This is a genomic window from Clostridium sp. C105KSO13 (assembly GCF_001517425.1).
In the GTDB taxonomy this organism is placed as follows: domain Bacteria; phylum Bacillota; class Clostridia; order Lachnospirales; family Lachnospiraceae; genus Muricomes.
This window is the reverse complement of the sequence record NZ_FBWL01000152.1, coordinates 1-57671: the sequence shown is the minus strand read 5'-3', so window position 1 is coordinate 57671 and position 57671 is coordinate 1. Positions and strand designations below refer to the sequence as shown.

The following is a 57671-nucleotide window of genomic DNA, read 5'->3' as shown; positions in this document are numbered from 1 at the left end:
ATACGCAGCATTGGAACGGCTTTTCATTCTCCGGCACTCAATGCGGTTACACCACTTTTAGTGCCGGAAGAACAGTTGACTAAATGCGCCGGTTACAGTCAGGCTCTGCAGTCTGTAAGCTACATTCTCAGCCCTGCGGCTGCGGCATTTTTATACTCTGTCTGGAAACTAAACGAGATCATACTGATTGATGTGCTGGGCGCTGTAATTGCCAGTATCACAGTTGCATTTGTGAAAATTCCGAAGCTTACAGCGGCGCAGCAGAGCTTAAGACGGAATTTCATAAAAGAAATGCAGGAAGGCTTTCGTGTTTTGAAAGAGAATAAAGGGTTGTTTTCGTTGCTGCTAATAGGTACATTATACATGTTTGTTTATATGCCTATCAATGCACTTTATCCCCTAATCAGTATGGACTATTTTAATGGGACACCGATGCATGTTTCTATTACAGAAATTGCATATGCATCGGGCATGCTGATAGGTGGTGTGGTACTGGGGACACTCGGCAGGTGCAAAAAGCGAGTCCTATTAATGTCGGTGTCGATTTTCATAATGGGAGCCAGTTTGGCCGTTTCGGGGCTGCTTCCGCCAAGTGGGTTTGTGATATTTGCAATCTGCTGTGCGGTTATGGGCCTTTCGGTACCTTTTTACAGTGGTGTACAAACGGCACTTTTCCAGGAAAAAATCAAGCCTGAATTTTTAGGCCGTGTATTTTCTCTGACAGGAAGCATCATGTCACTGGCTATGCCCGCAGGATTAATTCTTTCGGGAGGTTTTGCTGACAAAATTGGTGTAAACCGTTGGTTTTTGATATCCGGTGTCTTAATCATGGGTATTGCTATCGTTTGCCCGAGAGTAGCGGAGGTGAGAAAATTAGATACAATACCTTATGTTAACGAGAAAGAATCATGTATTAAATAAATAGTTAAGCTCTACAAGAAAGAGACAGGTGCTTGTGGAGCTTTTTCTGATCCTATAACAAAAATCCAATGCCAATGATTATAAATGCACCTACGAGAATAGATATATATTTCTTCCGCCACAATGATAAATAAGCAATCCATTCACGTATCAATGCATTTACAGAAAAGTACAGTTTTGTTTTGGCTCCTCTGCCATCACACAAAATCCCTAAATTTTTCGCCAGCAGTAATGCCCGGAGTACATGATACCGATTTATTTTCAACTAAAACAGCGGCTTCCAGCACACCTTTTTGCAAAGATTAACATAGCGGATGATTTTTGGAGAATATTGACATTGGAAATTGTCAATGCTAGAATAAGTGTAATAAATAGGAGGAGGTAATTTAAATGGCAGTAAAAAATGCAATGACTTCAGATTTTCTTCATTCCGCATACGGCGGGGAAAGTATGGCACATATGCGCTACCTCATCTGGTCCGACGTGGCGGACAAGGAAGGTTTCCCAAATGTTGGAAGACTTTTCCGTGCGATCTCTTATGCAGAGAGAGTACATGCCAGCAACCACTTCAAGGAGATTGACGGTTCTGAACCGGCAGATGCAACAGTACCGGCGGGTGGAGTATTCTGTTATGGGAAAACAGCTGAGAATCTTCAGGGTGCAATTAACGGAGAGCTTCATGAGGTAGAGCAGATGTATCCTGTTTATCTGAATGCAGCTGAATTCCAGAATGAAAGCGGCGCCAAACGTTCTTTCCACTTTGCTCTGGAAGCGGAGAAGATTCACGCAGATCTGTTCCAGAAAGCACTGGATGCAGTAAAAGCAGGTAAGGATATCGAGTTGAAGAAGATTTATATCTGCCCTGTCTGTGGACATACTGTTCTTGATGAAGCTCCGGAGAAATGTCCAGTCTGCGGTGCAAAACGCGAGATGTATAAGGAGTTTTAAATTTATCTAAGAGAAAACCCTCTGAACTGATGTAGATAAACTACAATAGTTCAGAGGGTTTTTTGTATACATCGGGGAAAATTTTGGCTGAAATAAGAATGTAAGTCTGTTTTGATGTGAATACTTAAATATTGACGGCATCAAACTGGAGTGGAGGTTTTTTTAATGCGAAAGAAAAGGCAGAAAGCGCAGATACTTTATTACCAGTCTTTTACGGATGATTTCATAGAAAGCCGCAATCAATTTTTTCAATTGCCAAAAGACTACTCCTGGATTCATGAAAGTGTATTATACCGGGGCATTTCCCATATTATTTATCTGTTGGGAGAGACGTTTGCATTTTTTTACTGCCGGTTTGCTCTGCATGTGAAGGTAAAGAACCGTTCTATACTCCGGCAATATAGACATAACGGCTTTTTCCTCTACGGAAATCACACCCAGCCCGTGGGGGATGCATTTATCCCGATTCGGGTAACTGCTCCGAAGAGAGGGTATGCGGTAGTCAGTTCTGCTAATTTAGGAATTCCGGTATTGGGGGCATTTCTGCCGGCTCTGGGTGCTCTGCCCCTTCCGGAAACATTTAGCGGAATGAAAAGACTCAACGAAGCTATCCGGCAGCGCATTCGGGAGGGCTGCTGCGTGGTGTTATATCCGGAGGCCCATGTCTGGCCCTGGTATACAGGAATCCGTCCTTTTCCGGCGTCTGCTTTCGGATATCCGGTTGAATGCAGTGCCCCGTCTTTTTGCATGACAACCACCTACCAGAAAAGAAAGCACAGGAAAAAACCGGGTATTACAGTATATCTGGATGGGCCGTTTTATCCGGATGTCCAACTTTCCAATAAGGAACAAAAAGGCAGACTCAGGGATAAGGTTTACAACTGTATGATGAAAAGGAGCCGGGAGAGCACATACAGGTACATCATATATGAAGAGGAGAAAAATTAAAGTGGATATTCTTTACTGCGGAGACGATAATATCGAAGATGGGTTAATTCTGTCTGTTCTGTCGTTACTCAAAAATGTGAAAGAGCCTTTGCATATTTTTGTACTGACTATATATTTTTGCGCCGGGGAAAAGGTGTATTACCCGATATCCGGGGCTTTTGCAGACACTTTAGATAAAATAGTAAAAGAGGTTAATTTAGATAATTTTGTCTTTCTGACTGACATTACGGAAGTATTTTCTGCCGAGGTGCCAAAGGCTAATCTTGATACACGATTCACACCTTGTTGTATGTTAAGGCTGTTTGCAGATAAAATCCCGGGACTTCCGGAAAAAATACTTTATCTGGACAACGATGTGATTTGCCGGAAAGATTGTTCCGATTTTTTCCATCAGGATATTTCAGAGTATGAATATGCAGGGGCTCTTGATTATTATGGCCGCTGGTTTTTTCGCAAGAATCTTCTTAAGGCGGATTACCAGAATTCAGGTGTGCTTCTGATGAACATGGGTATGATCCGCGAATCAGGGTTGCTGCAAAAATGCCGGAAACTGTGTACGGAAAAAAGAATGTTTATGCCGGATCAGTCGGCATTGAACAAGCTGGCTGTTTCAAAGAAAATAGTACCACGGCGGTTTAATGAGCAGCACAGGGTGCAAAGAGATACGGTTTTGCAGCATTTTACAACAGGCTTTCGCTTTTTTCCGTGGTTCCATACAGTGACAGTAAAACCCTGGGAGGCGGAGAAACTGCACAGTGAGCTTGGAATGTATGAATATGATAAATTGCTTCATACATACAGGCGGCTGTGTCCTATAATCAAAGAAGGGCTGCCAGGAGGGTGTTCATGAAGAAAAACAAAAAAATTATACCCATATTCTTTACAATTGATAATGACTATGCCCCGTTTTTAGGGGTCGCATTGTCTTCAATGCTGAAAAATGCTTCAAAAGTGTATCAATATAAAGTGTTTGTGCTGTTCCAGGGGTTAAGCATAAAAAATAAAAAGAAGCTTTACGGGCTGGCTGTTGAAAACTGTGAAATACAGTTATTCGAAATGAAAGATCAGTTGAATATTATCACAGACCGTATGTCTAACCGGCTTCGGGCGGACTATTTTACACTTACGATTTATTTCAGACTTTTCATCCCTGCCCTGTTCCCCGAGTATAATAAAGGAATTTACCTTGACAGTGATATTGTTGTCCCTGGGGATATATCTGAATTGTATCAGACGCCGCTTGGAGAGAACCTGTTAGGGGCGGTGGTTGACCCTGTTGTCGCAGCAGTGCCGGAGTTGACCAGACACGCGAATTTATGTGTAGGTGTTGAAAGTGATAAGTATTTCAACTCGGGTGTTCTGCTGATGAATTTAGAGAGGTTGAGGGAAGCCAGAATAGAGCAGCGCTTTCTTGAGCTTTATCATAAATATCACTTTGACTGTATTGCACCGGATCAGGATTATCTCAATGCCATGTGTAAGGGGAAAGTTATGTATCTGCCGGCCTCCTGGGACGCAATGCCATCAGATGCAGCAAAGCCGGTTGAAAACCCGAAGCTGGTTCATTTTAATTTGTTTGCTAAGCCCTGGTATTATGACAACATCCAGTATGAACAATATTTCTGGACGTATGCCGAATCTTCGGTGTTTTTAAAGGAAATAATGACAATTAAAGAGGCATATACCGATAAGGACAGACAGTCTGACAGGGAGCATCTGGATTTACTGGTTTCTCGGGGAAATGCCACCGGAGACGGTGAAGTGACCTTCCGGACAGTGTTTAATGAAGGGAAAGAAGCACGATTATGATAATTGGAGAAGCAAGAGAACAGGTTATTGAAAATATCAGAAAGGCGTTGGGTGAGGGAGCCTTTCATGCCAAAGTAGAGGTAGGTGATCCCTTGTTAACTGAAAAGCAGAAGGAAAATTTGCTTGAGAATTATCTGAAAAAAAGAAAATCTTATGGTTTTAGGATAAATAGCTGGGCGGCGCGTCATGCAGCCGGGTTTGTAACCAGAATGATTAACAGAAGTACAAAAATAATGGGACTAGAAAACATTGGAGATATAGCGGGCGGCGCCATTGTGACAAGCAACCATTTCAGTCCCCTTGACAATACGGTGGTGCGTGATCTTGTATGGAGACTGGGGAAAAAGAAGCTTTGTATTGTCAGTCAGGAATCGAACCTGGCTATGTCAGGTTTTATCGGATATCTGACAAATTACGCGGATACCATTCCAATAAGCAGTGTTCCTGGCTATATGGCGGGGGAATTTGAACCGCTGCTAAAGGGTGCTCTGGATAAGAAGGAATATGTACTGATTTACCCGGAACAAGAAATGTGGTTCAATTATTGCAAGCCCCGCCCGATGAAGAGGGGGGCCTATTACTACGCGGCAAAATTCAAAGTTCCTGTTATCTCCTGTTTTTTAGAAATGCATGTCCTAGACGAATTGGATACGTCGGAATTTTACAAGGTAGAGTATGTAATGCATGTCCTTCCTACCATATATCCCGATCCGGCAAAACCTGCCAGAGGAAACAGTGTCATCATGTGTAAAAAAGACTATGAACAGAAAAAGGACGCTTATGAATCTGTCTATGGAAGACCTCTGGACTATAAGTTTGACCCGGTGGATATTGCCGGATGGATTCCTACCCAAATTACTCCTGATAAATTGAGTATTGATTTTGAAAGATTCATGTAGTATTATAAAACACAAGAATAAGGACGTTCTGGAATAGCTCAAGAGCGTCCTTATTCATTAATTATAGGGAATGACTTTACCAGATTAATGCGTAAATGTATGAAAATATCCCATAAAATCAATAAGAATGAGGAGGAAAAGCTATGAAAAGAGCAAAAGCAGTCAGCGTGTTATTAATAGCGGCTCTGGCAGTTTCAAGCCTGGCGGCATGTGGATCAAAATCATCTTCTTCAAAGAAAGAAGCTGATAAGTTCTATATTGGGGGAATCGGACCTACTACGGGAGGTGCAGCTATCTATGGAACAGCTGTAAAAAATGCGGCAAGGATTGCTGTAGATGAAATCAATGAAGACGGCGGAATTAACGGTCATGAGATTGAGTATAAATTTGAGGATGATCAGAGTGATGCTGAGAAGTCTGTCAATGCCTACAACACTCTGAAAGACTGGGGGATGCAGATTCTTTTGGGGACTGTGACATCTACCCCTTGCGTGGCGATAGCTGACAAGACAGCACAGGACAATATGTTCCAGGTTACCCCGTCTGCATCAACGACAGATATACTTGCAAATGGAAATGTATTCCAGATTTGTTTTACAGACCCGAATCAAGGTACTGCTTCAGCACAGTATATCGCTGAGAATAAACTTGCAACGAAAGTTGGTATCATCTATAATAGTTCAGATGTATATTCATCAGGAATTTCGGATAAGTTTATAGAGGAAGCAAAAGCGGAGAAGCTTGATGTTGTAGCAACAGAGGCTTTCACCGAAGATTCGAAAACAGACTTCTCTACACAGTTAAAGAAGATACAGGATTCAGGTGCAGATATGGTTTTCCTTCCAATTTACTATACAGAGGCGTCCATTGTTTTAAAACAGGCAGACACAATGGGCTTTGCACCAAAATTCTTCGGCTGTGACGGCCTGGATGGTATTCTTTCCGTTGACAATTTTAATACTTCCCTGGCAGAAGGCGTTATGCTGCTGACTCCGTTTGCAGCAGATGCGGACGATGAGGCCACACAGAATTTTGTGAAAAAATATAAAGATGAGTTCGGCGAGATTCCAAATCAGTTTGCGGCAGATGCATACGACGGGATTTATGCAATTAAGGCAGCTATAGAAAAGGCGGAAGCAACTCCGGATATGAGCGTTTCTGATTTGGGTGATACATTGAAAGAATCAATGCCTGAGGTAACCATTCAGGGACTGACCGGCGGGGATGAAGGTCTGAACTGGGAATCTACAGGAGAAGTAAATAAGCAGCCAAAAGCTGTTATTATCAAGGATGGAGCATATACAGCAATGTAAGCTGCTGCTGTATAATTTCAGAAAGAACATGGGGCTGTCATCGGACAGTCCCGTTTTCAATTCTTAACGGCTGGTTGATCTTTTTTAAACCCTATTGATTTTTTTTATCCCGGTTGATCTTATTTGTAGTCGGTTGAACTTTTTTGTGGTAAGATATTTCTCGAAAAGCACAGGCATTTAAAAGTATACATGTGAGTCCTGCTATGCATACTTTTAAATGCCTGGATTATATGGTTAAAATTTGGCATAAATTAAGATAGATTTTAACCTTAAAAGAAGGGAAAGCAAGAGGTATTTATATGAGTTTCATAGCTTATTTGATTAATGGAATCAGCCTTGGGAGTGTTTATGCGATTATCGCTCTTGGATATACTATGGTATATGGAATTGCGAAAATGTTGAACTTTGCTCATGGCGATGTAATTATGATTGGATGTTATGTTGTATTTACGATGACGAGCGGATTGCAGTTTAATCCACTGCTCAGCGTCCTTATATCAGTTGTAGTTTGTACTATACTTGGAATTGTGGTTGAGAAAGTGGCGTACAAGCCACTTAGAAAAGCGTCCCCACTGGCCGTATTGATTACTGCTATCGGTGTCAGCTATCTGCTTCAGAACATCGCGCTTTTGGTATTTGGAGCAGACACAAAGTCTTTTTCCTCCATTATTACATTGCCGGCACTGAAGCTGGCAGGTGGAAAACTTTCAATCTCAAGCGTTGCTATAGTAACGGTTGTAACCTGTATTATCATTATGGCAGGATTGATCCTGTTTATTAAAAAGACAAAAGCAGGTCGTGCCATGCTTGCCGTTTCAGAGGATAAGGATGCAGCACAGCTTATGGGTGTGAATGTGAATGGAACAATCTCTCTGACCTTTGCAATTGGCTCTGGTCTGGCGGCTATCGCCGGTGTTCTGCTCTGCTCCGCATATCCTACGCTGACTCCTTATATCGGCGCCATGCCGGGTATCAAGGCATTTACGGCGGCTGTGTTCGGCGGTATCGGGTCCATACCGGGAGCGTTTATCGGCGGTATATTACTTGGAATTATTGAGGTTATGGGAAGAGCTTACATATCCTCCCAGCTGTCGGATGCAATTGTATTTGCCGTGCTGATTATTGTATTGCTGGTGAAACCTACCGGAATTCTTGGCAAACCAATTCATGAGAAAGTGTAGGTGGCAGCAGTGAAAAAATTGTTTGATAAAAGTAATACGAAAAAAGTGACAAGAGACTCTTTTGTCACATATGGAATAGTAATTTTTGTATTTATTATTGTACAGATTATGGTCGGGACCGGAAGCATGTCCAGTCTGATGCAGGGGCTGCTTGTTCCTCTTTGTATTTATTCAATCGCGGCTATAGGGTTAAATCTCTGTGTAGGCTATCTAGGTGAACTGAGCCTGGGGCATGCCGGGTTTATGTGTGTGGGAGCTTTCTCCAGCGCCTTTTTCACGAAATACATGGTAGATACTGGGATGAACGAGAATCTGCGCTTTATCCTTGCCATTATAATTGGTACTTTGACAGCGGCTCTTTTTGGATTTTTGATCGGTATTCCTGTTCTGCGTCTGCAGGGTGATTACCTGGCAATCGTAACGCTGGCTTTTGGCGAAATTATTAAAAATGTTATGAACGTGCTGTATATTGGAAAAGACTCCCAAGGTCTGCATTTTTCTGTGTCAGATGTGTCTGCTTTGAAAATGGAAGAAGAAGGAAAGATGATTATCAACGGTCCAAAAGGGATTACAGGAACGCCCCATCAGGCTTCCTTTGCAATCGGCATTGTTTTGATCCTGGTTAGTTTGATCATAGCATATAATCTTGTGAATTCCAGAACCGGCCGGGCTATTATGGCAATCCGGGATAATCGTATTGCCGCAGAGTCCGTCGGGATTCCTGTTACAAAATTTAAATTGATGGCATTTACGATTTCAGCTGCTGTTGCAGGAATCGCGGGGGTACTTTATGCGCATAATCTATCTACTCTGACAGCTTTACCGGCTAACTTTGGATATAATATGTCCATTATGCTTCTTGTATTTGTGGTTCTCGGAGGGATGGGAAGTTTCCGCGGTTCCATAATCGCAGCAGTGCTGCTGACTATGCTTCCCGAGGTCTTAAGGGGGCTGTCCGATTATCGTATGTTGATTTATGCAATCGTACTTATTGCGATGATGCTCTTTAACTGGGCTCCGAAATCAATGGAATGGCGGCAGAGACATTCTCTTAGGGGGCTATTTGCAAAGAAGACAAAGGAGGTACAGTAGATATGGCATTGCTGGAAGTAAAGAACCTTAGTATCTCTTTTGGCGGTCTTCGTGCTGTAGATGGTTTTGAAATTTCTATACAGAAGGGACAGCTATATGGCCTCATAGGACCAAACGGTGCCGGAAAGACAACTATATTTAATATGCTTACCGGAGTTTATAAACCGGACAGTGGAATCATCGAGCTGGATGGAAAGGATATTACGGGAAAGAAAACAATAGATATTAATAAGGCGGGAGTTGCCAGAACATTTCAGAATATCCGTTTATTTAAAGAACAATCGGTACTGGACAATGTAAAAGTAGGGCTGCATAACTGTTATTCTTATTCGGCGCTGGCGTCTGTTCTGCGTCTGCCCAAGTATTATAAAGCAGAGAGAGAGATGAATGAGAAAGCAAGAGGGCTGCTAAAAGTATTTGGACTTGAGGATACGGAAAATTATCTGGCCTCTAATCTTCCTTACGGGGCGCAAAGAAAGCTGGAGATTGCCCGGGCACTCGCCACGAATCCAAAGCTGCTTCTACTGGATGAGCCGGCAGCGGGAATGAACCCCAATGAAACAAAAGAATTGATGGAGACAATCTGTTTTGTCAGGGATGAATTTGATATGACGATACTTTTGATTGAACATGATATGAAATTGGTATCCGGCATTTGTGAGGAACTGACAGTACTGAACTTCGGACAGGTACTGGCTCAGGGCAAGACAAAAGATGTCTTGAATGATCCAAAGGTTATCACGGCATATCTTGGTGAGTAGGAGGAAATAATTTATGGCAATGCTTGAAATTAAAGATCTGAAAGTGTATTATGGTGTGATACAGGCCATTAAAGGTATTTCCTTCGAAGTAAAAGAGGGAGAGGTTATTGCATTGATCGGCGCCAACGGCGCAGGAAAGACAACAACCCTGCAGACAATAACCGGTATGCTTCAGGCAAAAGAAGGTAACATTATTTTTGAAGGTCAGGATATCACGAAAGTTCCCGGGCACAAGATTGTGTCTATGGGTATGGCTCATGTTCCAGAAGGAAGACGTGTATTTGCGGAACTTTCTGTGCTGGAGAATTTAAAGCTTGGGGCCTATACGAGAAAAGATAAAGATGAAATAGCAGACTCTCTGCAGCGCGTGTATCGAAGCTTTCCCCGGCTGGAGGAACGGAAAAAGCAGGCTGCCGGGACATTGAGCGGCGGTGAACAGCAGATGCTTGCAATGGGCAGGGCACTGATGAGCAAGCCCAGGATTATACTGATGGATGAACCCTCCATGGGATTATCTCCAATTTTTGTAGAAGAAATTTTCAATATTATTAAAGAAATCTCTGCTTCGGGAACTACCGTACTTTTGGTGGAGCAGAATGCGAAAAAGGCACTTTCCATTGCAGACCGCGCATATGTATTAGAGACAGGGAATATTGTGCTGAACGGAGATGCAAAAGAACTTATGAACAATGAGTCAATCAAAAGGGCATATTTGGGAGAGTAGATTTGCAAATCATCCTCACAAGAATATGCCTGGGTAGAGGAGGAGATTTTATGAAGCATACTGTGATTACAATTGCAAGAGGCTATGGAAGCGGCGGGAGGACATTAGGCCTTAAGCTGGCAGAAGAACTTGGGATAAATTGTTATGACAGGGACTTACTCAGACTTGCTTCGGATGAGAGCGGGATTAATGAGGCCCTCTTTGGAAAGGCAGACGAGAAATTAAAAAGCCTGCCACTGTTTAAGATAGCGAAAAAGGCGTACAATGGTGAAGTGATTCCACCGGACAGCGATGATTTCGTATCAAATGACAATCTTTTCAATTATCAGGCAAAAGTAATTCGGGAGCTTGCAGACACAGAATCCTGTGTTATTATTGGACGCTGCGCAGATTATCTCCTCAAAGACTGTGATTATGTAGTCCGCTTGTTCCTGTATGCGCCGGAAGAGGATTGTATTGCCCGTGTGATGAAACAAAATGGAGGAACCGAAAAGGATATCATCAAAAAAATAGAGAAAACAGATAAACACCGCTCTGAATATTACAAATATTACACCGGACGGGAATGGAACGACGCCAGAAATTATGATCTTTGCCTAAATACCACCTCTATGAGCTATGATAAGCTGATAGAGGTGGTAAAGGCTTACATCAAAATCTGCAAAGAATAAGACATATAGAGGAAATAGGAAATTTTTATGAAATCAATTACAGTAGAGGAACTGGAACAAATAGAGAAAGACAAAGCGGTAATTCTTGATATACGGGATTCGGAGGATTTTAACCGAGGAAGGGTAGACGGGGCAGTTAATGTCCCGTTATCTGATGTTGAGGACTATGTGACCGGCATGGACAAAAGCAATACTTTATATGTGATGTGCCATACCGGAGATAAGAGCATGGATGTGGTGGAGTCACTGACAGATGCAGGGTTTTGTGCAGTAAATGTTGCAGGAGGCTACAGGGCCTGGCTAAGACTGAAACTTAGTCAGACTCTGTCAGAAGATTCTTCTGCAAAGCAGAAAACTAGGGATATAGAACGTAGTATTATTAAAAAATTCCGAAAGAGCATCTGGAGAAAATTTACAAAAGCAATACAGGAATATGAACTGGTAAAAGAGGGAGATAAGATAGCGGTATGTATATCCGGCGGGAAAGACTCCATGCTGCTGGCAAAGCTCATGCAGGAGTTAAAACGTCATGGTCAGGTACCCTTCGAACTAATATTTTTGGTAATGAATCCCGGATATAATGAAGATAACTGGAAGATTATAACAGATAACGCGAAGCTTCTCGGAATCCCACTGACAGTATTTGAATCTGATATTTTCAACATTGTGGCAGATGTGGAGAAAAGTCCTTGCTATCTCTGTGCCAGAATGCGAAGAGGGTATCTGTACTCACATGCAAAGGAACTGGGCTGCAATAAAATAGCTCTGGGACATCATTTTGACGATGTAATTGAAACGACTCTTATGGGAATGTTCTATAGCGGGAAAGTGGAGACAATGATGCCCAAGCTTCACAGCAAAAATTTTGAGGGAATGGAATTGATTCGTCCCCTGTATATGGTCAAAGAAAATGACATTAAAGCGTGGAGAGACTACAACAAGCTGCATTTTATACAATGTGCCTGCCGCTTCACTGAACACTGTAGTGTGTGCGGAGGAGAGCATGGCTCCAAACGGGATGAGATGAAGCAGTTAATTGCAAGTTTTAGGAAAACAAGCGATTTGATTGATATGAATATTTTCAGAAGCATTCATAATGTAAACCTGAATACCATAATAGGGTATCATGATAATGAGAGGAAATATAGTTTTTTGGACGATTATGATAAAAAGTAGTGGGGCGGGCTGCAGGATAAAAGTTCTTGCAGCCCCCTTTGCTATGTATTTTCAGAACATAAGTTGTACCGCTATTTTAAATAAAAACAACAGGCTTAATCAAATCTCTTGGTTTTTCATCCATAAGTTTGAAGGCATCTTCAATCTTATCAAAACCATTAAATGTATGTGTGATCAGCTTGGTAGTATCCACTCTTCCATTCTCAATCATCTGGAGCATTTTGCTGATCCGCAGAGCACCTCCCGGGCAGAAGCCACCCCGAATTGTCTTGTCAGCCATTCCAAGTCCCCATGAAAAAGCAGGCATGGCAAGTGTATCTGAAAGATCGAAGAAATTTACATTAGAAATGCAGCCGCCGGGCTTTGTCATGTCTACAGCCTGTCGGAAGCTTTCGGCATTGCCACCTGCTATGATGACCGAATCAGCTCCACCCTTTGTCATTTCCAGAACCTGCTTTACAATATCACCTTCTTTGTAACTGATTATATCCGTTGCACCGTACTCTTTTGCAACAGCGACACAGTTTGGGCGTGTTCCAACTGCAATGATTCTGCCGGCACCTTTTAATTTTGTACCTGCAACTGCCATCAGACCCACAGGGCCGATACCAATGACCACTACAGTGTCACCGAAGCCTATATCTGCATTTTCAACTCCATGGAAGCCGGTGGACATCATATCAACCGTCATAACAGCAGCCTCGGGAGCTACATTCTCCGGAAGAAGTACAAGATTAGCATCTGCCTGATTCACATGGAAATATTCCGCAAAAGTTCCGTCTTTTGAGCCCAGAAACTTAAAGCTTGCCATAAGCCCTTTATCATGGGCAGTGTATTCGCCTTGCGTGTTCAGAGAAAGCCAGTTTGGCGTACAGCAGGGAACTACTACCACATCACCGGGTTTGAAATCTTTTACAAGATTACCTGCTTCCACAACCTTACCGACTGCTTCATGACCTAAAATCAGATTGGTCTTTTCACCGTTACCACCGTGCAGAACGTGTGTATCGGAAGAGCAGGGAGCTATGACTGTAGGCTCTACAATAGCATCCAATGGGCCACAGACGGGCCTGTCCTTCTCTATCCAGCCGGCATTATTAATTGAAAACATTCCATAACCTTTCATCTTTGTTACCTCCTTAACATGTATGTTAAAAAATTATCCTATTTTTATTATAAGCTATATAAAGGTACTAATCAATGAGAGTTTGAAGATAATGTGTATTTTTTAACGAACAATCCTGCTATTGTTGTTGAAAAGTGACTTGAGTTTTTAAAGACTGGGTTACAATGAACATACAAAAGGAAAGCACCCACTCCAAAAGTGGATGCTTTCGGGTTTGGCTTTAGTTACCTTTCCGCGAGAGGCTGCCACCCTGTCATGGGTACTTTTTTGGTTACTAATCTGTGCGTATATATAATTCAAGGTTGACATAAAAGATAATACGAAATATACTAAATAAGTAAACGTAATAAGTACGAGTTTCGTTCGAAAATTATCGGGACGTTATAGGAGCTGATTTATGGGAAAAGTAGAGCACAGACAATCTAGAATTCTTGAGATACTGAGCACTAATGAAAAGTGTGAAGTGGGATTACTGGCTGACTTGTGTGGAGTATCTCTTGTGACCATCAGAAAGGATCTGACAGAGCTTAAGGAGCGGGGATTGCTCCGCCGTGAACAGGGGTATGCAATACTAAATGATGAAAATGATATGAGACGCCGTCTTGCTGCCAACTACTCTACAAAAATCCGGCTTGCAGAAGAGGCAGCAGCGCTCATAAAAGATGGGGATACGGTTATGATTGAATCCGGTTCCTGCTGTATTTTGCTGGCAGATGAAATCAGCCGGACGAAGCGGAATGTAACAATTATTACAAATTCTGTCTTTATGGCGGATTATATCGGAAAGGTTTCCAATATCCATCTTGTTTTGCTGGGAGGAGATTACCAGCCTGATTCCCAGGCTGTTGTGGGCCCGATTACCCGATTGGGTGTTCAGTCTTTTCATGTAAAGTATTTTTTTGCCGGTACAGATGGTTATCACTCTCAGACAGGCTTTACAGGAGATAATCACCTGCGTGTGGAGACCTTGAGGGATATGGCGAGAAACGCAGAGAAAGTAGTGATTCTCACGGAATCCTGCAAGTTTACAAGGCAGGGCATTGTCCCCGAGTTTTCGCTGGGAGAGATTCAATATCTGATTACGGATGCTGGGATTCCTGAAGATTATCAGAGAGAATTGAAAGAACACGGAGTCCAAGTGATAAAAATAAGTTAATGATGCAGTACACCGGCAATTAAAGCAGTAGATGAGAAAAGGAGATAATAGTATGGAAATCTTATTAGACACCGCAAATTTAGAGGACATTCGTAAATATAACGATATTTACGATATTACAGGGGTGACCTCCAACCCTACAATTTTATCAAGGGAAAAAGCGGAGTTCTTCCCGCTTTTGCTTGAAATCCGCAGTATTATCGGGGATAAGCAGCTTCACGTACAGGTGACCGGAAGTACCTGTGAGGAGATGGTGAAAGAAGCTGAGGCAATCACGGACAAGCTTGGGAAGAACACGTATATTAAAGTTCCGGTGAACGAAGAAGGGATTAAGACTATGAAAACTCTGAAGTCCCAGGGTTATAAAATTACGGGAACAGCAATTTATATGCCTCAGCAGGCCATGCTGGCAGCATCTGTGGGAGCGGATTATGTAGCGCCTTATTTTAACCGTATGAATAATATGAATGTGGACAGTAAAAAGGCATTGGAAGAGATTGCATGGTTGTATGAGCATTATCATAAAGACACAAAGATACTTGCTGCCAGTTTTAAAAACACACATCAGATTATGGATGCACTGCTCACAGGCGCACATGCTGTTACAGCATCCCCGAAGCTTTACACTCAGATGGTGGAGAGCCCAATTATTGATTCGGCAATTGAAGGCTTCGGTGCTGACTGGAAAGCTGTATACAAGGATAAAAGGATTTACGAAATTTAAGAGGAGAAGGAGGGCTTGCCATGGCAGAATATATTATCGCCCATGATTTAGGAACATCAGGAGATAAAGCTACTTTATTTACAGTGGACGGCAAGGTCGTAAAAAGCTGTACCTTTTCCTATGATGTACGTTTCTTTGGGAAAAATTGTGCTCAACAGAACCCCTTGGACTGGTGGGATGCAGTATGTAAGGCCACGAAGAATATCCTGGAGGGCATTGACAATTCCGATGTTATAGCTCTTTCCTTTTCTGCGCAGATGCAGGGATGTCTGCTGGTGGACAGGGAGGGGAGGCCTCTTCGCCCTTCAATTATCTGGGCCGATCAGCGCGCCCAGGAGGAAGCCTGTCACCTGGAAAAAGAGATTGGCTTTGACAGGATGTATGAGATTACGGGGCATCGCCTAAGTTCCAGCTATACCCTGGAAAAGATTATGTGGCTAAAGAAAAACGAGCCTGAAGTCTACAGTCAGGCCTACAAGTCCCTTCAGGCAAAGGATTATATTTTATACCGTCTGACGGGAGAATTTGTGACTGACTATTCGGATGCATCCGGAACAAATGCACTGGATCTGGAGAGTTTAAGCTGGTCTGATGAGATAATAGAAGCTTCTGGAATTGATCGGGAGCTGCTGCCGCGGCTGCACTACTCTACGGACATCATAGGAAAGGTTACGAAAGAAGCGGCCGCTGCTACTGGACTTTGCGAGGGAACCCCTGTTGTATGTGGGGGCGGGGACGGTCCCTGTGCTGCAGTGGGAGCAGGCTGTATCCATGATGATGATTTATTTGTTACCTTTGGGACATCTGCCTGGGTAGGAGGAACCACAGAGAAAAAGTTCCTGGATGAGGAGAAGATTTTGTTCTGCTTTGCACATGTTATTCCGGGGAAATACATGCCCTGCGGAACTATGCAGGCGGCGGGAAGCAGCTATTCGTATGTTCGAGAACTTTTTGCACCGGGCACACCATACAGTGAATTAAATGCCATGATTGAAAATTCACCGGCGGGCGCAAAGGGACTCCTTTTCTTGCCCTATATGCTGGGGGAGAGGAGCCCCCGCTGGAATGAGGACACAAACGGGGCTTATTTGGGTATTAAGATGTATCATACAAAGGAAGATTACATCAGAGCGGCCATGGAAGGAGTGGCATACAATCTGGAATTGATTCTGTCGGCGTATAGAAAATATTTACCTGTAGAAGAGTTGATTCTCACAGGGGGCGGCGCAAAAGGCGATGTTGTATGCCAGACGCTTTCTGACGTACTTTGTGCAAAACTGACTACACCGGACCATGTGGAGGAGGCAACTTCTATAGCTGCAGCCATGATTGCAGGTGTAGGGGTGGGTGCTTATGATAACTTTGAGGATATTACTCGTTTTCTGCAGTATAAGAGAGAATACAGGCCTGACAAGACAAACCAGGCGGTGTATGATAAAATGAAGAGAATTTTTGACGCCAGTTATTACGCGTTAGAAGATATTTACCGGATGTTCTAAAATAGAATTATACTGTATAGGGAAATTTATAAAAAGGATGAGATTGATAGTATGAAACAGAAAGTGAAAAATAATGTCATGCTTATGCTGACAGCTTTGATTTGGGGGAGTGCTTTTGTGGCACAGAGTGCCGGAATGGCTTACATAGGACCTTTCACTTTTAACTCTTTGCGCTGCCTATTGGGTGCACTTGTACTTTTGCCGGTTATCTGGATTCTGGGGCGGAGGGAAAAGCCTGTACAAGGTTTTCATATAGATAAGAAAAAAGAAGACAAAAAAACATTGTGGGTTGGCGGTATTTGCTGCGGGATAGCTCTAACTGTGGGAAGCTCCCTTCAGCAGATAGGCATTGTGTACACAAGTGCCGGGAAAGCCGGTTTTCTGACAGCATTGTATATTCTGATTGTCCCGCTGTTGGGGACATTCGCAGGGAAAAGGGCCGGAATAAAAATATGGACAGGTGTTGGGCTTGCAATGCTGGGAATTTACTTCCTTTGTGTAAAAGAAGGATTCTCTATCGTGCATGGGGATTTGCTGATCATGATTTCTGCATTTGCATTCGCAGTTCATATTCTTGTGATAGATTATTTCGCGCCTAAGGTGGATGGCGTTAAAATGTCCTGTATCCAGTTTCTGGTGTGCGGAATCCTTTGTACGGTGCCTGCGCTGTTATGGGAAAGACCTGGAATGGGAGAGATACTAGATGCATATGCTCCTCTGTTTTATGCAGGAGTGTTGTCTTGTGGGGTGGCTTATACTATGCAGGTAATTGCCCAGAAAGACGCAGAGCCTACTGTGGCCTCATTAATATTGAGTCTGGAGTCTGTGTTTGCGGCACTCACAAGCTGGCTTATTCTTCACGAGAGAAGAACACCAAGAGAATTGTTCGGGTGCGGGCTTGTATTTCTTGCTATTATCCTGGCACAGCTCCCGGAAAAGAGCCTGAGGAAAGAAAAGAGTAAAGAAACAGAGCAGTTTGAAACTTCTTAAAAGGAGAACCAGGCTGCTCTGTTTAAAAATTTTGTTTTACATTTACATTACCCTCAAAGCTTCTACGATTTCAGGAAACTCCATCCCATGGGAAGCTTTTACTAATATAGTATCGTGTGCTTTCAGCAGGATGTCTGTATGCTCCAGGAATTCAGATTTTGTTTCGTAATAGGAAATCTCTATATCTGAATTTACACTGGCAGCACCCCGGGCAATTTCTACGGCAAGAGTACCAATGCAGATAAGCTGATTTATGCCGGATACGGCTGCGTACTTGCCCACTTCATAGTGCATTTCATGCTCCGTCAATCCCAGTTCAAACATATCTCCCAGAATGGCAACAGAGCGTCCCTCGGATTTCCTTAGAATATCCAGTGAACTTTTCATAGAATCCGGGTTTGCATTATAACAATCATCGATAATGGTGAAAGTTTTAGTTTCAATTAGGTTGCTGCGGCCGGCCAGAGGAAGCAGGGCTTCAATCCCCTGTTTGATTTCTGAATCTTTCATGTTCAGGATTCGGCCGACGGCAACGGCGGCAAGTGCGTTATAAACCATATGTTCTCCCGGAACAGAGATGTGTGCCTTAAACTCTGAATCCGGGGTACAGAAAGTGGCAGAGGTCCCTTTTAGTCCCAGATCGTCCACATTTTTAACGGAATAAGAGCACGGGGAATTCCGGCCGAAGAGTATTGGCTTGATCTGGTTGGGGGGAGTATATGTGCTAAGCATATCATCATCTCCGTTTAGAATAACACTTCCCTGAGGGTTCATGAATAAAAGCATCTCGGTCTTTGCTTTCAGAATCCCTTCCCTTGATTTCAGATGTTCCAGGTGGGCACAGCCAATATTGGTAAGGACACATATATCAGGCCGCACTATTTTAGCCAAACGTTCCATCTCGCCGAAATCACTGATTCCCATTTCAAGTACAGCCACCTGATGCTCTTGTCTGATACGGAATATTGTAAGAGGAAGGCCGATTTCATTATTGAAATTTCCCTCAGTTTTCAGAACATTGTATTTTTGGCCTACCACGGACGCAATCATTTCTTTGGTGCTTGTCTTTCCTACGCTTCCGGTTATTCCAACCACCTTCAGACGGAGGCAGCGGCGATAGTGCTCTGCAATATCCTTTAGCGCCTGTGCGCAGGAGTTAACCATAATATAAGGATATGCTGCATTTTCTATCCGTTTTTCGGAAACAGCGCACAGAGCACCTTCATGGATAGATTGTGGGATAAACATGTGTCCGTCTACCCGTGCGCCGCGTAGCGCCACAAAAAGACAGCCCTTTTCAATCTTTCGGCTGTCAATTGTGACACTGCTTACTTCCTTGTAGTAGCTTTCTTCATCTCCGTAATATATACCGCCGCAGGCTACAGAGATTTCTTTTAATGTCATGTTTTTCATGATATATATACCGTCCTTTTAGTATCTTGCCTCCAGGGATTTTTGAATAATCAGTTCACACAAGTCACCGTATTCTATGCCCACAGCCTGTGCTTCTTTTGGAAGAAGGCTGGCTGCAGTCATTCCCGGAAGGGTATTTAGTTCGAGACAGTACAGGTTTCCCTTATCATCCAGGAGAAAATCTGCCCGGCTGTATACATTTAATTTTAATGCGTGATATGCTTTTACAGTAAGTTCTTTCATTCTATCTGAAATATCTTTGCTGATATCTGCAGGGCACACCTCATCGGTGGCTCCGTCCTGATATTTGTTGGCATAGTCAAAAAAACCTGTTTTCGGAATGATTTCAATGGGAGGGAGAGCCTTGCCATCTATGATGCCGCAGGCAAATTCTCTGCCTTTAATGTAGGCTTCTATTACAACTTCATCTTCATAACGGAATGATTTAGAAAGGGCCTCTGTATATTCTTCTATTGTATGTACAATGTAGACACCAATGCTGGAACCGCCTGAACAGGGCTTTACAACTACCGGAAGACTTAAGCCCAATGCTTCCAGAGACTGGCCGGAGGCACTTTTGTGAAGGCTTACTCCGGGAGGGGTGTCGATACCAGTCTGTATGAATACATGCTTGGTGAAACCTTTATCCATGGCAACGGCACAGCCCAGAGAATCCGGTCCTGTATATTTAATTCCGAGAAGATCGAAAGTGGCCTGCAGTTTTCCATTCTCCCCCTCTCCGCCGTGAAGACCGAGGAATGTGATATCAGCCATACGGCAGAGTTCGATTACATTTGGTCCGAGAAAACAATCAGACTGATCAGGGCGGGAAGCCTTGACAGCTTCGATATCCGGTTCATCTGTGCTGATATTTTTTGCGATTTCAAGACCGTGTCCGGGAAGTGTAAACACATCCTCCAGACGATCCGGATCATAAGGCAGGCCTAAAAAGACGTCCAGTAAAAAAGCATCGTGTCCTTTTTCAAGTAATGTTCTGCAAATACCTGCGCTGGAGGAAAGGGATACATCACGCTCCGTGCTGAGTCCTCCTGCCAATACAATAATTTTCATGATAATTAAATCTCCTTTACGGTTCCGCCTGCTTGCTCATGTCATTTAGTAATTTTGTCTTTGTGTCATAAAGTTTCTGAGATAAATCCACATAAACCCGGTGAGGGTTGAACAGGCGCTTTGTCTCATCCCAGAGTGTGTTCTTTTCTTTTGTACAGTAGGCTGCAATTTCCTTGACAGTCGGTGATTTGTAGACACATTCTCCGTGGATGAAAATAGGCTTCAACATTTCACGCATAGTATAAGTCCCTCCGGAAAGTTTGGTCTTTTTCCATGTCGCATGAGGGTCAAATAGTAAAAGCTCCTGACTGGTGTCATAGTATTCATCGGCAAAACAGATTAAATCTGCTCGGATTTTTCCGGTTGCCCTATCATATACACGATAGATTGTCTTGTTGCCCGGATTTGTAATCTTTTCCACATTTTCTGAGATTTTGATTTTGGGAATAAACTCTCCTCCGGGGCCTTGTATGGCAGCCATTTTATATACACCGCCGAAAGAAGGGCAATCTTTAGAAGTAATCATGTTTGTCCCCACACCCCAAGAGGTGATGGCGGCACCCTGCATCTTTAAATCGTGGATTAAAAGCTCGTCCAAATCATTGGATGCGGCAATAACAGCATCTGTAAAACCGGCCTCATCCAGCATAATACGCGCCTGTTTTGAAAGATATGCAAGGTCACCACTGTCAAGACGTATTCCGTAAGATTTAGGGCGTATACCTTCCTGGCGCATTTCCCGGAAAACACGGATAGCATTGGGAACACCGGATTTCAGTGTGTCGTAGGTGTCTACCAGGAGAGTGCATGCATGGGGATATAATTTGGCATATTCTTTAAAAGCGGTATATTCATCTTTAAAACTCATAATCCAGCTATGGGCATGTGTCCCCATGACAGGAACGTCAAAAAGCTTTCCTGCCAGTACATTGGAAGTGCCTGCACAGCCGCCGATGACCGCAGCTCTTGCCCCATAGAGTCCTGCGTCAGGGCCCTGGGCACGGCGCAATCCAAACTCCATGATTCCGTCACCTTGGGCGGCAAAGACAACCCTGGAAGCCTTTGTCGCAATCAGTGACTGGTGATTAATAATATTTAAAATGGCTGTCTCCACAAGTTGTGCTTCCATAATAGGAGCGATCACTTTCACAAGGGGTTCTCTGGGGAAAATAACGCTTCCCTCTTCGATTGCGTAAATATTTCCGCTAAAATGGAATCCGCTCAGGTAGTGGAGAAAATTCTCGGTGAATATACCAAGCCCTCGCAGGTATTCCACGTCTTCATAGGAAAAGTGCAGATTCTTAATGTATTCAATCACCTGTTCCAGCCCTGCCATAACGGAGTACCCGCCTGCATTAGGGTTGTGACGGAAAAACACGTCAAATACAACGTTTTCATTTTCCTGGGTTTCAAAATAACCCTGCATCATAGTTAATTCATACAGGTCTGTCAGTAATGTGAGATTCTGGGTACTCATTATAGCCTCCTCAAACGTAACTGTTCTAGTATACTATTTTACTAAAAGTCAGAGAGACATCTCACTAACTTTTAAGACTAAGTATAGCACATGTTAAAAAAAAGTAAAGAAAACTGTTTTATACTAAGTGAATATTTTTTTGCAGAGTTTCCATGATTATGTTGTGCACGTAGCTGCCGATATGTTTTTTATCTTCAGGATCCAGTTCATTAGGATATATAGGCTTTCCATACTCGATTACCACATGGGTCTTCTTGATCCGCGGGAACTGTTTCTCGAATATGGTATAGGTATTATTCAGGGATATAGGGACAATAGCACAGTTTGTTTTGGTGGCAATTTTAAAAGCACCGTCTTTGAAGGGGAGCATCGTGGGTTCTTCGCCTTTGCTTCTGGTGCCTTCCGGGAAAATACAAACAGAAACGCCTCTTTTGATGTAATCAATGGCCTGCAAAATCGTCTTCAAGCCTTCTTTTGGATTGTCACGATTCAGAAACAGGCAGTAAAGGTAGCGCATCCAGACGGAAAGCAGCGGAATATGCTCCATTTCTTTTTTGGCAATATATCCGGTCAGTCGCTTACAGCGAGAATATGTGATTACGACATCAAAAAAACTGCGGTGGTTGCCGATAAAAAGAACTGGCTCATCAGGTACATTTTCTTCCCCGATGATGGTCATATCTATTCCAGCCATCTTTATGATCACACGAAACGCCCACTGCACAAAACGAAGGGAGCTGTAGTCCCGCAGATTGCGGTTAAATTTGCCGATAATCCATTCTACCAGGAATATAGGAATGGACAGAATTAAATATAAAATCAGAAAAATTGCAATACATATAAATCGGAACATAAGGAAAAATCCTCTTTTCTATTTTTCTAATGGTTTCTTTGTCTTTTCAATTATACCGAAGCAGGCATTAAAAAACAAGTAAAAATGGAGTGCTTTGTTTTTGCGGAATATTCAGGTCATTTTCATAATAAGATAATAGTGAGAATATACCGCGGGGATAGGATATGACGAGAAAAATATTGTATCTGGCGGGGTTTTTGCTTGTTCTGATGCTGGCGGGATGCGTTTCGCGTCCTCAGAAGACTGAAAAACTGCACGATCTGGAATTTACTGTTATGGATAAGGAAAGAGTACCGAATGAGCTTAAAAGTACAATCCTGGAGAACAGAGAACTGCCGTTTAAACTGACATACGCAGATCAGGGGTATCTGTATATTGCGGAAGGGTATGGACCACAACCTAAAAGCGGGTACAGTGTGGAAGTGACAGGACTTTATGAAACAGAAAATGCTGTTTATATACATACGAATCTGCTGGGGCCCGAAAAAGGGGAAAAAACAAAAGATGTAACCACTTATCCGTATGTGGTTGTGAGATTGGAATATATAGAAAAAAGAGTTGTTTTTGATTAGGAGGACGTATATGGAATTAAGCAGAAAACCCATTCATTACACACAGGAGGGAAAACGTACCTTTGACCAGTTTTATCTGGATGAAGAGTATAATGTGCCGGATGCAAAGGAGGATGTGCAGCAGGTCATCCAAGGCTCGGGAAATGTAAAAATAGAAGATATTAAACTGGTGGAGAATTACATACGGATTTCCGGAAAACTGTATTTTCAGATTCTTTATGTGACGGCAACAGGAGATCCACAGCCGGCGGTCCTTGAGGGAAAAATTCCTTTTGAAGAGATGGTGTATACAGATGGCGGAGAACTGGAAACCTATTTTATACAGAATATTCGCGTGGAGTTTACAGCGTCACTGGTTCATTCGAGAAAACTTAGCATCCGTGCCATGGTAGAGATGGAAATTGGCAGGGAAAAACTGGAGGATGAGGAAACCACAGTAGATGTGGACAGTTCAGTTCCCATTTACAAGAAAATGAAAAATGTCAATCTTCTGGAGCTGAATACAACGAAGAAAGACACTTACCGAATTAAAGAAGAGGTCACCCTTCCGGGGACAAAGGAGAGCATCGGGCAGCTTCTCCTCACAGATGTGAGCGGCAGAAAGCTGGAAGTCAGGCTTGGACAGGATGAAATACAGCTGAAGGGTGAACTTTTAATATTCTGCATGTACCGTTCGGAGGATGGAAAGACGGACTGGCTGGAGCAGGCTGTCCCCTATGAGGGAAGGGTTGAATGCAGCGGAGCCGAGGAAGGGATGTATTATTATGTTCACAACAGCCTGGAGGATACGCTTGTGGATGTTCGCATGGATGAAGACGGGGAAATGCGTGTTCTCGGAATAGAGGGGACGCTGAATCTTCGAATGAATATTTATCAGGAAGAAGAAATGGAACTGCTGGAGGATTTATATTCACTGGAGCAAAAATGCAACTATGATACAAGAGACGCAACCTATGAAGAGCTGCTTGTCCAAAATTATTCGAAATGTAAGGTTTCGGAGCGGCTGTCTCTTCCGGAACTGAAAGACGATGTACTGCAGGTCTGCCACAGTGACGGCAGTGTACAGGTGGATCATATGGAATTAACAGAGGACGGAATTCAAATAGAGGGAATTCTGCATATTTCTTTCCTGTATCTGAGAGCGGATGACGAAGTACCTTTCGGAAGCTGGCAGGGGATCATGCCCTTTTCTTATCTGTTGGAGTGCCCGGGGATGAAGCCGGATGTGCGGTATAATATTTCCTATCATGTTGAACAATTGTCTATAAACCTGGCCGGAAGCGAAGCGGTGGAAGTGAAGGCTATACTTGCATTTGACACATTTATGCGGAGCCCTGTCCATATGCAGGTGATTACAGATGTAGAACTTACACCGATATCCATGGAAGAGGTGGAGAAGCAGCCCGGAATTGTGGGGTATATTGTAAAAGACGGAGACGAACTCTGGACACTTGCAAAAAATTACATGACTACAGTGGAGGGGATAAGAGAAGTAAACGGTTTGGAATCGGATTCTATAAAACCTGGTGATAAGCTGTTGATTTTTAAAGAAAGTATGAGTATAATATAAGTATAATGTATACAAGATACAAAGGAGCACACTAGTGAACTGTAATATGTGGAGGACACAGGATGAGACAGATAGAATTAAAGGCACTTGCCAAAATTAATCTGGGACTGGATGTACTCGGGAGAAGGGAGAACGGTTATCATGATGTACGGATGGTCATGCAGTCAATATATCTGTATGACGATGTGAAAATTGAACGCACAAATAAGCCGGGCATTGAAATAAAGACAAATCTTTATTTTCTTCCAATAGGTGAAAATAATATTGCATACAAAGCAGCAGCTCTATTAATAGAAGAATTTCAGATAAAAGAAGGAGTTGTGATTACGCTGCATAAGCACATCCCGGTGGCTGCAGGACTGGCAGGCGGCAGTTCAAACGCCGCGGCCGTTCTGTTTGGGATGAACCGTATATTTGGATTGGGACTTTCCCGGAAGGAACTGATGGAGAGAGGCGTAAAACTTGGGGCGGATGTTCCGTACTGCATTATGCGGGGGACAGTGCTGGCAGAAGGAATCGGAGAAGAGCTGACAGAACTGCCGACCATGCCCAAATGCACCGTTCTGATAGCAAAGCCGCCCATCAGCGTCTCTACAAAGATAGTATATGAGAAACTAGATGCGAAAGAAAGCCTGAAACATCCTGATATTAATGGTTTGATAAAAGGGCTGGAAAAAAGTTACCTCCCTGAGATTGCGTCGGCGATGGGGAATGTTCTGGAGGAGGTAACTATACCCTTACATCCCGTAATTGAAGATATAAAGAATGAGATGAAAGCTGTGGGAGCATTAAATGCTATGATGAGCGGGAGCGGCCCTACGGTTTTCGGGCTCTTTGAGAATAAGGCTCAGGCAAGAAAAGCACAGGAAAAGATTAGAAGTAAAGCACTGGCAAAGCAGGTGTACGTGACAAATGTACATGGTGCAAGGAGGCTATAAGATGGAACCTAAATTTGATGTAACAATGAATGAATATCTGCCTTTACGGGATGTTGTTTTTAACACGCTGAGACAAGCTATTCTTCGGGGGGAATTAAAACCGGGAGAGCGACTGATGGAGATTCAGCTTGCCAATAAACTGGGGGTAAGCCGTACACCTATCCGTGAGGCAATCCGAAAACTGGAACTGGAAGGCCTTGTTCTGATGATTCCAAGAAAAGGCGCAGAGGTTGCGGAAATCACAGAGAAAAATCTCAGAGACGTGCTGGAAGTACGGGCAGCGTTAGAAGAACTTGCAGTACAGCTGGCATGCATCAGGATAGATAAAGAAGGGATAGAAAACTTAAAAAAGGCAGCTGAGGATTTTAAAGCAACACTGGACAGCGATGATATCACAAAGATCGCCGAGGGCGATGTAGCATTTCACGATATTATATATTGGGCTACAGACAACCAAAGGCTGATACAACTACTGAATAATCTCAGGGAACAGATGTATCGTTATCGTGTAGAATACCTAAAACAAAAGGAATGTTATCCGCAGCTTCTGTCCGAACACCAGCAAATAATCCGTGCAATTGAAAAAGGTGAACAGGATGTGGCCATGAAATTAACAAATCAGCATATCAATAACCAGGTAGCAGCAGTATCCGGAGTGATACGACATAAATAATGAGAATATTCTGAAAACGGTCCGCAAGGGGGACAGTCCCCTTTTATGTATATTTCTGATAATTTTGTCAATACTTCCTATATCAATCTAAGAAAGGTAGAGGAAGTTACATATGGACAGAACAAATAGAATATATTGCGCCGATAAATATACAAACAGAATTATTTTGATTCTTGCACTAATTATAGCAAGTTTTATTACGGGGGGGATTATCTGGCACATGAATCTTACATCTCAGGCGAGGTTACAGGAGCACCTTGCCCAGGAGGTTCTGCGGTTCCATGTGCTGGCAAACAGCGACAGCGAAGAAGACCAGGCGCTGAAGATGGACGTGAAGGAACGGGTGCTTGCTTTTTTGAAGGAATCTATGCCGGAGGGGATGAATGTCCGGGAAACTGAGGACTGGATGCGAAGGAACACGGATAAGTTGAAGGAGACAGGCCGGGAAACGGTACTTTTGAAGGGGAAAGACTACCCAGTGAGTGCGGCTGTGACTACCTGTTATTTTCCGGAGAAGACTTATGGTGATGTGACCTTTCCGGCAGGAAATTATAAAGCTCTGAGAATTGAAATCGGAGCTGCCAGGGGACATAACTGGTGGTGTGTTTTGTATCCGAATTTGTGCTTTACGGATGCAACAAATGCTGTTGTGCCAGAAGAGGGCAAAGAGGAATTAAAAAGTGTGTTGACAGAAGAGGAATATTCGAAAGTAACGGCACAATCTAACTTTAAGATAAAGTGGTATTTTCTGGAGAAGCTTGATTCATATACCCGGCAGTAAGCTGGCGAACAAGCGTTTGAGTGAACCAGGATGCCGGATGGAGGAATCATGACGGAATTTTTGGTAAAGCATTTCGTAAAGGATTATGAGTGTGTAGAAAAGATGTCCGTACGTACGGCTTATGGTATATTGGCCAGTATTGTGGGCATCTTTTGTAATATGTTTTTGTTTATTATCAAACTGGCCATAGGAATAGGAGTACGGAGCGTCTCTGTAATGGCGGATGGTTTTAATAACCTGTCTGATGCGTGCTCCTCTGTCATCAGTTTCATTGGGGTTAGGATGGCCGGCAAACCGGCAGACGAAAAGCACCCGTTTGGCCACGGAAGAGTGGAGTACATATCGGCATTAATTGTATCTTTTTTTGTGTTGGAGGTAGGATTTACTTTTCTGAAAGATTCTCTGGCAAAAATCAGAAGACCTCAGGAGTTGCGGTTTCAATTATTGTCGGTCGTGATCTTGCTGTTATCCATCGGGGTAAAATTGTGGCTGGGAAGTTTCAACCGAAAACTTGGAAAGAAGATTAACTCAAAAGTCATGATGGCAATGTTTACAGATTCCATGGGAGATGTAGTTACAACGATAGCTACTATTTTATCACTTATTTTCTTTGCCCTGACAGGAATCAACATTGACGGATTTGTGGGCATCGGTGTGGCACTGGTTGTCATGTGGGCCGGCATTGAAATTGCCCGGGATACACTGGAACCTCTCATAGGCGAGGGCGTAGATCCGGAATTGTACGCCAAGATAGAAAAATTTGTGGAAAAGTATGATGGAATAGAGGGTACTCATGATTTAGTCGTCCACAACTATGGCCCAAACAGAAGCATGGCATCGATCCATGCAGAAGTCCCCAATGATGTAAATATAGAAGTATCCCATGAAATTATTGACAATATAGAACGGGAAGCCGAGGAACAGCTGGGGATGGTTCTTGTCATACATATGGACCCTATTGAGACAAGAGATAAGGAGGTGCTTAAAGTCCGGGCTCAGATTACAGAAGGATTGGAGAAGCTGGATGAAAATTGCAGTATTCATGATTTTCGCATGGTAAGAGGAAAGGAACATATCAAATTAATATTTGACTTGGTTGTACCTATCTCTTATGATGAGAAAAAGAGAATCGAGCTGGAAAAACAGCTCTCGGAAAAGCTCTTAGAGAATGATGCCCGTTATCAGTTTGTCATTACTGTGGAACACAGCTATATATCCGGCAAAAACGAGCAGCAATAAAAGATGGCATAGAGAACGAAAGGAAGAAATATACTATGTATTCATTTGACAGTAGAGTAAGGTACAGCGATATCGGCCACAAGGGCACGATGACACTGCCGGCGCTTATCAATTATTTTCAAGACTGCAGCACATTTCAGTCGGAGGATATCGGCGTAGGTGTGGAAGTATTGAAAAAGCGGAAAAAGGCCTGGATTTTGTCTTATTGGCAGATAGTGATAGAACGATTTCCCAAGGTTTGCGAACAGATTACAATAGGTACCTTTGCAACCGGATTCAAGGGACTTTATGGAAATCGTAATTTTATTATGCTTGACAGTGAAGAAAATCGAGTGGCTTATGCCAATTCCGTATGGGTGTTTATGGATACGGAGAAAGGAAGACCGGCCAGGCCGGGGGATGAGGATGTCCTGCCTTACGGTATGGAACCTCCGCTTGAGATGGAGTATGAGGACAGGAAAATAAAACTCCCTGTATCAAGTGAAGCGTGCCCCTCTTTTCCGGTGAGAAAGTATCACATAGATACAAATGAGCATGTAAACAACTGCCAATATGTTCAGATGGCTTTGGAAATGTTGCCGGACGATATGGATGTTCATCAGCTTCGGGTAGATTATAAGCAATCTGCCAAGTATGGGGATATTATTTTTCCAAGAGTGGCTTTTGAAACAGAGCGTACCATGGTTGAATTGTGTGACAGGAATGGAAAACCTTACACAGTGATTGAATTCAAATAGAGGAGATTATAATGAAATTAGGAGAAAAACAGTTTTTAACTGTTGTAAAAAAAGTGGATTTTGGGGTTTATCTCGGCAGTGAGGAAGAGCACGTACTACTTCCGATAAAGCAAGTACCAAAAGATGTAGAGCTGGGGGACCCGGTGGAAGTGTTTTTGTATAAGGATTCAGAGGACAGGCTAATTGCAACCACTCATGAGCCTAAGCTCACGCTAGGAAAGTTGGCGGTTCTGGAAGTCGCAGATGTAGGACGTATGGGTGCATTTCTTAATTGGGGACTAGAAAAAGACCTGTTTCTGCCCTTTAAAGAGCAGACTGTAAAAGTAAAAAAAGGAGACAAATGTCTTGTTTCTCTCTATGTCGATAAAAGCAGCCGTCTATGTGCGACCATGAAAGTGTATCATTTACTGGGGACAGATTCTCCCTATAAAAAGGATGACAAAGTCAGCGGAATTATTTATGATACCAGTGAAGAATTTGGTGTATTTGTAGCGGTGGACAATCAATATTCCGCCCTGATTCCTAAAAAAGAAGTGTTCGGCAGTCTGCCGGTGGGAAAAGTGGTTGAAGCACGAGTCACAGCGGTGAAGCGGGATGGCAAGCTGGACCTGAGTTTGAGGGACAGGATTCCCGAGCAGATGGACAAGGATGTACAGACTATTCTGAAGGTGATGCAATCCTATGATGGTGAACTTCCCTTTACAGACAAAGCTGCCCCTGAAAAGATACGCCAGGAGTTGGGAATGAGCAAGGCGGCCTTTAAACGAGGTGTAGGAAGACTGCTGAAAGCGGGAAAAGTAGAGATACTGGAAAAAAGTATCAGAATCCTATAAAAATTCTTGCAATCCCTTTAAAATACGGTATAATAAGGAAGTAGATAAGCCTAATGAGGGAAAGGAGATATCAGAGAAATGAAAGTACAAAATATTACGGATATAGACGCATTTTTTAAGGTAGTAGATGAATGTAAGGGAAAAGTTGAATTAGTAACAGGTGAGGGTGACAGATTGAATCTGAAGTCCAAATTGTCCCAATATGTATCAATGGCTAATATCTTCTCTAACGGTGAGATTCCAGAACTGGAAATCATCGCATATGAAAAGGAAGATACAGACAGGCTGATTAATTTCATGATTAACGGCGGACAATAAGATTTGAGCACATGAGGGCGTTTCTCTTAGGGAAGCGCCCTTTTTTAAGAGGTGAAAGATGAATTTTGCACATTTGCATGTCCATACGGAGTATAGTCTTCTAGACGGGTCAAACAAGATAAAAGAATATGTGGCGAGAGTGAAGGAACTGGGCATGGACAGTGCTGCCATTACGGATCATGGTGTGATGTACGGTGTCATAGACTTTTACAGGGAGGCAAAAAAGCAAGGTATTAAACCAATTCTCGGGTGTGAAGTATATGTCGCTCCGGGTTCTCGGTTCGACAGGGAGATAACCGGCGGGGATGACAGGTATTACCATCTGGTTCTGTTGGCAGAGAATAATACGGGATATGCGAATCTAATGAAGATTGTATCTAAGGGATTCGTGGAAGGTTATTATTATAAACCCCGTGTGGACAAGGAGCTTTTGCGGGAATACCATGAAGGGATTATCGCCTTAAGCGCCTGCCTTGCGGGGGAGGTGCAGCGTTATGTAACGAAAGGCCTGTACGAGCAGGCCAAGGAGTCAGCCCTTGAATATCAGGATATATTTGGAGAAGGCAACTATTTCCTGGAGCTTCAGGACCAAGGAATACCTCAGCAGGCTCTTGTAAATCAGAGTTTGCTGAAAATGTCGGAAGAACTGGGAATTGAACTGGTTGCTACAAATGATGTGCATTACACCTATAAGGAAGACGAAAAGGCTCATGATATCCTGCTCTGTATCCAAACGGGAAAGAAGCTGCAGGATGAAAACCGGATGCGATACGAGGGTGGTCAGTATTTTGTTAAATCTCCGAAAGAAATGGCACAGCTTTTTCCTTATGCACTGCGGGCGCTTGAAAATACCCAGAAGATTGCCGACCGGTGTGATGTGGAAATTGAGTTTGGTGTGACCAAGCTGCCCAAGTACGATGTACCGGGTGGGTTTACTTCCTGGGAATATTTGAGTAAATTGTGTTTTGAAGGTTTGGAAAAGCGTTATGGGAACCCATCTCAAGAATTAAAGAAGCGGCTGGACTATGAACTGAGTGTCATAAAGAATATGGGCTATGTGGACTATTTTCTGATTGTATGGGATTTTATTAAATACGCAAAGGATCATGGGATTGCGGTGGGTCCGGGGAGAGGATCTGCCGCGGGAAGTATTGTTTCCTACTGTCTGGAGATTACGAATATTGATCCGATTCGCTATCAGCTTCTGTTTGAGCGGTTTCTGAATCCGGAACGTGTATCCATGCCCGATATTGACGTGGATTTCTGCTATGAGAGACGGCAGGAGGTTATCGATTATGTGGTGCGAAAGTACGGCAAGGACAGGGTGGTACAGATTGTTACATTTGGTACCATGGCCGCAAGAGGTGTTATTCGGGACGTGGGCCGTGTCATGGACCTGCCCTATGCATTTGTGGATACTATTGCAAAGATGATTCCCACAGAACTTAACATCACGATTGATAAGGCAATGCAGATGAATGCAGAATTACGTAAAACTTATGATACGGACGAGCAGGTAAAGTACCTGATTGACATGTCTAAGCGGCTCGAGGGTCTGCCCCGCCATAGCTCTATGCATGCTGCCGGGGTGGTAATCAGTCAGAAGTCAGTAGATGAGTATGTGCCATTGTCCAGAGCACAGGATGGCTCAATCACGACTCAGTTTACTATGACAACTCTGGAAGAACTGGGCCTTTTGAAAATGGACTTCCTGGGACTTCGAACGCTGACGGTTATCCAGAATGCTGTGCAGATGGCAAAAAAGAGGATACCGGCTTTTGATATAGAAACCATAAATTACGACGATAAAAAGGTACTGGATTATATAGGGACAGGAAAGACTGACGGCATTTTCCAGGTGGAAAGTGCGGGAATGAAGAGTTTCATGAAAGAACTAAAGCCCGAGAGCCTCGAAGATATCATAGCAGGAATTTCTCTGTACCGTCCGGGGCCCATGGATTTTATACCTCAGTATATCCGCGGGAAAAGAAAAGCAGACACGATTACCTACGACTGCCCGCAGCTGGAGCCTATTCTTGCACCTACCTATGGCTGTATCGTGTATCAGGAGCAGGTCATGCAGATTGTCCGGGATCTGGCCGGCTATACCCTGGGACGAAGCGACCTGCTGCGCCGTGCCATGTCGAAGAAAAAGGGCGATGTAATGCAGAAGGAACGCCAGATATTTGTTTACGGCGATAAGGGGACAAACGTTCCCGGCTGCATTGCCAATGGTATTGATGAAAAGATTGCCAATAAAATATATGATGAAATGATCGATTTTGCAAAATATGCTTTCAATAAATCTCATGCGGCGGCATACGCTGTGGTTTCTTATCAGACTGCGTATCTGAAATATTATTATCCGGTGGAATTTATGGCTGCCCTGATGACTTCCGTGATTGAAAATCCGCCGAAAGTGGCAGAATATATTTACAGCTGCAGGCAGATGGGTATACAGCTTCTTCCACCGGATATTAATGCGGGGGTAGCGAATTTTTCTGTGGACAATGGAAAAATCCGCTACGGGCTGGCAGCCATAAAGGGAATCGGAAAACCCGTCATAGAAGCAATAGTTGCTGACCGGGAGGATTTTGGATCATTTAAAAACCTGGAGGACTTTATCAGCAGACTTTCTGTGAAGGAAGTGCTCAATAAGCGGGTAATAGAAAATTTCATTAAAGCAGGTGCACTGGATGGCCTTGGGGGAACGAGAAAGCAGTTTATGAGCATCTATATACAGATTGCAGATCATGTAAATCAGGAAAAGAAATATGCAATGACAGGGCAGATGTCTCTCTTTGATCTGGCGGACGACGAACAGAAACAGGACTTTGAAATCAAACTTCCTGAGGTAGGGGAATATTCCAGGGAGAACCTTCTTGCTTACGAAAAGGAAGTATTAGGGGTCTATATCAGCGGTCATCCCCTGGAAGAGTATGAGGACAAGTGGCGCAGATCCATTTCTGTCACTACTGCAGATTTTCAGCCGGATGAAGAAACAGGACAGACAAAAGTGCATGACGGCGCCAAAGAAATTGTCGGAGGTATGATTGTCGACAAAACGGTGAAGAATACAAGAAATAATCAGATGATGGCGTTCCTGACGTTGGAGGACCTTTTGGGGACAGTAGAAATAGTAGTATTTCCAAGAGATTATGAAAAAAATCGTTCGCTTCTGGAGGTGGACAATAAGGTTTTCATTCGGGGAAGGGTTTCCGAAGAAGATGAAAAGGCGAGCAAGCTGATATGTGAACGTATGATTCCATTTGAACAGAAAAAGAAAGAACTGTGGATTCAATTTCCAAGTAAGGCTGCATTTTTGAATGAAGAACAAAGTGTGTATGGATATCTGGCAGATTCTGAAGGCGAGGATGAAGTTGTGATTTACTGTCAGGCGGAGCGGGCTGTCAAACGCCTTCCACGAAACCGCAGCATTAGCATTGGCCCTCCGGTGTTAAGCAGGCTGATGAATCATTTTGGGGAAAAACGGGTAAAAGTAGTAGAAAAAGCTATTGAAAACCATTTATAAATAGTTTAAAATGAAACCTTAAGACAAGTGCGTTTTTTAGAAAGGCGGGGAGATATATGGCAGAAGTAGGTAAACAAAAGATAAATTTAGAAGAAATTGAAGATGATATTCGCACCATAGGTGTACTTACAAGCGGCGGAGATGCGCCGGGAATGAACGCTGCAATCCGTGCTGTGACCAGAACAGCACTTTCCAAGGGATTGAAGGTACGTGGAATCAGAAGAGGCTATCACGGACTTTTGAGAGAAGAAATTATAGATTTGTCTGCAAGGGATGTATCTGATACTATTCAGCGAGGAGGCACAATCCTTCAGACCGCGCGCTGTCAGTCCATGCGTACAGAGGAAGGACAGCAGAAAGCAGCAGCTATCTGTAAGAAATACGGAATTGACGGACTTGTGGTTATCGGAGGAGACGGTTCCTTCGCCGGAGCACAGAAATTGTCACATCTCGGCGTAAATACAATCGGACTTCCAGGCACCATTGACCTGGACATTGCATGTACGGATTACACAATTGGATTTGATACGGCTGTCAACACAGCTATGCAGGCAATTGATAAGGTACGTGATACATCAACCTCTCATGAGCGCTGCAGTATTATCGAAGTTATGGGGCGTGATGCCGGTTATCTTGCTCTGTGGTGCGGTATTGCCAACGGTGCAGAGAGAATCCTTATGCCTGAAGAATCCGATTATGATGAGGGTGCTTTAATTGAAGACATACTGGCAAATAAAAAGCGCGGCAAGAAGAATTACATTATTATCAATGCAGAAGGTGTAGGCGATTCCATAAACCTTGCGAAAAAGATTGAAGATGCTACAGGAATTGAGACGAGAGCAACAATTCTGGGTCACATGCAGCGAGGCGGAAGTCCCACATGCAAGGACAGAGTATATGCTTCTACAATGGGAGCTATGGCGGTGGAGCTTCTCTGTACGGGCAAGACAAACCGTGTAATAGGGTATAAGCACGGCCAGTTTGTAGATTATGATATAGAAGAGGCGTTAGCCATGAAGAAGGAGATCCCTGCGCATCAGTATGAGATTTCAAAAATATTAGCTATTTAGGAGACGAAAGACATTGAATGTGGAAGATAGAAAGACGGCACCGATTGGCGTGTTTGATTCAGGTGTCGGCGGATTGACTGTAGTAAGAGAGATGATCCGGCAGCTTCCCGATGAGAATATCGTATATTTTGGAGATACTGCCAGGGTTCCTTATGGCAGTAAGTCTCAGAATACAATTATCCGGTTTTCTGAACAGATTATTCGGTTTCTGCAACAAAAGCAGGTAAAGGCGATTGTGATTGCCTGTAATACAGCCAGTGCTTTGGCACTGGATGCCATCAGAGGTGAATTCGATGTTCCGATTCTCGGCGTGGTCACTCCCGGAGCGAGAGCGGCTGTGGAGGCTACCCGGAATCTTAAGATAGGAGTGGTAGGCACAGACGCGACGGTCCAAAGTGGCATGTATACGAAGGTTATCCAAAGAATGAATCCAAAGATAGAGGTAATTGAAAAAGCCTGCCCTCTATTTGTACCTTTGGTAGAGGAGGGATTCAAGGAGCATAATGTAACACGGGAAATCATAGAATATTATCTGGAATCTATGAAAAGGACAGATATCGACGCCATGATACTCGGATGCACCCATTACCCCCTTTTAAGATCTCAAATCCGTACCTATCTGGGGGATGGAATTCAGATTGTTAATCCGGCATATGAGACGGCGATGGATTTGAAGAAGTTATTGGAAGAACAGAACATTGTAAATACCGGAGCAGAAAAACCTCACAGTCATTACGAGTTTTTTGTCAGTGATGCCGCAGAGAAGTTTCGCCATTTCGCCAACACTGTGATGCCATTTGATATCTCGACAACCAATGTGGTGAATATTGAAGCATATTAGGGGGAGACATATGACAAAGGATGTACTGATCAGCATATCGGGGCTGCATATGGAAGGATTTTCTGGTGCAGCTGAGGAAGAGAATGAGGCCATAGAAGTGGTAACCCCGGGGAGTTATTATTGGAGAAATGGGAAACATTACATCATTTATGAAGAGGTAACAGAGGGCATACCAGGTACTACAAAGAACAAAATAAAGATAACCGGTTCAGATACTGTTGAAATTATGAAAACAGGTCTATCCAATACACACATGATATTTGAGAAGAACAAGAAAAACCTTACGTATTATCAGACACCTTACGGCCAGATGCTAATCGGTGTCAAGACAAGGAATATGGAAATCAACGTCACGGAGGATGATATTGATATCTATGTGGATTATGAGATGGATGTGAATTATCAGCCTCTCGCTGACTGTAAAATAAAAATGGAAATTCGCGCAAAGGGGACAGGTCCTTTTGCACGCACTTAAAAAAATGACCGCAGGTTCTGAAAAAATCGGATTCCTGCGGTTATTGCTGTTGTATTTCTAATTTTTTTCCTTTTTAAATCTGCCCAGAAATCCTTTTTTCTTTTTGGGAGTTTCCAGGGGGCCACGGAGACCTTTTACGGCTGTTATGTAGATGCCGCTGACTGTTGCCTTGACTTCTTTCTTGACCGGTATCAGTGGAAATACTTTTGCATCGCACATGAGTACCATTACTTTCGGCCCTACTTTTGCTTTCACTACAGGTACTTTACTGCGCCTTAAATACTTAGGTGTATTTTCGACTACGACAGCGGGAAAGCCGGCTTCCTTTAGCTTCATTCTGCCTTTGTCGATAATCAGCATAGTTACGTTCTGAGCTGCTGCGTCTAACTGTTCTTTTTGTTCTGCTTGCTTTTTCTCCGCTTTCTTGCCGAGGAAATAAAGGACAACCAGAGCGATAATCAGAACCAGCAATACAATGAGCATGATTTTTAATCCTAAATTCACGACGAATCCTCCTACAATACTCTTATTCCGCGATTAAGCAAGTAGTATTGTACCATTCTTTGGGGGCAAGTGCAAGTAATTTGCCATTTTAGGGTTACTTTTCCCAGGAGAAAATAGTATAATCAAATAAGCTGCATACAGGCGAAAAAAGGAGTTTAAATTTATGGCAGAAACAATATGGGACGGAGTGGTAACAGCCTATAATTTTATGATGGATAACCTTGTTATCATTAATATTATCCTTTCTTTAGTCATCATTTTTTTTCAGCGCAGGTCCCCCCAGACAGTCTGGACCTGGCTGCTTGCACTTTATTTTATCCCCATCCTTGGATTTTTACTCTATCTTCTTATCGGGCAGGATTTTCATAAAAGCAGAATGTTTAAAGCAAAAGAAATTGAAGGTGAACTAAAGTATGCGGTGCGCCGGCAGGAAGAGACAATATACAGAAAGCAGCTTCGCCTTGCAAATCCGGAGATGGCACGGTTTAAGGATTTGATTCTCTATAACCTGGAAGCCGGACAGGCGGTGCTGACAGACAATAATGATGTACGTATTTATACAGATGGAAAAGAAAAATTCCGGGCGCTTATTGAAGAAATGAAGCAGGCAAAACGCTACATTCACCTGCAGTATTATATTATACGAAATGACGAGCTGTGGCAGGCAATTGAACCGATTCTGATAGGTAAGATAAAAGAGGGGGTTGAAGTAAGAGTACTCTTTGACAGCATGGGCTGCCGTACCATGCACAACAAAGATTGGGAGAGGCTGGAGCAGTCAGGAGTGAAGGTGGCTGAATTTTTCCCAGCAGTTATGGGCAGTCTCCAGCTGCGTATCAATTACCGGAATCATAGGAAGATTGTAATCATTGACGGCCGTATCGGTTTTATGGGTGGTTTTAATATAGGCAGAGAGTATTTAGGGTTAGATAATAAGAAATTCGGCTACTGGCGAGATACACATTTATGCATTGAAGGGGCGGCAGTGACTTCCCTGTCAGTTCGTTTTGTTCTGGACTGGAATTACGCGGCAAAGGAAAATCTATTTCAAGACGATTACCTTTTTGAAATCCCGGATTATATCCGGAGAGGGCACGATCCGGTGCAAATCATTTCCAGTGGACCAGATTCCCAGATAAAAACAATTCATGATAATTATCTGCGGCTGATTCATAGTGCAAAGGACCATATATATCTGCAGACACCATATTTTATTCCGGATGATTCTATCCTGGACGCGCTGAAGATCGTCAGCCGCTCCGGAATCGATGTGCGGATTATGATTCCATGCAAACCGGACCATCCTTTTGTTTACTGGGCAACCTATTCCTATATAGGGGATATGGTAGCGGCAGGGGCAAAATGCTATGTATACAATAATGGTTTTCTGCATGCCAAGACGCTGAGTGTAGATGGTATGGTTGCCTGCGTAGGTACGGCAAACATGGATATGCGCAGTTTTGGACTGAATTTTGAGGTGAATGCAGTTATCTACAGCGAACGCACAGTTCAGCGCCTGGAGCGTGCTTTTGAGAACGACATGACAAAATGTACGCAGGTGACCCGTAAGGTCTATGATGACAGGGGTCTGGTTATACGCGCAAAAGAGCAGTTTTCTAGATTACTTTCACCTCTTTTATAGAAAAAAGCTTTGGAAGGGTGACTATGAAATAAGTATGAAAAACCTTTTCAATAGGCAAAAAATGTGATATAACATAAACCATACGGACTTTGGCGGTTGGCTGAAGCGAATAAATTATGAGGTGAAGAAATGAAGAAGAAAATTTTGGCAATAACATTGAGTGTTCTGATGGCGGCATCTCTTGCAGGATGCAGTAAGGAGCTCTCTGATGATTATGTAACAATAAAGCAGTACGAAGGACTGGAGGTCGCACAGGTTTCTAAAACGAAAGTAAGCGACGATCAGGTTGAATCTACAATAAACAATAATCTTTCAGCCAATGTAACGTATGAGGATGTTACAGGCAGAGCTGCACAGAAGGGTGACACAGTAGATATTGATTATAAAGGTTCTGTAGACGGAACAGAGTTTGAAGGTGGTTCGGCATCCGGTTATAAGCTGGAACTGGGATCGAATTCATTTATTGGTGCAAACGGAGAATATAAAGGTTTCGAAGAGCAGATTACGGGACATAATACCGGAGAGGAGTTTGACATAACCGTACAGTTTCCCGCAGGGTACCAAAAGACTGATATGGCCAATAAAGTAGCGGTATTTAATGTTAAGCTCAATGGTATATCGACCGCAAAAGTTCCCGAGCTTACCGATGGCTGGGTAAAGAAAAACAGTGACAAGTCAGAAACAGTAGAGGAATATAAAGCAGAAGTTAGAAAGCAGCTGGAGGATAGCAATAAGGCTACTGAGGATAGTACGCTGCAGAATGAAGTCATGGAGGCTCTTCTTGAACAGGTAGAGGTGAAGAAATATCCTGATGGAGAGGTTGATGACCAGCTCAAGAAGATTAAGGATTATTATTCTCAGATGGCAACGGCATACGGTATGGACTTTACAGATTTTATAGAGCAGTATATGGGAATGAAGGAAGATGACTTTAATACCCAGGCAAAAGAAGCAGCAAAGAAGGCAGTGGCCAGAGATTTCGCCTGCGAACTGATAGCGAAGAAGAAGAATCTGGAGCCTTCAAAGAAAGAATATGAAAAAGAAATAAAGAAGTATGCAGAAAGTTCAGGCTATAAGGATGTAAATGAGTTTAAGAAGCAGGCTGGGGAAGATGTGTTGAAGACTGCCATCCTGCAGCAGAAGGTCGCAGAGTATCTTGCAGATACATGTGTACAGGTGGAAAAGACCGATAAAGATAATACAAGCAGCAACACAAATACGTCAGGCAGCAGCGCAGAAAAATAAAATAAGTAATGTCATAAATGAAGAACAGGTCAAGAAAAAATGGCCTGTTTTTTATTTAAATATACAGTAGAAAACAGACTTCTTGTTCACACAAATTTTAGAATAATTGCATATTTTATATGTATTTTCCATAGGATGTAAAAAACGTATTTGAGGAGAACATTCTTGAAAGAATACATAGAAGAGCGGGCAATCGAGATTGCAAATTATATTATTGAAGAAAAGGCAACAGTGAGGCAGGCAGCTAAGAAATTTGGTGTATCAAAGTCTACGATTCATAAGGATGTAACAGAACGACTTCTTCAAATTAATCCTTCTCTGGCGGGCGAAGCACGGAAGGTATTGGACATGAATAAGTCAGAGAGACACATACGGGGCGGACTGGCTACGAGAGAAAAATATCTACACCAGCACTAAAATTTTGTGATATAATGCTCTTACTTGGCGAGGTATTTTCGAGCCTAGAAAGACATATACCTAAATCCTTAGCGAGGTATTATCGAGCTTAGTATTTACGGTGTAATGCTCTTACTTGGCGAGGTATTTTCGAGCCTAGAAAGACATATACCTAAATCCTTAGCGAGGTATTATCGAGCTTAGTATTTACGGTGTAATGCTCTTACTAGGTGATAGCCGCGAATGTACGGGGGCTTGCAAGGTGTGGCGCACGCCCCACAGTACACATTTGTATCTGGATATATCTGAATTACGTCAGAGAAGGAGACTCGAAAATGAAGATTGTGATTGTGGAATCACATCCACTGATTCAAGAAGAGCTGACGGAAGTCCTCCATAAAATGAGCCCGAATTACGAAGTGGCACCTATTGCAAAGAATGCCAGAGAAGGGTATGATCTGGTATGTCAGTGGCTGCCGGACTTGGTGATTTTAGACACTTATATGCAAAAAGGGGACGGGCTTACAATTCTCAGGAAACTGCGCAGAGAGAATAATATGTGCAAAGTGCTGGTATTGTCTGAGCATCCGGGATTTGAGCATATAAAGCAGGCGATGGAGCTCGATGCGGAAAACTATTTGTTAAAGCCGGTTAAAATACAAGAGTTGAAGAGGGCAGTGCAAAAAGCAGAGAAGGCCATTGAGAAAGAACAAAGTTTGGAAAAAGTTTTTACGGTTCCCAATATACTGCTGAGCTGCCTAAATGGACAGCTTATGCCGGACAGGGCATTTAACCGCATGACTATGGAAAAATTCGGATTTTCTGTGGAGAACTCGGCTGAAATATTTATACTATGGCTGGGAAACAAATATAAGGAGCAGAATAAGGAAGCAAAGAACATGTTATTGGACGTGAAGGACCATGCGGTAAAATTTGAATCCTGTGTTCTGGAGGCAGATGCATGGGACGCACTGCTTTTGATTTTATATCACAATTCTGAAGATATATCTCAGTATTTGTACTTTAAGAACTCGGTTGTGCCAATGTTGTGTGATAATCTGAGGGAACCGGTAATTTGTGTCTGGAGCAGTCTGGAGAAAATATTGGATTTGCCTGAGGCAATCCGGGAGATGCAGGCGAAGAGGGAATGGAACCTTCTTCTTGGAAAAGGAGCACTTATTAGAAAAGAAGATATTGAGAAACTAGAAACTGTTCCAATTAAATATCCCACAGAACTGGAGTATGAAGCCTGTAAGGCTGTAAAACAAGGAAATAAGGAGATACTGATCAACTGTTATAAATCCTTATTTTTTCGTTGCCGGGAAGAGAAACACAAGCCCGGAGAGATAAAGGCTGCTATCATACGCTTTAACTGGTCAATTGCAAACTGCTATGGGAGTGTCCGGGAAATAAATGCGGAGCTCCAAATTCAAAAACAACTTCAGGCTATATCCGAGGCTGTCAGCTGGAGCCAGATTGACGATATTATGGAGTCTTTTTTTGAAATCATAGACCCTAATTTTAAAGATGAGAAAAGTATTCGTGTCAGTAAGCTGGTTCAGAAGGCACTGCATGTAATTCAGCAGTATTATGACCAGGGCATTACATTGGAAGAAGTTGCCGATAAGCCGTTTGTTTCTGAGGAGTATTTAAGTACACAAATTAAGAAACAGACCGGAGCAACATTTTCAGAGACGATAAGAGAGCTGCGTATAGAAAAAGTAAAAAGCCTGCTGCGGGATACACATTTAAAATTAGGACAGATTTCTGAACTTGCAGGCTACTCGGATCCTAAGTATATGAGCAGGGTTTTTAAGGAAGAAGTTGGAATGCTTCCCAGCGAGTTTCGCAAGTCTAAATATTAGATATATCAACGTTTATTAAATATTTCTCCCTTGTATGCATCTAAAATTGTGATATCATGTCGATGATAAAAGATAGTTGTTAAACAAGTTATTATGTTGTGATAGATGTTTTAAGGAGATGTTACTATGCGAGATATAATTATTAAATTCAAAAATCCTGACGAAGTATGTGCATTCGTAAATAAGGTGCAAAAGTATCCTTATGATATGGACATGAAGAGGGGAAGGTTCGTTGTAGATGCAAAGTCCCTGCTGGGTATCATGAATCTTGGATTTAATAACCCGATTGAACTGCGGGTATATGATGAAGACTGCGAACAGCTGAAACAAGATATTGCTGAATACATGACAGCGTAAGAGTTCAGTGATATTTATATCTATTATAAACTTCCCGGCATATAAAATGCACTGGGAAGTTTTTACAAGTATTCAGAATACTCTGAAAACGAAAGGCAAAGGGGTCAGTCCCCTTTTTTTACTCTTGTAAATATGCCTTTGCTACTTTATAATAGGTAGGTAAATGAAAGAGGAGCAGGAGGATAAATGTGAAGAAGGAATTAGTCATTGTCCTGGATTTCGGCGGACAGTATAATCAATTAGTCGCAAGGCGCGTCAGGGAATGTAACGTGTATTGTGAAATCTATTCTTATAAGATAGATATAGATAAAATTAAAGAAATGAACCCGAAAGGAATCATTTTGACCGGAGGTCCAAACAGCTGTTATGAGGAGGACTCTCCAACATATTCAAAGGAGCTGTTTGAACTTGGAATCCCGGTTCTTGGCCTGTGCTATGGCGCACAGCTCATGATGCATGTGCTAGGAGGAAAAGTGGAGCCGGCAGAGGTACGGGAATACGGAAAAACAGAGGTTTTGATCGATAAGACAGAGTCTAAGATATTTCAAAACGTGCAGTCACCGACCATCTGCTGGATGAGCCATTTTGATTATATTTCCGGACCTGCTTCAGCGTTTGAAGTCACGGCTCACACGGCAGACTGTCCGGTAGCAGCGGCAGAAAATGAATCGGACAAGTTGTATGCTATTCAGTTTCACCCGGAGGTGCTTCATACAGTAGAAGGAAAAACAATGATCAATAACTTCGTGAAAAATGTATGTGGCTGTGCCGGTGAATGGAAGATGGACGCATTTGTGGAGGAGACTGTAAAGGCGATTCGAGAGAAAGTCGGCGGCGGCAAAGTACTCTGTGCATTGTCCGGCGGTGTGGACTCCTCTGTGTCTGCGGTCTTATTGTCAAAAGCTATTGGCTCTCAGCTGACCTGTGTATTTGTAGACCATGGTCTGTTGCGGAAAAATGAAGGTGATGAAGTAGAGAATGTATTTGGACCGGATGGACCGTATGATTTGAACTTTATCAGAGTCAATGCCCAGCAAAGATTTTATGAAAAACTCGCAGGGGTTACGGAGCCGGAAAAGAAGCGTAAGATTATAGGCGAAGAATTTATCCGTGTTTTTGAGGAAGAAGCACAAAAAATAGGAGCTGTAGATTTTCTGGTACAGGGGACCATTTATCCCGATGTAGTGGAAAGTGGTCTGGGCGGTGAGTCTGCGGTGATTAAGTCACATCACAATGTAGGCGGACTTCCGGATTATGTTGATTTTAAAGAAATTATAGAACCTCTGCGGGATTTGTTTAAGGATGAAGTCCGCAAGGTGGGCCTGGAACTTGGTATACCGGAAAAGCTTGTGTTCAGACAGCCGTTCCCCGGGCCGGGACTTGGTATTAGAATTATCGGTGAAGTGACGGCAGAGAAAGTAAAGATTGTACAGGATGCAGATGCCATCTATCGTGAAGAAATGGACGCTGCAGGGATGAACAGTACAGTTGGACAGTACTTTGCGGCACTCACCAATATGCGGTCCGTTGGAGTGATGGGAGATGAAAGGACCTATGACTATGCGATTGCACTCAGAGCAGTAAATACAATCGACTTTATGACAGCAGAATCAGCGGAAGTACCCTGGGAGGTGCTTCAGAAGGTTACAAGCAGGATTGTAAATGAGGTGGAGCATGTAAATCGGGTAATGTACGATTTGACGGGGAAACCACCGGGAACTATAGAGTTTGAATAGTCCACGCTAGCCAAGAAACCCTTTGTTTTCAAGGTTTTTCAGCCATCGGGAACTAATTATTGCATTGTCATTGCATTTTTAAATTATTTGCCGATGGAACTCAGCAGTGAACTGGTTACTTGTGTAATCAGCTACACTGTGGGTGGCAGGTGTGTATGTCAGAACACCTGTTAATTTTCCAGCAACTTCAAAATTACTATTTGGATATATAAATGCCCGTAAGTCCCCAAAGTCGTCTCTATCTTTTCATGTCCGAGGCGGTCTTTGATAATTAACGGGTTTTCCCCCATGCTGATGAGCAGTGATGCATGTGAATGTCTCAAAGCATGGATTTTGATGCGGTGTACACCAGCTAATCCTGCCAGCTTTTCCAGGGCTCTAGGCAGGGTGTGCTTGCTGGTGGGCACACCGCTATAACTTAAAATGAAATTACAATTCTTTAAAACTTTCTGTTGAACTTTTTGCCACGCTTTTAACTCCGAAATTGTGTCGGAATCAATTGCAAGATCACGGATGCTGGCTTGTGTCTTAGGTTCAACTAATTTGTATTCGTCCATTGATTTATAATACAGTGTCTTTGTTACACAGAGAATACCTGCATCAAAGTCAATGTCTGACCACTGAAGCGCAGCGGCCTCCCCGATTCTCAACCCAGTCATGAATAATAACCAGAAGGAGATAAATAAATAGTGTTCATAGTAATCCCCTTTGTAGAGCAATGAGATTACTTTTTGGAATTCCTCAAGTGTCCAGAAGTCAACTTTCGGCTTTTGGCTTCTTACATTTCCTATCATTCTTGCAGGATTCTGTGTTGCCTGTCCGAGGATTACGGCTCTGTCAAAAGCTACGCAAAGCATTCCCTGTACAATTCGCACATAATTTGGTTTAAACTTTGCGGCCAGTTTGAGCTGCCATGTTTGTACATGGATTGGTTCAATTTCATCTGTCTGCATTTTGTAGAAGTATGCAAAATGTTTATTAATTGTAGACAGACGGTTCTTGTAGGTGCTTTCCTTTACTTGAGTTTTATACCAGGGAAGGTAAATTTCTTCAGTAAAATCTTTGAAGGAAACAACTGGCTTTTTCTCTGTAAATGCATCTTTAGAAGACAAAATCAGTTTTGAGTATTCTTCCCTTGCTTCCTTCTTTGTGGTAAATCCGCTGCGATATTTTTGGATTTGCTTTCCGGTAACTGGATGGTAGCCTAAATTTGCTCTGAAATAGTAGGTTCCATTCGTTCCTTTTTTAATTGGATCTTTTGCCATTATGTCACTCCTTACATGATATGCAAGAAGTACAATCAACTCTGTTTGTCCGGTAACGTAATTCCGAGCAGCTCTTCTACCGCTTCCTTGGGCACTCTATCCAGTTTTCTGGATTTGTAATATGTATGCCCTTTAGCAATCATTAGTTTTTTCGCTTCCCGAATGATGTCTGCCGAAAAAGAGGGTCCATAGCCTAATGCTATTAAATCCTTTTTTGTTACAGTAATCATAAACCTCCTTTCCATGAACAGAGTCAGATTCCAATACCTGTCCATTATTATAACAGAAATAGAGTAAATCTGCTTTTATAAATGATTGTTTCCTGCAAACATTTTTTGTACATCATAGTGTGGATATTTTCGTATCCTTGTTGTGTCTTAATTTTAATGAGTATAGTCCATAAGCGTTTATATTTTCCAGTTGACTTCCAGAAACCAGTTCCTATGCCATGTTTCAGCCACGTATTCGGCGGTACTATGTAACCATCAAGCGGCAGGCGTGCATAATGCGACACTATCTGCAGCACCGATATCAATTTTCCGGAAGGGTATGTGATTGTCAAGGTACACAGGGAGCGCTGTCCCTATACATCCAAAATAGTCAGGAAAAATGAAGAGTTGAAAAAAATAAAAAAAGCTGCCGTTTTTTGGCAGCTGGTAGAATCATTATTGATTTTTTGAGATTATTCGGTTTAGAATAGAGATAACAGCGATGAGATCGTCGTCATCCAGTTGCTTTAAAAGGTCACAGGCCTTAACATATAAGGGAAGGCTGTGCAATTCCGCGTCAAAAAACTGTTGCGGAGTAACTTCAAGGTATTCACAGATTTCCAGAAACTTTGCCATGGAAGGCAAGGCTTTTCCGGAGCTGATTCCATGAAGGTAACTTTTGTTCTTCCCAAGGTCTAGGCTCATTTGATATTCAGATATATTTTTCTTTAACCGGAGTTCAGTAATTCGCTCCCCAATAAACTTTTCGTCCATGTTATAAACACCTCACGAATTTATTTTATACCATTTACCAATATGAGATTACGGATTATAATAGATGTTAATGTGACTAATATTCAAATATTCCGCATTGTATCCGTTAAAAGCGGATTTAATACATAATGCAAGAAACGAGACAGATACTGAGCGGAGTACCTTTGTGGTGAAGGAAGTGAGACTATGAAGATTTTAGGAACTCCAGAAGAGATTGAATGGGCAAAAATGGCTCTGATGAATAACTGCGTCAACTGTCCATATCTGGAACCATGTAATCAGAAAGCCCGCAGGGAAGCAGAAACGTATGGGGAAGTACGTCATACCTGTGAAGATTATCTAAGGGAAAACATTGAATTCATCCCGATGGATAACAAGATATAGTATTTAGGAAATTGACATCAACAACATATTGTGCTAACATACAGGTATAGTTTAGTTTATGCATACCCTTTCGGGGGAAGTTTTGGGATAGAACGAATCCCGGGATTTACGAGCAGAGGCAGAGGCAGAGGCCGGCTGCTTGGCATAAGTTGTTTATGTTTGTATAAAGTGTCACTACATGCCCGAAAAAGGTATAGTGGCGCTTTTTTTGTTTTTTGGGGTAAATTTACCAGTGTTATAGGAATGAGCAGGAAATCATGGATTTCTTCATCGTTCCTTTTTTAATGTGCAGATATGGGGATTTATATATCTGCACGTCTGTAGTCTGCCACAATCAGCTCCGGCTGTTTATGGATAAAAAATTTTAAGAAAGGTGGTACAAGAGCATGAATGAAACAAAAGTGTATGCAGATGCGTTTCAGACGAATTTTGCAAACGCAAAGGAAATGCTGGAATCTCTGGCAGAGAGGACGAGAACCTCGCAATGGATCCGTAAGCCCACCAGAGCAATACGGCTGGCCGCTTTGGAAAAAGAAGTGGAGAAAATGGAAAAGGCTTCTGCTGACCAAGACGTGTTATCCGACACAGAAAAGAATACCCAGCTGGTACTAAAGGTTGCGGGCGAGACCTATCCGGTCAGAGACTGTGCAATCCAGACCATACTGCAGCGGGCAGGGGTTAATGGAGTCGGCCTTCGCAAATTGGAAAAGCCAACCTATGCAAGGATTGTGAACTACTGTCTGAAGGTAGCCAGAGGAGATGCATTGATTAAAGTTGCAGACGGAAAGGTATCGGCAGTTCATGGCGGGGACGAGCATGATTATTGCATCCTTGATATGAAGGCAATCTTTGAAACGACCTGTGAATACCTGCAGGTCAATTTTAAAGGGAGCACCTACATGGAAGGTTCCGGTACATACGACCATTCCATTGTTTCGGCAATGTGGATGCTTGGCGGCAATCAGGAACTTCTGGATACCTACCGGGAAGCATTGAATCAACGTGGTATGGAAGATAAGGTTTTGGCGCCGGCACTGCGCCTGACCACATCAGATGTGGCAGCCAGCGGGGCGAACCTGTATCCTATGCTGCTCTGCGAGAGCGCAAATAAGACAATCAGCCTCGGAAGCCCGATTAAGCTTTCCCATGATAAGGGAGCCACATTGGTCAAATTCCGCAACAATCTGGAAATGATTTGTTCCAGATATACAGAAGCAGTAAAGGGAATCGCAAATCTGATGGATATAGAGATCAGAAACCCGGTAAACTGCCTGAAACTGGTCATGAAGAAAGTAGGGATTAAGCAGAAAATACGGAATGAAGTTGTGGAACTTTATGTTGCACAAAGTGGTACAGGGGCATGTACAGCCCATGATTTGTATTTTGCTATCAATGAAGCATCGTTTCTGGCTGCCTGCGAAGGGATGCCGGCACATCGGATTTTGAGACTGGAGGAGGACATTACAAAAGCCATCGCTCTGGACTGGAAAGAATTTGATGTATGTGGTGCGATTACGTGTTAGGAGGGACGATATGAATAACAGTGCAGTTGCAATGAAACCATATGAACCGGAAATTGTGGTTGATATAGAAAACCTGACCAGGGAAGAATGGCTCAAATACCGGCGTAAAGGCATTGGCGGAAGCGATGTGGCAGCCATTATGGGAATTTCCCCTTTTGCTACCATCCGTGACCTCTATAATGACAAAGTTGGAATACAGCCGCTTATGGAAGATGAAGAAGAATCCAACTGGGTTGCCAAAGCAGTTGGGCAGAGGCTGGAAGATCTGGTGGCTGAAATCTTTTCTAAAAAGACGGGGCTTGAGGTATTTCCAGTACGCAAGATGTTCCGCCATCCGCTGTATCCGTTTATGTTGGCGGACGTGGATTTTTTCATCCGCTTTCCGGATGGTTCTTTTGGAATCCTTGAATGCAAGACTTGCAATTACAACGCAAGGGATAAGTGGGCCGATGATGCAATTCCGGCAAACTATGTTTATCAGGTACGGCATTATATGGCGGTTACCAATATAAGTAAAGCATATATCGCATGTCTGTACGGGAATAACGAAAACGAGTTTGTGATTCGCTCCCTTGAACGGGATATGATGGAGGAAGAAGAAATCATTGAACAGGAAGCATATTTCTGGAACGAGCATGTCACGAAAGAGGTGGCACCGCCGTATACTGGCAAGCCGGATCTTATACTGGCAAGCATCCGAAGATACAGTGGTTATGCTGATAAGTCCTTACCGGAGATTACAATCAGCAATCTTGAAACAATCAGGCTGGAGAAATATCTGAATCTTTCTGAAGAAAAATCCCAGATTGAAAAACGTAAGAAAGAAATTGAGGCAGAGCAGCGGGCTTTAAGTGTTCCATTTGTGGAAATGCTGGGGCAGGGCTGTAAAGCTGTGCTGGAGGATGGAAGCAGCCGTTACAGGATTACGTATAATCCAACCAAACGCACACAGATTGGGAAAGACCGGATGGAAAAGCTGAAGATACAGTATCCGGACATTTATGAGGAGTATACCAAAACTACCGAGAGCCGGACATTCCGGGTGAAGAAGGAGGCGGCGTAATGTTAGAAGGGAAAAAGGCCTACATTTGTTCCCCACTCTCTGCGCCAACAGCAGACAGGGTGCGGCACAATATGGGGATGGCACGGTTTTATCTGGAGCGAATGCATGACATATACCACTGCCGGACATTTGCATCCCATGCATATCTTCCGGCGATGCTGGATGACAGGATTCCGGAAGAACGGGAAGCGGCCCTTCGGATTGGCATGGAGCTGCTAAAATTATGTGATGCCTTAATCATATGTGGCAGGCATGTCAGTGCAGGGATGAAAGGCGAGATAAAAAAGGCTTTTCAGGACGGTCTGGAGGTATATTGGTACGACAGTATGATGAAACCCTTTGAACTGATGCGGGTGACAAGCTGGAGGGACATAAACGATGAGGTGCAGGTATAAACGGAAGATTTTTCAAAACGAGCAGAACGGATATACCATTGCGGTCTACTCCACGCAGGATAATACCGTACCGCTTGCTGCCCGGGATAAATACTGGACATCCCAGAAGCAAATCGTCTTTACTGCGATTGGCTTCGGACTGCCACTGACCGATGAAATCGAACTGGAAGTGGAAGGCGATTGGGAGTCCAATGAACATGGCCTGCAGTTCAAAGTGGAAAACTTCATGGAGATTGTGCCAAGGACAAGGGAGGGTATCATCGGATACCTTTCCTCCGGGGCAATCAAAGGTGTCGGACCGAAAACGGCAGAAGCCATCTTTCAGAAATTTGGCATAGAGGCGTTGGAAGTTATGGAAGAGAAACCGGAGCAGTTACTGAAAATCAGAGGAATCTCAGAAAAAAAGTTAGCAGACATTCAGGAGTCATTTGGCAAGAATAAAGTATTCCGGGAGTTGATGACTTTTTTGGCACCCTTTCATGTGTCAGCGAAGAAAGTGAACATGATCCTGCAAAAATTCCGGGATGAGTCAATAAATATCATCCGGAACAAACCGTACATGCTGTGTGCGGTGCAAGGATTTGGCTTTTTGACCGTGGATGCAATCGGCAGGCAGTTATGCAGCGCCATGAATGATCCCATGCGTATTTCCGGGTGTATTGGCTATGTCCTGAACGAAGGAGCAAAAGAGGGGAATCTGTATCTGGAACAGTCTGCATTGATTCCACGCGCACTGGAAGTGCTGAATAAGAATTTGCATCAGCCGGCCGTAACGGAAGCGGAAATCAGTCAGGTTCTATACCGGCTGGTTCTGCAGCAAAGCGTGGTGCTTGATGAGGAACGAATCTATATTACAAAGAAGTTTGAGGAAGAGAATGAAACTGCAGCCATGATTGCCAAACATCTGTTATGGCGTGAGGAGCCGCTAAACATTGAACAGGAACTTGAGATGGCTCAGAGACATCTGAGAATCACGTTATCCGAACAGCAGAAAAAAGCCGTGCGTATGGTATTCCAAAACCATATGAGTATCATTACAGGGGGGCCCGGGACTGGAAAAACTACCGTTTTAAAAGTAATCTTATTTATTTACGAACTGCGGTATAAAACAAAAGCCCAGCTTATGGCACCCACAGGAAGGGCTGCACGGAGAATGGCGGAAAGTACCGGTTATGAGGAGGCATCTACCATGCATATGGCGTTGGGACTGCTTGGTGAGTTCGGCGGAATGGATTCAGGGATTGAGTGTTTGACTGCCGGGTTTGAGAACGTGGATGAAGTGTCCATGGTGGATATGTATCTCATACATGAATTCATGCAGCGCGTGCCGGAAACCACGAAGATACTCCTGTTAGGAGATGTGAAGCAGCTCCCTTCCGTGGGAGCTGGAGATGTGTTCCGGGAACTGATTTCCTGCGGACTAATCCCGGTCACTGTATTGGATTTGGTATACCGGCAGGGCACTGACAGCAATATTCCCGTGAATGCACAGCTCATGCAGGAAAACCGCACGGATTTACATATGGGGGATGATTTTCAGTTCATTCCATGTGTGGGTGCACAAAATGCGGTAGAAATTGTGAGCCGGCTTTATCTTCAGGAGATTGCACGGCATGGAATAGAGCAGGTGCAGATACTGACGCCTTACCGGAAACGGAGTGCAGCCGGGGTAGAGGAATTGAATAAATCCTTGCAGGATATGGTAAACCCGCCTACCAGCGGAAAGAAAGAGCTGGTGAGCGGTAATATGCTGTTTCGGGCAGGTGATAGGATTTTGCAGAATAAGAATACGGATCTGGCCAGCAATGGGGATTTGGGAACTATCCTGGATTTTTTTGAAGACGAGGATGGAAACTGTAAGGCCCTGATTGCTTTTTCAGATGACCGTCAGGTAGAGTATGATTCTGACCAGATGGATATGGTGGAGCATGCGAATGCCATCACAATCCATAAGGCACAGGGTTCCGAATGCCCGGTGGTAATCATTCCGTGGGTGAAAGCATTTTATCGGATGCTGAAAAGGAATATCCTTTATACGGCAATCACCAGGGCAAAGGCAAAAGTCTACCTGGTCGGAGAATGGAATGCGGTATGCCAGGCCATCCATACGGATGACACTGGAAAACGCAATACGATTCTCGGTCAGAGGATTATCCGGTATTACAATCAGTATAGAGGTAAGCCGGAAGACAAAATGGAACAGCTGCGTTTGGCAGTGTAGGAAGGATGTGAGGATTAATTGGAATTTACAGGTGATATGATAGACCGAATCGATGAGATGGATAATGCTATATACCAGATGTGTCTGGTTTTCCTGCAATTAAGCAATACGGATGATTTGGATTCCAAATTTCCATGGAATATTGCCATTATTCAGGAAATCTATGATTTCACAGTAGAAATACTGCGTAGAAACGGCTATAGAGTATGCGATCCCTGCATAGAATCTTCTGGAAATGGCTCCAGGAGATTTTGCGAAATAAAAGAATGTGGGTTTAGCGAATGCAAACGGCATCCATAATGCCTACATTATTTTGGGATTGCAATAAAAATTTCAATTTCAATTTAAAGTGGACTATTACTCTTGTGTAGGTGATAGTCTGCTTTTTCAGAAAGGAGCAGATATGAAAGAATTGTTATACAAAAAATCAGAGGCTGTTGCAGCACTTAACCGCATTGATGGGTTCAATCCAATGGAGCTGATGCGTAAGATTTGCGATGAAGGCCAGGAGGAACAACTGTATCTGGATGTGAAGTACAGAAAACTGTGGTTCCGGCTGGTACATCCGCTGGGAAAAATCATCAGCCATGTGGTGAATCTTACGGATTACATGGCTGTAGTGGAAGCAAGAATCTATCTGGATAAAGCGGATACTGCAGATAGTTATATCGCAAACTCTTTTTCACAGAAGTTCAGGAGTGATGACCCTAAATTTGGAGATAAGTTTCTTGAAATGGCTGAAACAGCCGCGATTGGCCGTGCACTGGCAGATGCCGGATTCGGCGTTCAGTTTGCAGATGTAGGTGAGGAAAATGACCCGGCTCAGGTTGATGCCGGTATTTCACTTGCACAGCAGAACTTTACCCAGCAGACCATGATGAATGGATTCTATCAGCAGGCCCAGGCAACCGGGAACACGGTAGGACAGCCTGCCGGGGTACAGCCAAATGTGAATCAGGCAATGCAGCCGCAGAACTTTCAACCGCAGACCCCACAGCCGATACCGGTAACACCTGCCTTAGATGCAGCCATGCCGGTGGAGGAACTGGTGAAATGTATGAGTTACGAACAGGCAACCCAGACGCTGATCGGCGGAAACGGAAAATTTGGGAAGATGACCATGGGACAGGTAGCCATTGAAAGTCCCGGCAGCCTTAACTGGTTCGCCAATGAATATACGGGCAATAACCATCTGGTTCCGGCAGCTGCAAGGGTAATCCTTCAAAGAGCCATGCCAACGGTAGCATAAAAACCTGAAGCCGGAAAAGCGGCTACAGGGGAAGGGAGGGGCATATATGGATGCGAAATTATGACATGTCGGGATTCAACTTTGATATTTATGATGTGGTGGATATATTAAGACTGCATATACATCATGTAAATGCACAATCCATAGATGTGAATTGCCCTTTTTGCGGTTCCAAAGGAAAACTAAATATCAATAAAGAAAAGAATGTGTATCATTGTAACAAGTGTGATGTCCAGGGCGGCATGCTTCAATTATATGCAGAACTGCACAATGTAACCTTTTCGGAGGCGAACCGCCAGATACGGGAAGCTCTGAACCGCGATGTTTGTAGGAGCGACTATGACAAGAAGGAGTGGAAGGAGAAAAAGCCTGTCCAAAATGCCCTGCTTGCCACACCGGACGAGATCGACCATACGTATTCGGTCATGCTGTCCATGCTGACATTGAATCAGAAGCACAGGGAAGACCTGTCAAACCGCGGACTTACAGATCTTCAGATAGAGGAACAAAAATACCGGAGCGCTCCCATTTTCGGGCTGAAAGCGTTGGTAAGGAAGATGATTGAGAAGGGCTGTACCGTAAAAGGCGTGCCGGGGTTTTATCAGGACAAAGATGGAATCTGGTTCGTTAACTTCAAGGCAAAAAATTCCGGGTTTCTAATCCCGATTCGTCAAAACGGGCGGATACTGGGAATGCAGATAAGACTGGATCATCCGATTGACAAAATGAAGTATATCTGGTTTTCCAGCGTCAATTATGAGCTGGGTGTATCATCAGGAAGCCCGGTTCATGTAATCGGGGACGTAAATGCAAAGAACATTTATATTACCGAAGGTGCATTGAAAGGAACCATAGCCCATTATTTATCCGGACACACATTCGTCTGTGTAGCTGGTGTGAACCAGTACCGGAACTTAAAACCGGTGCTTGAAATGTTAAAGGAAAGCGGGATGAAATATGTGTATGAAGCCTATGATATGGATAAAAAAGTGCAGACAGCCTGCGACCGGCATGACAGAAAGTGTGCAGAATGCAAGCTGACTGAGAAACCACGGATTTGCCCGTATAAGGCAGACAGGCAAAAAATCATCCAGAGGGGCTGCCAGATGGCATATGAGATATGCCGCAGCATTTCCGTTCCGGTGGAGCGGATGGTATGGGATATGAATGAAAAGGGGGAATGGAATGGCGACTTAAAAGGGATTGATGATTTTTATTATTCCGAAAAACAAGTTAACAGGTAAAATGAATGTGAGCCGGGGCGATATGCCCTGGCTTTTCTAAAAGGAGAAAAGAACGATGATTGATTATGAATATGCAAAAGCAATAACGGAATTATTGGTAGACGAGACACTTACGGAAGAACTGTTCTGTATGAGGATGCAGGCAATACAGCAGCTCCGCGCAATTGCTGCCCGGTATGAAAAGGAACGCTTTATGGAGAAATTGGTTGAGCCTGTTTTTTGCAAGAAAGCGGCTTTTATCATGGCGGCAACTACAAAAGCACAGATTAAGGAGATCATGGAGCCAAGTGTACCGTTTTATTCTGGAGGTATGTTCTACCCTAGAAACGACTACCATGTGGAGGAAGAAGAATTGCTGCTCTGGTCAAAGGCATCTTTGGCTGGGCTGCTGATTCCTTCAGGGGTAAAACGGTTTGAAGAATTATTTGAGAAGTATTGCGATACAAAAAGCGAAGATTCGGCGGCTTAAGAAACATCAGGAGGTATCAGATGTATATTCAAAATAAAGAGTTGAAATATCAGGAATGGGCTTATGCACAGCGCAAATACCTGCCCTATGAGGAGAAAGTCAAACTGGCTATTCGTAGAATCCAGGAATGGGATGAATACTGGGATGGAATGGTCTATGTAAGCTTCAGCGGCGGCTTGGACTCCACTGTACTTTTAGCACTGGTACGTATGACGCTTGGGAGTAAGATACCTGCAGTGTTTTGTAACACTGGGCTAGAGTATCCCGAGATTGTAGCATTTGCCAGAAAAGCAAAATACCACGGAGCTTATGAGGAAATCCGGCCGGAGAAGAATTTCCGCCAGGTCATCCTGGAGGAGGGGTATCCTGTCATCAGTAAAGAAAATGCCAGCAAAATACGGAAACTTCGGCACGGCAATCTTTCGCCCCGGTATAGGAATTACCTGCTTAACGGGGATGAGAGGGGGAAATTTGGGATGTTGCCAAAGAAATGGCAGAAGTATATACACGCTCCTTTTGAGATTTCGGATCGTTGCTGTGATGTGATGAAAAAAAAGCCATTTCTGAAATACGTAAAGCAGACGGGACGTTATCCTTATATTGGAATCTCTCAGGATGAGTCTTTCCGGCGCGCCCATCAGTACTCTAAGACAGGGTGCAATGTCTATGACGGTTCGACGATTAAAAGCCAACCGTTAGGACCATGGACAAAACAGGATATATTGAGGTTCGCATATGAACACCTGGGAGAAGAACTCCGGATGCATGTATTGCGGTTTTGGCATTACAGAAGAACCGGAGCCGAACCGATTTCAGCGAATGCAGTCAATCTATCCGAAAAGATATGATTTGTGCATGCGGCCGGTAGACGACGGCGGGCTTGGTCTGAAGCAGGTTCTGCAGTATATGGAGGTTCCATATGAAACATGGGAATCGGTAGGGCAGATGCGTCTTGAATTTTTAAAAGAGGATGTAGCATAAAAGGACTTCGTTATACGTAAAAAGACTGGGGGTACTGGCAATCATGTCAGTGCCCTTTTAAAAATCAGGTTGCACTCTACGTACCACACACGTACAGAGTAAGTATAAAAGAAAAGAAGGAGGCACTTTATGATTAAAAAAATTAGAATTTCCGTTGATCAGGGAAACAGCAATTATAAGACCCCAAATTTCGTATTTCCGACAGGTCTGACGATTATGGATAAGAAGCCCATAAAAGGTACAGATTATCTGTATTACAAGGGGAAGTATTATACCCACAGCGAAAAGCGGATTAAATATGCACGGGATAAGACAGAGGATTTTCGCTTTTTCGTTCTTACATTGTTTGCGATAGCCAAAGAACTGGAGCGAACCGGCCAGATTCAGGAGGAAGATGTGGTACAGCTTGTATTATGTCTGGGACTTCCGCCAACACACTATAAAGAACTGCATAAAAAGTACGAGGAATTTTTTGAGAGTTACAAAGATGTGGTGGAATTTATTTATAATGACAAGACTTACCATATCTGCTTTCAGGAGACAAAGACATTTATGCAGGACTATGCAGCCATGGTTACGATAATCAATGAAATAGAGCATATCCCGGATGCGGTAGGGATTGATATTGGCGGTTTTACCGTTGATTATCTGGTCATGGAATCAGGAGTTCCCAACCCGGATGAAAAAGATTCTCTGGAAGGTGGGATTATCACGTTATACAACGACATCATCTCAGCTGTCAACAGTGAATATGATTTGTTATTGAAAGAAAAAGGGATTAATGCAATTATTGCCGGGAAGACAGAGTATTATGATGATGCCATCAATCAGTTTGTGCTTGAGAAAGTCCAAATTTTTGTTACGGAGATGATGAACGGGCTTCGTGAAAAAGGAATTGACCTGAAATCATCTTATGCCATTTTTATTGGAGGCGGTTCCTTGTTATTAAAGGAGTACCTGCTGAAGAATGAGCGTCTGAACCGCTATTTGTTTATTGAAGATATTAAGGCAAATGCAGTCGGCTACAATATACTATATCGCTTTTCCTAGTCAGGAGCGTGATGGGCATGGCAAAGAAAAATCCTTATAAGTTTACGATTGGCTTTGACAGAAAGAAGCCATCGCATGTACAAGCGGCAGAAATCCTTAACGAGACTGAGGAAAAGGCAGAGCTTATTACAAAGGCGCTGTTAAACTATCTGGGAAAGGGTATAGAACAAGAGGTTACTGCTATGAATCCGGACAGTTATCTGCCGATGATAGAAGAACTGATACGCAGGGAAGTACATAGGGAAATGGATCAGTATAAAGCGGCTTCGGATACGGATAAACCAAACGAGGAGGTGGTTGAGATTATTGAAGAGGAGCCGCTACAGCTTGATGAGGCTATGGCGCAAAATATAAGCAGAGCCGTCCGGATATTTAGAAATGAATAAGTTATCAGGAAGCAGTTCGTACAAAGGGCTGCTTCCTTTTTGTCGAAATTTGCGAAAACTCACAGACTACTCACAGATTAGTCACAGATTGGTCATTTATAATTAAAGATGTGCTAATGAGACTGAAAAGTGTTTTCTTAGGCTTTGTCGTGAAGAGCGGAGAGGGCGTAAATTTTTCTGTGTCTGGCAAGTCAGGAACTGCCTGATTTGAATTAAATATGTATTGGTTTTGATGTCGGTTTAATTCGAAATTCTATTGTCGAATTTTATTTCTATCTATAGTATTACCGCATCTGAAAATTTTATACCTTTTTTCGAAAAAATTTCATAGCAAATAAGACATCTATATTTGTTTTTCATGGGCTCTGCCCACACCCGGCCT

General features: G+C 43.2%; 57 protein-coding genes and 1 pseudogene (1 of these 58 running past the window's edge). 49 read left to right on the top strand and 9 right to left on the bottom strand.

Features of this window, described 5'->3' with window-relative positions; translation table 11 throughout:
• The 13 genes from mef(A) to BN3456_RS04105 all read left to right on the top strand — a co-directional run.
• Positions 1 to 921, top strand: partial view of a macrolide efflux MFS transporter Mef(A) gene (gene mef(A) / locus BN3456_RS04170; protein ID WP_089982882.1) — the 3' portion only. Its footprint begins 327 nt before the window's first position; 921 of the gene's 1248 nt are visible here — the last part of the coding sequence; the start codon falls outside the window, past its left edge; the stop codon is at positions 919 to 921.
• 390 nt (positions 922 to 1311) lie between these two features.
• Entirely contained in the window at positions 1312 to 1869 is a 558-nt protein-coding gene (locus tag BN3456_RS04160) for a rubrerythrin family protein (RefSeq protein ID WP_089982880.1), read from the top strand.
• A 165-nt stretch (positions 1870 to 2034) separates the two neighbouring features.
• Complete coding sequence (locus BN3456_RS04155) at positions 2035 to 2817, top strand: hypothetical protein (protein ID WP_089982879.1); 783 nt, start codon at positions 2035 to 2037, stop codon at positions 2815 to 2817.
• On the top strand, positions 2798 to 3667 hold the full coding sequence (locus BN3456_RS04150) for a glycosyltransferase family 8 protein (RefSeq protein ID WP_207644084.1): 870 nt from the start codon (positions 2798 to 2800) through the stop codon (positions 3665 to 3667). The genes BN3456_RS04155 and BN3456_RS04150 overlap by 20 nt, the downstream gene beginning before the upstream one ends.
• Entirely contained in the window at positions 3664 to 4626 is a 963-nt protein-coding gene (locus BN3456_RS04145; protein ID WP_089982878.1) for a glycosyltransferase family 8 protein, read from the top strand. The genes BN3456_RS04150 and BN3456_RS04145 overlap by 4 nt, the downstream gene beginning before the upstream one ends.
• Positions 4623 to 5525, top strand: coding sequence for a lysophospholipid acyltransferase family protein (locus tag BN3456_RS04140; RefSeq protein WP_089982877.1), 903 nt, complete (start codon positions 4623 to 4625; stop codon positions 5523 to 5525). The genes BN3456_RS04145 and BN3456_RS04140 overlap by 4 nt, the downstream gene beginning before the upstream one ends.
• A 143-nt stretch (positions 5526 to 5668) precedes the next feature.
• Complete coding sequence (locus tag BN3456_RS04135) at positions 5669 to 6838, top strand: ABC transporter substrate-binding protein (protein ID WP_089982876.1); 1170 nt, start codon at positions 5669 to 5671, stop codon at positions 6836 to 6838.
• A 299-nt stretch (positions 6839 to 7137) separates the two neighbouring features.
• Complete coding sequence (locus tag BN3456_RS04130) at positions 7138 to 8019, top strand: branched-chain amino acid ABC transporter permease (protein ID WP_089982875.1); 882 nt, start codon at positions 7138 to 7140, stop codon at positions 8017 to 8019.
• A 108-nt stretch (positions 8020 to 8127) separates the two neighbouring features.
• Entirely contained in the window at positions 8128 to 9111 is a 984-nt protein-coding gene (locus tag BN3456_RS04125; protein ID WP_176699091.1) for an ABC transporter permease subunit, read from the top strand.
• A gap of 2 nt (positions 9112 to 9113) precedes the next feature.
• A complete protein-coding gene (locus BN3456_RS04120; RefSeq protein ID WP_089982874.1) occupies positions 9114 to 9872 on the top strand; it encodes an ABC transporter ATP-binding protein in 759 nt (252 codons plus the stop codon).
• Between the two features lie 13 nt (positions 9873 to 9885).
• A complete protein-coding gene (locus tag BN3456_RS04115; protein WP_089982873.1) occupies positions 9886 to 10596 on the top strand; it encodes an ABC transporter ATP-binding protein in 711 nt (236 codons plus the stop codon).
• A 50-nt stretch (positions 10597 to 10646) separates the two neighbouring features.
• Positions 10647 to 11267, top strand: coding sequence for a cytidylate kinase-like family protein (locus BN3456_RS04110; RefSeq protein WP_089982872.1), 621 nt, complete (start codon positions 10647 to 10649; stop codon positions 11265 to 11267).
• Between the two features lie 27 nt (positions 11268 to 11294).
• Complete coding sequence (locus BN3456_RS04105; RefSeq protein ID WP_089982871.1) at positions 11295 to 12443, top strand: ATP-binding protein; 1149 nt, start codon at positions 11295 to 11297, stop codon at positions 12441 to 12443.
• Positions 12444 to 12519: 76 nt separating this feature from the next.
• On the opposite strand, the gene BN3456_RS04100 is transcribed toward BN3456_RS04105, so the two are convergent.
• Entirely contained in the window at positions 12520 to 13569 is a 1050-nt protein-coding gene (locus BN3456_RS04100) for an NAD(P)-dependent alcohol dehydrogenase (RefSeq protein WP_089982870.1), read from the bottom strand.
• Positions 13570 to 13966: 397 nt separating this feature from the next.
• Between BN3456_RS04100 and BN3456_RS04095 the strand changes: the two genes are divergently transcribed.
• From BN3456_RS04095 to BN3456_RS04080, 4 genes are read left to right on the top strand one after another with little or no spacing between them, the layout of a single operon-like run.
• Positions 13967 to 14725 carry a DeoR/GlpR family DNA-binding transcription regulator gene (locus tag BN3456_RS04095; RefSeq protein ID WP_089982869.1) on the top strand — a complete coding sequence of 253 codons (759 nt, stop codon included), beginning with the start codon at positions 13967 to 13969 and terminating at the stop codon, positions 14723 to 14725.
• 52 nt (positions 14726 to 14777) lie between these two features.
• Positions 14778 to 15449, top strand: coding sequence for a fructose-6-phosphate aldolase (locus tag BN3456_RS04090; protein WP_089982868.1), 672 nt, complete (start codon positions 14778 to 14780; stop codon positions 15447 to 15449).
• Positions 15450 to 15469: 20 nt separating this feature from the next.
• A complete protein-coding gene (gene xylB / locus BN3456_RS04085; RefSeq protein WP_089982867.1) occupies positions 15470 to 16948 on the top strand; it encodes a xylulokinase in 1479 nt (492 codons plus the stop codon).
• Positions 16949 to 16999: 51 nt separating this feature from the next.
• Complete coding sequence (locus tag BN3456_RS04080) at positions 17000 to 17938, top strand: DMT family transporter (RefSeq protein WP_089982866.1); 939 nt, start codon at positions 17000 to 17002, stop codon at positions 17936 to 17938.
• Between the two features lie 42 nt (positions 17939 to 17980).
• Here the strand turns inward: BN3456_RS04080 and murF are convergent, their stop codons facing one another.
• The 4 genes from murF to BN3456_RS04060 form a co-directional block, all read right to left on the bottom strand.
• Positions 17981 to 19351: a UDP-N-acetylmuramoyl-tripeptide--D-alanyl-D-alanine ligase gene (murF, locus tag BN3456_RS04075; protein ID WP_089982865.1), complete on the bottom strand. Its 1371-nt coding sequence runs from the start codon at positions 19349 to 19351 to the stop codon at positions 17981 to 17983.
• An 18-nt stretch (positions 19352 to 19369) separates the two neighbouring features.
• Positions 19370 to 20422 carry a D-alanine--D-alanine ligase family protein gene (locus tag BN3456_RS04070; protein ID WP_089982864.1) on the bottom strand — a complete coding sequence of 351 codons (1053 nt, stop codon included), beginning with the start codon at positions 20420 to 20422 and terminating at the stop codon, positions 19370 to 19372.
• 16 nt (positions 20423 to 20438) lie between these two features.
• Positions 20439 to 21899 (bottom strand): nicotinate phosphoribosyltransferase, encoded by a 1461-nt coding sequence (locus BN3456_RS04065; protein ID WP_089982863.1) that lies wholly within the window; start codon positions 21897 to 21899, stop codon positions 20439 to 20441.
• 118 nt (positions 21900 to 22017) lie between these two features.
• Complete coding sequence (locus tag BN3456_RS04060; protein WP_089982862.1) at positions 22018 to 22752, bottom strand: lysophospholipid acyltransferase family protein; 735 nt, start codon at positions 22750 to 22752, stop codon at positions 22018 to 22020.
• A 164-nt stretch (positions 22753 to 22916) separates the two neighbouring features.
• On the opposite strand from BN3456_RS04060, the gene BN3456_RS04055 reads away from it, so the two are divergent.
• The 13 genes from BN3456_RS04055 to BN3456_RS03995 all read left to right on the top strand — a co-directional run bounded on the left by BN3456_RS04055 (position 22917) and on the right by BN3456_RS03995 (position 36331).
• A complete protein-coding gene (locus tag BN3456_RS04055) occupies positions 22917 to 23324 on the top strand; it encodes a protease complex subunit PrcB family protein (protein WP_089982861.1) in 408 nt (135 codons plus the stop codon).
• A gap of 10 nt (positions 23325 to 23334) precedes the next feature.
• Positions 23335 to 24894 carry a DUF3794 and LysM peptidoglycan-binding domain-containing protein gene (locus BN3456_RS04050; protein WP_089982860.1) on the top strand — a complete coding sequence of 520 codons (1560 nt, stop codon included), beginning with the start codon at positions 23335 to 23337 and terminating at the stop codon, positions 24892 to 24894.
• Between the two features lie 62 nt (positions 24895 to 24956).
• Complete coding sequence (ispE, locus tag BN3456_RS04045) at positions 24957 to 25832, top strand: 4-(cytidine 5'-diphospho)-2-C-methyl-D-erythritol kinase (RefSeq protein ID WP_089982859.1); 876 nt, start codon at positions 24957 to 24959, stop codon at positions 25830 to 25832.
• A 1-nt stretch (position 25833) separates the two neighbouring features.
• Positions 25834 to 26505, top strand: a complete 672-nt coding sequence (locus tag BN3456_RS04040; protein WP_089982858.1) for a GntR family transcriptional regulator — start codon at positions 25834 to 25836, stop codon at positions 26503 to 26505.
• A 112-nt stretch (positions 26506 to 26617) separates the two neighbouring features.
• Complete coding sequence (spoIIR, locus tag BN3456_RS04035; RefSeq protein WP_089982857.1) at positions 26618 to 27286, top strand: stage II sporulation protein R; 669 nt, start codon at positions 26618 to 26620, stop codon at positions 27284 to 27286.
• 48 nt (positions 27287 to 27334) lie between these two features.
• Positions 27335 to 28525: a cation diffusion facilitator family transporter gene (locus BN3456_RS04030; RefSeq protein ID WP_089982856.1), complete on the top strand. Its 1191-nt coding sequence runs from the start codon at positions 27335 to 27337 to the stop codon at positions 28523 to 28525.
• 35 nt (positions 28526 to 28560) lie between these two features.
• Positions 28561 to 29262: an acyl-[acyl-carrier-protein] thioesterase gene (locus tag BN3456_RS04025; RefSeq protein ID WP_089982855.1), complete on the top strand. Its 702-nt coding sequence runs from the start codon at positions 28561 to 28563 to the stop codon at positions 29260 to 29262.
• A gap of 8 nt (positions 29263 to 29270) precedes the next feature.
• Positions 29271 to 30095 carry a CvfB family protein gene (locus BN3456_RS04020; RefSeq protein ID WP_347457776.1) on the top strand — a complete coding sequence of 275 codons (825 nt, stop codon included), beginning with the start codon at positions 29271 to 29273 and terminating at the stop codon, positions 30093 to 30095.
• Positions 30096 to 30173: 78 nt separating this feature from the next.
• Positions 30174 to 30413: a polya polymerase gene (locus tag BN3456_RS04015; RefSeq protein WP_089982853.1), complete on the top strand. Its 240-nt coding sequence runs from the start codon at positions 30174 to 30176 to the stop codon at positions 30411 to 30413.
• 58 nt (positions 30414 to 30471) lie between these two features.
• Positions 30472 to 33945: a DNA polymerase III subunit alpha gene (locus tag BN3456_RS04010; RefSeq protein WP_089982852.1), complete on the top strand. Its 3474-nt coding sequence runs from the start codon at positions 30472 to 30474 to the stop codon at positions 33943 to 33945.
• A gap of 95 nt (positions 33946 to 34040) precedes the next feature.
• Positions 34041 to 35015, top strand: a complete 975-nt coding sequence (pfkA, locus tag BN3456_RS04005; protein WP_347457774.1) for a 6-phosphofructokinase — start codon at positions 34041 to 34043, stop codon at positions 35013 to 35015.
• Positions 35016 to 35028: 13 nt separating this feature from the next.
• Positions 35029 to 35856, top strand: coding sequence for a glutamate racemase (gene murI, locus BN3456_RS04000; RefSeq protein WP_089982850.1), 828 nt, complete (start codon positions 35029 to 35031; stop codon positions 35854 to 35856).
• A 10-nt stretch (positions 35857 to 35866) separates the two neighbouring features.
• The gene (locus tag BN3456_RS03995; RefSeq protein WP_089982849.1) at positions 35867 to 36331 is read left to right on the top strand and encodes a DUF1934 domain-containing protein; all 465 of its coding nucleotides are present in this window, start codon (positions 35867 to 35869) and stop codon (positions 36329 to 36331) included.
• 57 nt (positions 36332 to 36388) lie between these two features.
• On the opposite strand, the gene BN3456_RS03990 is transcribed toward BN3456_RS03995, so the two are convergent.
• Positions 36389 to 36835, bottom strand: a complete 447-nt coding sequence (locus BN3456_RS03990) for a hypothetical protein (RefSeq protein WP_089982848.1) — start codon at positions 36833 to 36835, stop codon at positions 36389 to 36391.
• 163 nt (positions 36836 to 36998) lie between these two features.
• On the opposite strand from BN3456_RS03990, the gene cls reads away from it, so the two are divergent.
• From cls to guaA, 6 genes are all read left to right on the top strand, one after another.
• Positions 36999 to 38477 carry a cardiolipin synthase gene (cls, locus tag BN3456_RS03985; protein ID WP_089982847.1) on the top strand — a complete coding sequence of 493 codons (1479 nt, stop codon included), beginning with the start codon at positions 36999 to 37001 and terminating at the stop codon, positions 38475 to 38477.
• A 129-nt stretch (positions 38478 to 38606) separates the two neighbouring features.
• Positions 38607 to 39722 carry a trigger factor gene (tig, locus tag BN3456_RS03980; RefSeq protein ID WP_089982846.1) on the top strand — a complete coding sequence of 372 codons (1116 nt, stop codon included), beginning with the start codon at positions 38607 to 38609 and terminating at the stop codon, positions 39720 to 39722.
• Positions 39723 to 39887: 165 nt separating this feature from the next.
• Complete coding sequence (gene spoIIID, locus BN3456_RS03975; protein ID WP_089982845.1) at positions 39888 to 40139, top strand: sporulation transcriptional regulator SpoIIID; 252 nt, start codon at positions 39888 to 39890, stop codon at positions 40137 to 40139.
• A gap of 314 nt (positions 40140 to 40453) precedes the next feature.
• Positions 40454 to 41983 (top strand): response regulator transcription factor, encoded by a 1530-nt coding sequence (locus BN3456_RS03970; protein ID WP_089982844.1) that lies wholly within the window; start codon positions 40454 to 40456, stop codon positions 41981 to 41983.
• Between the two features lie 126 nt (positions 41984 to 42109).
• Positions 42110 to 42340 (top strand): HPr family phosphocarrier protein, encoded by a 231-nt coding sequence (locus BN3456_RS03965; RefSeq protein WP_089982843.1) that lies wholly within the window; start codon positions 42110 to 42112, stop codon positions 42338 to 42340.
• A gap of 188 nt (positions 42341 to 42528) precedes the next feature.
• A complete protein-coding gene (gene guaA / locus BN3456_RS03960) occupies positions 42529 to 44076 on the top strand; it encodes a glutamine-hydrolyzing GMP synthase (protein ID WP_089982842.1) in 1548 nt (515 codons plus the stop codon).
• Positions 44077 to 44154: 78 nt separating this feature from the next.
• Here the strand turns inward: guaA and BN3456_RS03955 are convergent.
• The 3 genes and pseudogenes from BN3456_RS03955 to BN3456_RS03945 all read right to left on the bottom strand — a co-directional run bounded on the left by BN3456_RS03955 (position 44155) and on the right by BN3456_RS03945 (position 46324).
• A pseudogene (locus tag BN3456_RS03955) lies at positions 44155 to 45341 on the bottom strand (site-specific integrase).
• A gap of 35 nt (positions 45342 to 45376) precedes the next feature.
• Positions 45377 to 45571, bottom strand: a complete 195-nt coding sequence (locus tag BN3456_RS03950) for a DUF3173 domain-containing protein (RefSeq protein ID WP_089982841.1) — start codon at positions 45569 to 45571, stop codon at positions 45377 to 45379.
• 435 nt (positions 45572 to 46006) lie between these two features.
• Complete coding sequence (locus BN3456_RS03945; protein ID WP_089982840.1) at positions 46007 to 46324, bottom strand: helix-turn-helix domain-containing protein; 318 nt, start codon at positions 46322 to 46324, stop codon at positions 46007 to 46009.
• 186 nt (positions 46325 to 46510) lie between these two features.
• Here BN3456_RS03945 and BN3456_RS03940 point away from each other — a divergent pair, with 186 nt between their 5' ends.
• The 13 genes from BN3456_RS03940 (at position 46511) to BN3456_RS03885 (ending at position 57289) form a co-directional block, all read left to right on the top strand.
• Positions 46511 to 46708: a 2-ketoisovalerate ferredoxin oxidoreductase gene (locus tag BN3456_RS03940; RefSeq protein WP_089982839.1), complete on the top strand. Its 198-nt coding sequence runs from the start codon at positions 46511 to 46513 to the stop codon at positions 46706 to 46708.
• 386 nt (positions 46709 to 47094) lie between these two features.
• Positions 47095 to 48231 carry a transposase gene (locus BN3456_RS03935; RefSeq protein ID WP_089982838.1) on the top strand — a complete coding sequence of 379 codons (1137 nt, stop codon included), beginning with the start codon at positions 47095 to 47097 and terminating at the stop codon, positions 48229 to 48231.
• A gap of 10 nt (positions 48232 to 48241) precedes the next feature.
• Entirely contained in the window at positions 48242 to 49294 is a 1053-nt protein-coding gene (locus BN3456_RS03930) for a YqaJ viral recombinase family nuclease (RefSeq protein ID WP_089982837.1), read from the top strand.
• Positions 49294 to 49689 carry a DUF7768 domain-containing protein gene (locus BN3456_RS03925; protein WP_089982836.1) on the top strand — a complete coding sequence of 132 codons (396 nt, stop codon included), beginning with the start codon at positions 49294 to 49296 and terminating at the stop codon, positions 49687 to 49689. The genes BN3456_RS03930 and BN3456_RS03925 overlap by 1 nt, the downstream gene beginning before the upstream one ends.
• Positions 49673 to 51910: an SF1B family DNA helicase RecD2 gene (locus tag BN3456_RS03920; protein WP_089982835.1), complete on the top strand. Its 2238-nt coding sequence runs from the start codon at positions 49673 to 49675 to the stop codon at positions 51908 to 51910. The genes BN3456_RS03925 and BN3456_RS03920 overlap by 17 nt, the downstream gene beginning before the upstream one ends.
• A gap of 18 nt (positions 51911 to 51928) precedes the next feature.
• On the top strand, positions 51929 to 52210 hold the full coding sequence (locus BN3456_RS03915) for a hypothetical protein (RefSeq protein WP_089982834.1): 282 nt from the start codon (positions 51929 to 51931) through the stop codon (positions 52208 to 52210).
• Positions 52211 to 52313: 103 nt separating this feature from the next.
• Positions 52314 to 53159 carry a hypothetical protein gene (locus BN3456_RS03910; RefSeq protein ID WP_089982833.1) on the top strand — a complete coding sequence of 282 codons (846 nt, stop codon included), beginning with the start codon at positions 52314 to 52316 and terminating at the stop codon, positions 53157 to 53159.
• A 50-nt stretch (positions 53160 to 53209) separates the two neighbouring features.
• On the top strand, positions 53210 to 54403 hold the full coding sequence (locus BN3456_RS03905; protein WP_176699090.1) for a CHC2 zinc finger domain-containing protein: 1194 nt from the start codon (positions 53210 to 53212) through the stop codon (positions 54401 to 54403).
• Positions 54404 to 54458: 55 nt separating this feature from the next.
• A complete protein-coding gene (locus BN3456_RS03900) occupies positions 54459 to 54872 on the top strand; it encodes a hypothetical protein (protein ID WP_089982832.1) in 414 nt (137 codons plus the stop codon).
• Between the two features lie 20 nt (positions 54873 to 54892).
• Complete coding sequence (locus tag BN3456_RS03895; RefSeq protein ID WP_242862796.1) at positions 54893 to 55720, top strand: phosphoadenosine phosphosulfate reductase domain-containing protein; 828 nt, start codon at positions 54893 to 54895, stop codon at positions 55718 to 55720.
• A gap of 7 nt (positions 55721 to 55727) precedes the next feature.
• Complete coding sequence (locus BN3456_RS16425) at positions 55728 to 55853, top strand: hypothetical protein (protein WP_278280262.1); 126 nt, start codon at positions 55728 to 55730, stop codon at positions 55851 to 55853.
• A 129-nt stretch (positions 55854 to 55982) separates the two neighbouring features.
• Positions 55983 to 56903, top strand: coding sequence for a ParM/StbA family protein (locus BN3456_RS03890; protein WP_089982831.1), 921 nt, complete (start codon positions 55983 to 55985; stop codon positions 56901 to 56903).
• 17 nt (positions 56904 to 56920) lie between these two features.
• Positions 56921 to 57289, top strand: coding sequence for a hypothetical protein (locus BN3456_RS03885; RefSeq protein ID WP_089982830.1), 369 nt, complete (start codon positions 56921 to 56923; stop codon positions 57287 to 57289).
• The last annotated feature ends 382 nt before the right edge of the window (positions 57290 to 57671 follow it).

Excerpts from the sequence above, each read along its gene's own strand:
- BN3456_RS04160 (WP_089982880.1), top strand. The coding sequence starts at position 1,312 with ATGGCAGTAAAAAATGCAATGACTTCAGATTTTCTTCATTCCGCATAC.
- BN3456_RS04155 (WP_089982879.1), top strand. The coding sequence starts at position 2,035 with ATGCGAAAGAAAAGGCAGAAAGCGCAGATACTTTATTACCAGTCTTTT.
- BN3456_RS04150 (WP_207644084.1), top strand. The coding sequence starts at position 2,798 with ATGAAGAGGAGAAAAATTAAAGTGGATATTCTTTACTGCGGAGACGAT.
- BN3456_RS04145 (WP_089982878.1), top strand. The coding sequence starts at position 3,664 with ATGAAGAAAAACAAAAAAATTATACCCATATTCTTTACAATTGATAAT.
- BN3456_RS04140 (WP_089982877.1), top strand. The coding sequence starts at position 4,623 with ATGATAATTGGAGAAGCAAGAGAACAGGTTATTGAAAATATCAGAAAG.
- BN3456_RS04135 (WP_089982876.1), top strand. The coding sequence starts at position 5,669 with ATGAAAAGAGCAAAAGCAGTCAGCGTGTTATTAATAGCGGCTCTGGCA.
- BN3456_RS04130 (WP_089982875.1), top strand. The coding sequence starts at position 7,138 with ATGAGTTTCATAGCTTATTTGATTAATGGAATCAGCCTTGGGAGTGTT.
- BN3456_RS04125 (WP_176699091.1), top strand. The coding sequence starts at position 8,128 with ATGGTCGGGACCGGAAGCATGTCCAGTCTGATGCAGGGGCTGCTTGTT.
- BN3456_RS04120 (WP_089982874.1), top strand. The coding sequence starts at position 9,114 with ATGGCATTGCTGGAAGTAAAGAACCTTAGTATCTCTTTTGGCGGTCTT.
- BN3456_RS04115 (WP_089982873.1), top strand. The coding sequence starts at position 9,886 with ATGGCAATGCTTGAAATTAAAGATCTGAAAGTGTATTATGGTGTGATA.
- BN3456_RS04110 (WP_089982872.1), top strand. The coding sequence starts at position 10,647 with ATGAAGCATACTGTGATTACAATTGCAAGAGGCTATGGAAGCGGCGGG.
- BN3456_RS04105 (WP_089982871.1), top strand. The coding sequence starts at position 11,295 with ATGAAATCAATTACAGTAGAGGAACTGGAACAAATAGAGAAAGACAAA.
- BN3456_RS04100 (WP_089982870.1), bottom strand. The coding sequence starts at position 13,569 with ATGAAAGGTTATGGAATGTTTTCAATTAATAATGCCGGCTGGATAGAG.
- BN3456_RS04095 (WP_089982869.1), top strand. The coding sequence starts at position 13,967 with ATGGGAAAAGTAGAGCACAGACAATCTAGAATTCTTGAGATACTGAGC.
- BN3456_RS04090 (WP_089982868.1), top strand. The coding sequence starts at position 14,778 with ATGGAAATCTTATTAGACACCGCAAATTTAGAGGACATTCGTAAATAT.
- xylB (WP_089982867.1), top strand. The coding sequence starts at position 15,470 with ATGGCAGAATATATTATCGCCCATGATTTAGGAACATCAGGAGATAAA.
- BN3456_RS04080 (WP_089982866.1), top strand. The coding sequence starts at position 17,000 with ATGAAACAGAAAGTGAAAAATAATGTCATGCTTATGCTGACAGCTTTG.
- murF (WP_089982865.1), bottom strand. The coding sequence starts at position 19,351 with ATGAAAAACATGACATTAAAAGAAATCTCTGTAGCCTGCGGCGGTATA.
- BN3456_RS04070 (WP_089982864.1), bottom strand. The coding sequence starts at position 20,422 with ATGAAAATTATTGTATTGGCAGGAGGACTCAGCACGGAGCGTGATGTA.
- BN3456_RS04065 (WP_089982863.1), bottom strand. The coding sequence starts at position 21,899 with ATGAGTACCCAGAATCTCACATTACTGACAGACCTGTATGAATTAACT.
- BN3456_RS04060 (WP_089982862.1), bottom strand. The coding sequence starts at position 22,752 with ATGTTCCGATTTATATGTATTGCAATTTTTCTGATTTTATATTTAATT.
- BN3456_RS04055 (WP_089982861.1), top strand. The coding sequence starts at position 22,917 with ATGACGAGAAAAATATTGTATCTGGCGGGGTTTTTGCTTGTTCTGATG.
- BN3456_RS04050 (WP_089982860.1), top strand. The coding sequence starts at position 23,335 with ATGGAATTAAGCAGAAAACCCATTCATTACACACAGGAGGGAAAACGT.
- ispE (WP_089982859.1), top strand. The coding sequence starts at position 24,957 with ATGAGACAGATAGAATTAAAGGCACTTGCCAAAATTAATCTGGGACTG.
- BN3456_RS04040 (WP_089982858.1), top strand. The coding sequence starts at position 25,834 with ATGGAACCTAAATTTGATGTAACAATGAATGAATATCTGCCTTTACGG.
- spoIIR (WP_089982857.1), top strand. The coding sequence starts at position 26,618 with ATGGACAGAACAAATAGAATATATTGCGCCGATAAATATACAAACAGA.
- BN3456_RS04030 (WP_089982856.1), top strand. The coding sequence starts at position 27,335 with ATGACGGAATTTTTGGTAAAGCATTTCGTAAAGGATTATGAGTGTGTA.
- BN3456_RS04025 (WP_089982855.1), top strand. The coding sequence starts at position 28,561 with ATGTATTCATTTGACAGTAGAGTAAGGTACAGCGATATCGGCCACAAG.
- BN3456_RS04015 (WP_089982853.1), top strand. The coding sequence starts at position 30,174 with ATGAAAGTACAAAATATTACGGATATAGACGCATTTTTTAAGGTAGTA.
- BN3456_RS04010 (WP_089982852.1), top strand. The coding sequence starts at position 30,472 with ATGAATTTTGCACATTTGCATGTCCATACGGAGTATAGTCTTCTAGAC.
- BN3456_RS03995 (WP_089982849.1), top strand. The coding sequence starts at position 35,867 with ATGACAAAGGATGTACTGATCAGCATATCGGGGCTGCATATGGAAGGA.
- cls (WP_089982847.1), top strand. The coding sequence starts at position 36,999 with ATGGCAGAAACAATATGGGACGGAGTGGTAACAGCCTATAATTTTATG.
- tig (WP_089982846.1), top strand. The coding sequence starts at position 38,607 with ATGAAGAAGAAAATTTTGGCAATAACATTGAGTGTTCTGATGGCGGCA.
- BN3456_RS03970 (WP_089982844.1), top strand. The coding sequence starts at position 40,454 with ATGAAGATTGTGATTGTGGAATCACATCCACTGATTCAAGAAGAGCTG.
- BN3456_RS03965 (WP_089982843.1), top strand. The coding sequence starts at position 42,110 with ATGCGAGATATAATTATTAAATTCAAAAATCCTGACGAAGTATGTGCA.
- BN3456_RS03950 (WP_089982841.1), bottom strand. The coding sequence starts at position 45,571 with ATGATTACTGTAACAAAAAAGGATTTAATAGCATTAGGCTATGGACCC.
- BN3456_RS03945 (WP_089982840.1), bottom strand. The coding sequence starts at position 46,324 with ATGGACGAAAAGTTTATTGGGGAGCGAATTACTGAACTCCGGTTAAAG.
- BN3456_RS03940 (WP_089982839.1), top strand. The coding sequence starts at position 46,511 with ATGAAGATTTTAGGAACTCCAGAAGAGATTGAATGGGCAAAAATGGCT.
- BN3456_RS03935 (WP_089982838.1), top strand. The coding sequence starts at position 47,095 with ATGAATGAAACAAAAGTGTATGCAGATGCGTTTCAGACGAATTTTGCA.
- BN3456_RS03930 (WP_089982837.1), top strand. The coding sequence starts at position 48,242 with ATGAATAACAGTGCAGTTGCAATGAAACCATATGAACCGGAAATTGTG.
- BN3456_RS03925 (WP_089982836.1), top strand. The coding sequence starts at position 49,294 with ATGTTAGAAGGGAAAAAGGCCTACATTTGTTCCCCACTCTCTGCGCCA.
- BN3456_RS03920 (WP_089982835.1), top strand. The coding sequence starts at position 49,673 with ATGAGGTGCAGGTATAAACGGAAGATTTTTCAAAACGAGCAGAACGGA.
- BN3456_RS03910 (WP_089982833.1), top strand. The coding sequence starts at position 52,314 with ATGAAAGAATTGTTATACAAAAAATCAGAGGCTGTTGCAGCACTTAAC.
- BN3456_RS03905 (WP_176699090.1), top strand. The coding sequence starts at position 53,210 with ATGCGAAATTATGACATGTCGGGATTCAACTTTGATATTTATGATGTG.
- BN3456_RS03900 (WP_089982832.1), top strand. The coding sequence starts at position 54,459 with ATGATTGATTATGAATATGCAAAAGCAATAACGGAATTATTGGTAGAC.
- BN3456_RS03895 (WP_242862796.1), top strand. The coding sequence starts at position 54,893 with ATGTATATTCAAAATAAAGAGTTGAAATATCAGGAATGGGCTTATGCA.
- BN3456_RS16425 (WP_278280262.1), top strand. The coding sequence starts at position 55,728 with ATGCGGCCGGTAGACGACGGCGGGCTTGGTCTGAAGCAGGTTCTGCAG.
- BN3456_RS03890 (WP_089982831.1), top strand. The coding sequence starts at position 55,983 with ATGATTAAAAAAATTAGAATTTCCGTTGATCAGGGAAACAGCAATTAT.
- BN3456_RS03885 (WP_089982830.1), top strand. The coding sequence starts at position 56,921 with ATGGCAAAGAAAAATCCTTATAAGTTTACGATTGGCTTTGACAGAAAG.